Below are 57,671 nucleotides of genomic sequence, written 5' to 3' on the forward strand. Positions count from 1 at the left end.
TGTTTTCCATATTGTTCTCCTCAATTCCTTATAATTCATGCAGGCTATTTTTAGTTATGTTATTTGTGCATCGTTATGCATCTGATTATGGTGCTAAGCACAAACGATTATGCAAGCAGAGTATAAACTATTAGCATGAGAAATTTAATGGTTTTTTAGTTAATTTATTGGGTTGATATGAATAAGTTCTATTAGTTAAACCAGTAAGTAATAACTACTTAACGTCTTTGTTGAACAAGCGATTTAAGCAACCTGATGCGTTATCAATCAGATTTGTTAACTTATTAAATTTAATATAATTTAGCGCTGAAACGGTATAGATTCCTGAATGTTTTTAACAAAAATCACTCTATTTTTTAACCAATAAAAAAATAGGTAGTAATCCTTATATAAATGAAAAATTCATTCAACCTAACTGCACTCAATCGAAGGGGAAAACAGAAAGAGTAATACGTCTATTAATGGTGGTATGGCATCATCTGCAAATATTTAGCGATTCAAAAGATAGAAAGCTGAAAATGAATTGCTTGATTAATCATTGTTATACGGTTAAACCACATAAAGCGATTTTCGATAAAATGCCTTATGTGGTTTTAGCTGATTGTTTTAATCATAAAGAATAAACAATTCGGTGTTTTTCTACACATGAGTCAATATTTTTATTTTTTGTGCTTTAAGTATATACTTTGGCAAAATTGATTTTTGAATAAATTGAGTAATAGATCTTATGCCATTATCGACATTAATTGTTTTACCCCTTTTTATTATTACGATTGTTTTTGCCTCATTTTTTAAACAGAAAAAATGGCAACTTTTAGTCATAACTTTGCTGACGGTATTTATCGTAATGGAGCTCACTTCTATCTACTTTAGTGGTGGCTTTATTGATTATCAGTTTTATGTGAATTTAAACGTTAATGACATTATTGAAGGGCTATTTATTTTTAAATTACAAGCTGCTTTGGTTATTGTTGTCTTTTTTACCCTTATTTTTTTGCTATCAAAACTAGCGAATTGGTGCAAACGCAAATGCCCTTTAATTGTTCGTTTATTATTAGCCGTTGTAGCAATTGTATCAATTAGTTATCACAATGGACCATTAAGCCGTTTATACGAAATCTATCAAGTGACAAGTGCCCCTCGTAAGCCATTTGATCAAGCGTTACAATCACTCAATATGACTAACTATACTAATAAAAATCAGCTTGTTAGCCATAAGGGGAAAAATATTATTGTGCTATCTTTAGAGTCGTTTGAACAAGGCTTTTTCGATTTTGACAACATAACGCCTAATTTACAACAACTTCGCCAAGATTATACCTTTTTTGCCAATATGCCAATGAGCCCTGGTAGCAGTTGGACTACCGCATCAATGTATACTTATATGACTGGGATGCCTTTTTTAATTGGCGGCTACACCACATCACCATTAATGCGTGCAGATAAAACAAACTTAGTCAGTTTGGGGGATGTGCTTAAACAAGCGGGGTATAAAACCCGTTATGTAATGCCAAGCCCTGATTTTGCTGGCATTGGCCATACTGCGGAACTATTTGGTATGCAAGTTATTTCCGAAAAAAACTATGTTGGGCAATATCCACCAGCACCTTTTGGATTGTATGACAAAGATATTTTTGATGTTGCGCAAAAACAAATTAGCGAAATGCGCCAAGCAAACAAACCTTTTGCTTTGTTTGTTTCAACTGTATCAACCCATGCACCAAATGGTTTTGATGATGAAAGAATGCGATCGGTTATTTCACCCAAAGCAGATAACATGTCGTTTGTTGCAGCATCGTTAGATCATAACTTAGGACTTTTCATCCAACATTTAAAAGATGCAGGTATTTTAGAAGATACGGTATTTTACATTTTTCCAGATCATTTAATGATGGGTTCTGGCACACCAACAATTAATCGTCTTTCACAAAAAGAGCGCAAACTTTATTTATTAACAAATGCACGCACACAAGATCTACAAAAAAAGCCTGATCAGGCCATTTATCAAATAGATTTGCCGCGTTTAATTTTAAACGGCGCACAAATTGAAAGTAATGCCAAATTTTTGACTGACTATTTAACCAAGCCTAATTTTGATAAAAAACAGTTTATTGAACAAAATAAATCCAATATTGCAACGATCAATAATTCAGCACAAGTGTTCAAATAGGCGTACAAAATGGCTTTTGATACATTAATTTTAGTCTCTACGATTAGTTTTCTAGGTATGATATCGCCTGGTCCTGATTTCTTTTTGGTGTTAAAAAACAGCTTGAGTTATAACCGCAAAATGGCATTGCTCACCTGTTTAGGCGTAATTATAGCCATCTTGGTTCATATGAGCTATTGTATTGCAGGCATTGCAGTGCTTATCACCACCACACCACTACTTTATAATGCTTTACGTTACGCCGGTGCCACTTACCTAATATGGCTTGGTATAAAGGCACTAATTGCCCCAAAACCAAATACAATCTATATAGGTAAGCAACAGACCCAAAAGTTAATTTCAGAAAAATCAGCCTTTATGCAAGGATTTTTATGTAATTTACTAAATCCTAAAGCAACGTTATTTTTTCTAGCAATTTTTACTCAAGTACTTGATGCTGAATCATCAATGACTGATAAACTTATCGTCGCAGTTGTTATATGGATTGAAGCCATTTTTTGGTGGCCTTTTGTAGTAGTTATTTTACAAACACAAAGCGTGCAACGGCGTTATTTTAAAATTCAATTTATAATTGATAAATTACTAGGTATAATTTTAATTACACTAGGAATTAAAGTTGCTTTGGGGATTTAAATTGTTAACGTTTTGTAAGTAAATATTTATACTAAAATGTATACTTTCCTGAAAGTTTTTTACAAATAGATGTTCTTCTTTGAATATTCAAACTTTAATTGCTAGACTAATAACAATGTAGTCGTTTTTATAATTGTTCCATCTTGGTTTACCGATTATAAATCCACCGATCACTCATTTTTATTCAATAGGCTAATTGAAATGGATAAATTATTACAATATGGTCGAGAGCTTCTTGAATTAGAGATACACGAAGCGCAAAAATTACCTGATCGACTAGGCAACGATTTTGTTAATGCATGTCAACTTATTTTAAACACCAAAGGTAAAGTGGTTGTTTCAGGTATTGGAAAGTCTGGTCACATAGGTAAAAAAATTGCCGCTTCATTAGCAAGTACCGGTAGTCCAGCTTTTTTTATGCATCCATCGGAAGCCTTACATGGCGATTTAGGGATGGTTACACCAAACGATGTAGCTATTTTAATTTCTTACTCGGGCCGAGCCAAGGAATTTAATTTAATTTTACCTATTCTTGCCGAAATGAATGTACCGGTTATTGCTATTACTGGCGGATTAGATTCGCCACTAGCAAAATCAGCTCAAGCCATTGTTGATATTTCAATTGAAAAAGAAGCTTGCCCAATGGGACTTGCGCCAACATCAAGTTCAACCAATACATTATTAATGGGCGATGCACTTGCGATCGCTGTAATGCGCGCACGGGGCTTTAAAGAGGAAGATTTTGCTCGCTCTCATCCTGCTGGTAGCTTAGGTGCTAAATTACTTAATCACGTGAGAGATGTAATGCGAACCGGCGATCGAATTCCTAAAATTTCACAAACTGCAACGGTATTTGATGCTATGCTAGAATTAAGCCGTACCGGTGTGGGGTTAGTTGCAATTTGTCAAGATAACAATAAAATAATTGGCGTATTTACCGATGGTGATTTGCGTCGATTATTATTAAAAAATGGTACATTACAAGATAGTATTATGGACGTTATGACCAGCCCAGGGCATCGCATCCCTGAAAATTGGAAAGCCGTTGAAGCATTAAAATCGTTTAATGATCATAACATTACCGCAGCTCCCGTTGTTAATAGCGAAGGTAAATTAATTGGTGCATTAAACATCCATGATTTGCATCAAGCGGGTATTAGCTAAAACTATTGATAAATACCTATTGCCAAAAGGTACTATCTATTGAGATAATTACCGACCTAAATTTTTGTCGTTAGACGGAGATCCAAGAAAAGTTACACAGTGATAATGCAAATGATTCTATAAATCATAGCAAGTTGATATTGTGTTGTATATTTTAACCAAAATTAATAGATGATGAAACTACAATGGCAGAAAAGCGAAATATCTTTCTAATTGGCCCAATGGGGGCAGGAAAAAGCACAATAGGCCGACAAATTGCACAACAGTTAGGCATGGATTTTTTTGACTCAGATCAAGAGATTGAAAAACGTACTGGTGCCGATATTGCATGGATTTTTGACCTAGAAGGGGAAGACGGATTCCGTGCCAGAGAAGAAAAAGTCATTAATGAGTTGACTGAAAAACAAGGCGTCGTTCTTGCAACTGGTGGCGGGTCTGTCTTATCTAAAGAGACACGCAATAGATTGTCCGCTCGAGGAATTGTTGTCTATCTTGAAACAACCATTGAAAAGCAAATGGCAAGAACACAAAAAGATAAACGACGCCCATTACTACAAGGTGGTAACACTCCCCGTGAGCTTTACGAAGAACTTGCCGGCGAGCGTGAACCTCTTTACCAAGAAATTGCCGATATTACAATTAAAACTGATGAACAAAGTGCTAAAGGTGTTGCGAGTTATATTATTGATAAAATAGAGCAAATTTAGACCATTTATTGACTTATGACGGCAAATTATTGCAAAGCGATAAACCTATTAATAGGTTAAGGAGTAAAAATGCGTGTTGATAGAGATGATCGTTATTTATCTGAACAACCTAATAAAGGCGCTATACTCTCATTAAAAGTACCAAAAATGTTGCTAGACTTTTTTAAAAAAAAGTCAATAATTTTTGGTCTAGCAGTTATCATCACTCTGCTATTTTTTAGCTTGATTTTGTTTCCCACTTCAAACAAAAATCAACCAACACCATTAACACCACCGAATATTAATGATGTTGCAACATCGCAAATGCCGAATAATGCAGTTACGCAGGGACAAGATGCTTTGACAATAAATGCGAGGCAAACCAGTTCAGGGCAAAATAGTGTGCCAAACGAACAGGTTGGCCAAACAAGTAACCAACAACCTGAAATAACCTCTAATCTGGCTAAGCCATTAACACCACTAAATGTTAATGACGTTTCAGGTTCGAATAACGTTACAACACATGTGAATTCAACAAAGGCTAGCATAACTAAAGATACTGTTGGTAAAAAGATACCTCATCATAAATCTGGTGAAAACAGTGGATTAGAAAATAATTTAACGCTAGCTAAAAATAGCTATAGCATTCAACTTACCGCATCTAAATCAGTTGATGGCCTAAAAAAGTTTGTTGATCAACATAAGATTACTAATTATCAAATTTATGAAACTAAACGCAATAATGAAAAATGGTATATCTTAATTAAAGGTAATTACTCATCATCTGAAGAAGCACATAAAGCAATCAAGTCTTTACCAAGTGCACTACAAAAAGACAAACCATGGGTTAAATCTAGTGCAACGATTAATAAAGAAAAAGCAGCAAAATAATCAAGGATATCGTTTATTTATCCGAGCAAAGACAAACAGGAGTATCCGTTGAAGAAGCGACGAGCCTTTTTAAAATGGGCTGGAGGAAAATATGAGCTTGTAGACACAATAAAACGGTATCTACCAGAAGGCGATCAGTTGATTGAACCTTTTGTCGGCGCTGGTTCAGTATTTTTAAATACCAACTACAAAAGTTATATTTTAGCGGATATCAATCATGACTTAATTTCATTATTTACATTGTTAAAATCAAGTCCTGATCAATTTATCCGTGATCTGAGATTGCTATTTGTTGCTCAAAATAATCAACCTGATGCATTTTATCAGCTTCGAGATTTATTTAATCGTAGTAAAGACCAGTATTTTAGATCACTATTGTTTGTCTATCTAAATAGGCATGGCTATAACGGCTTATGTCGTTATAATAACAGTGGACTATTTAACGTACCATTTGGGCGTTATAAAACAATTTATTTCCCAGAAAAAGAGCTATACTTTTTTGCAGAAAAAGCACAAAAGGCACAGTTTATTTGCGCTCCTTATCACGAAGTAATGAAGAAAGCGAAACAAAATTCGGTAATTTATTGTGATCCACCTTATATATCACCGAATAACTCAGCTGGATTTACAGCTTATTATTCAAATATTTTTGGGTTTGAAGAGCACAAAAACTTGTCACAATTGGCTGAAGCTATGGCATATAAAAAAGATATACCGGTGCTGGTGTCTAATCATTACACTGATTACACAATGACCCTATATAGTAAAGCAAGTCATCTTTATCGAGCTGAAATGCGACGATCTATTAGTTGTGCAGGCGAAGGACGTAAAAAAATCGACGAGATTTTAGCCTTATATAAAAAGTCATAAAAAGACTTCAATTTAAGGTGAGTTATTAGAGGTAAGTTATGAAAGAATACTTAATTGCTCCATCAATATTATCAGCTGATTTTGCTCGTCTTGGTGAAGATACTCAAAAAGTTCTTGATGCTGGCGCTGATGTTATCCATTTTGATGTTATGGATAACCATTTTGTACCTAATCTCACCATGGGGGCAATGTTTTGTAAAGCACTGCGAAACTATGGCATCAAAGCCCCTATTGATGTGCATTTAATGGTATCACCTGTTGAAGAGTTAATAGTCTCATTTGCCAAAGCTGGTGCAACCAATATCTCTATCCACCCAGAAGCGACTGTTCATTTGGATCGTTCTTTACAGTTAATTAAAGATCATGGTTGCACTGCAGGTATTGTACTTAATCCAGCTACACCACTTGATTATTTAGATTATATTATTGATAAAGTTGATATTATTCTATTAATGAGTGTTAATCCTGGTTTTGGCGGACAATCTTTTATATCTTCCACTATTAAGAAATTACAACAAACCAAACAACGCATTATTGAATCTGGGCGCGATATTCGTTTAGAAATTGATGGTGGCGTAAAAGTAGAAAATATCGCAGAAATTGCCAAAGCAGGGGCTGATATGTTTGTTGCGGGCTCAGCTATATTTAGCCAACCTGATTATAAAGCCGTTATTGATGCCATGCGTAAAGAGTTAGCAGGAGTTATATATGAATAAATTAGAAAATATTCAAGCAATAGCATTTGATTTAGATGGTACATTGGTTGATAGTGTGCCGGGGCTGGCACTAGCTACACAAAATATGTTAGCAGAGTTGAATCTACCGACAATTAGCAATGAACAAGTCAAAAATTTTGTCGGTAATGGTATTAATATCATGTTAGAACGAGTGTTCAAAGCAATTGAAGTTGATCCATCAACAGAGCTATTTGCAAAAGCTAAGGAGCTATTTAACCAGCATTATGACAAGGTCATTGATGCTGAAACGAAACTATTTCCCAATGTTAAAGAGACCTTAAAAGTGCTTTATGATAATGATTATCCACTGGCATTAGTGACCAATAAACCTGCACAATTTTTGCCCGCCTTGCTGACTTCTTTAGGGATAAAAGAGTATTTTTCGTTAGTACTTGGTGGGGGTGATGTAATTAAATTAAAACCACATCCAGCACCGTTGTATCAAGTAATGGCTACATTTGGATTATTTAGTGATCAGTTACTTTTCGTTGGCGATTCTAAAAATGATATTACCGCAGCGCAAAATGCCAACTGTCCAACCGTTGCATTAAGCTATGGCTATAACTATGGTATTTCAATTGCTACTAGCAATCCTGATTTTCTAGTAGATGATTTTAAAGACATATTAACATTATTACCTCAGCCAAAAGCTGATGCAAAAAAATAATTAGTATAAATTAGGAATAAATTATGAGTAAACCGATTGTATTTAGTGGCGCTCAGCCTTCAGGAGAATTAACACTTGGCAACTACTTAGGTGCGTTAAAAAATTGGGTAGCTCTGCAAGGCGAATATGATTGCGTTTATTGTATTGTCAATCAACATGCCATTACCGTACGCCAAGATCCAAATAAATTACGTAAAGCCACATTAGATACACTGGCCCTTTATTTGGCTTGTGGTATCGATCCGCAAAAAAGCACTATTTTTGTACAGTCACAAGTACCTGCGCATGCAGAACTGGGCTGGGCATTAAATTGTTACACCTATTTTGGTGAACTTAGTCGTATGACTCAATTTAAAGATAAATCAACTCGTCATTCTCAAAACATCAATGCTGGTTTGTTTGACTACCCTGTGTTGATGGCTGCAGATATTTTGCTCTACCAAGCAAACTTAGTGCCTGTGGGTGACGATCAAAAACAACACCTTGAATTATCACGCGATATTGCGATGCGGTTTAATGCGCTTTATGGCGATATTTTTACTATTCCAGAACCTTTTATTGCCAAAGTAGGTGCACGCGTTATGTCATTGCAAGAACCAACAAAAAAAATGTCTAAATCAGACGAAAACCGCAATAACGTCATTGGTTTACTTGAAAATCCTAAAGAAATCGAAAAGAAAATCAAACGTGCAATGACCGATTCTGATGAACCGCCAGTAGTACGTTATGATTTAAAAAATAAAGCTGGCGTTTCAAACCTACTTGATATTTTAACTGGTGTGACAGGTAAGCCCATTGCCGACCTTGAAAAAGAATTTGAAGGCAAAATGTATGGTCATCTCAAAAATGAAGTTGCAACGCAAGTCATTGACATGCTAAGTGCTTTGCAAGCCAAGTATCATCAATACCGAGATGATGAAAGTTATCTATTGTCAATCATGCAAGAAGGAGCTGAAAAAGCACGCTCAAAAGCCGAACCAACTTTGAAAAAAGTTTATGATGCAATCGGCTTTGTATAATAATGGGCAAATCAATAACTGATTATTACTACAAATAAAACAGTATGCAATGGCTTTAATAGACTAAGTAACTTGGCAACAATTAAAGCCATTTAACAATACGGGTTAGTTATGAAGATTATTATTCTTGGTGCAGGACAAACAGGTAGTGCACTTGCTGAATATCTCGTTACCGAAAAACAAAACGATGTGACTGTGATTGATGAAAATCATGACAAATTACAATCACTACAAGAACGTTTTGATTTACAGGTGATTTGTGGGAAATCATCCTATCCTCAAGTTTTAGAAAGTGCAGGCGCGGAATCAGCTGATATGCTTGTTGCTGTAACTAATTCTGATGAAGTCAACATGATGGCATGCCAAATTGGTCATGTCATGTTTGACATTCCACAAAAGGTCGCTCGCATTAGAGCACCTGAATACAATGACGAACATTACCCTTTGTTCAATAAAAATTGTATTAATATTGATCATATCATTGCCCCAGAAAACCTTATTACTAACCATATTAGTCAATTAGTACAATATCCTGGTTCGTTACAATTTGCGTCTTTTTATGACAATCGAGTCTGTTTGGTGGCTGTTACCGCCTATTATGGTGGTGCTTTAGTTGGCAGTGAACTTTCTGGGCTTAAAGAGCACTTACCCCATGTTGAAGCTCGGGTTGTCGCAATTTATCGTAAAAATCGCTTTATACGTCCACTAGCATCAACCCTAATTGAAGCCGGTGATATGGTTTATTTCATCACCCCACCAGTTAATATCAAAGCTGTGACCAGTGAGTTACAACGGTTAGAAAAGCCTTATAAACGAATCATCATTAGTGGCGGTGGTGGCGTAGCTGTCACTTTAGCAAAGCGTTTAGAAAATGACTATCAAGTAAAATTAATCGAACGCAATGCCGAACGTGCCGAATTAATTGCTGAGCAACTTACTAATACCACAGTTCTGCACGGAGAATCATCGGATCAAGAATTGCTCTCACAAGAACAAGTTGAACTTACGGATCTGTTTATTGCTGTCACCGGTGATGATGAGTCCAATATCATGTCCTCTATGCTAGCCAAAAGAATGGGGGCTAAAAAAGTGATTGTATCAATTCAACGCCAAGCCTATCTTGAACTAATTAATGATAGTGTGATTGATATTGCAATTTCACCACAACATGCCACCATTTCAGAGCTTCTAAGTCATGTAAGACAAACAGGCGTTGTTAAAGTCGTTTCACTAAGACAAGGTGAATCTGAAATTGTCGAAATTGTTGCCAATGGTAGTAGTGAAACATCAAGACTGGTTGGCAAAAATATTAATGGCTTAAAACTACCTTCGGGCGCAACCATTGGCGCTGTAGTGCGTGGTGAAGATGTTATTATTGTTAATACTGATTTAACTATAGAAGAGAATGATCATCTAATCATCTTTTTACCAGATAGAAAGGCAATTACCGATATTGAAAAATTATTACAATAACTTGTTAAAAATAGATAGTCAGTTCATACTAACCCAATAAATTTTGACTCGGGGTGTTTTTTGTTTTAACAAAAAACTGAGATTTTACCCGTTGAACCTGATCTGGATTATGCCAGCGTAGGGAAGTCTAAGCCATAAAGGCACTAAATTGGCCAATTCTTCCCCTCATATGTATAAATAATAAGGAAGGGAGAGATATGCCTATCAGCAAATCATTTCAAACCAAGCAGGCGACCTGTTTTATCCATCATATTAAACAACAACGCCCACTTGTGCATTGCATAACTAATGATGTAGTCCAAAATTTTACCGCCAATGTACTACTTGCCATTGGCGCATCACCGGCAATGGTTGTTGCCGAGCAAGAAGTTGCTGCATTTGTTTCCATTGCCGATAGTTTATTGATTAATATTGGTACCATTCACAGCAACATAGCCACAAGTATGTTATTAGCAGCAGCTAAAGCGCAGCAAACACAAACACCATGGGTACTCGATCCCGTCGCGGTAGGACCTGCACTTAATTATCGTACTGAAATTGCATATCAATTATTATCATTAAAACCAACGGTAATACGTGGTAATGCCTCAGAAATATTAACACTAAATGGTCAAAACGCATCGGCAAAAGGACCTGACGGTCAAAACTCAACCCAATCAGCTTTAAACGCTGCCAGAGAAATTGCACAAAAATATCAAACAATCGTTGCAGTGACAGGTGATATCGACTATATCACTAATGGTAACAACGTATATAGCATAACTGGGGGCGATATTGCTTTAACTAAAGTGACGGGAACAGGATGTTCATTATCCGCCATGGTAGCAGCTTTTATAGCCAATTCACCTGACCCTTTATCTGCTACCGCCTCGGCATGTTTTATGATGAAAAAATCCGCTGAACTTGCCAATAAACAGCAAGGGTTAGGTACCTTCTCGGTATCCCTATTAGATCAACTCTCACTATTTAACCCATCGCTTTAATAAGGATATAAGATGAAAAAACAACTGGATTTAAGCCTTTATTTAGTGCTCGATCCACTACTCTGCGGTGGCATTAGTGGTATGGTCAATACAACTAAAATTGCTGTCAAAAACGGCGTAACCGCTATACAGTTAAGATCAGAAAAAGAAATGGCAGGTAAACAATGGTATCAAGCCGCATTAGCATTGAAAGAAGCGTTAAGTGATACAGCTGTCCCATTATTTATAAATGATCATGTGGATATTGCTTTAGCAGTTAATGCCGATGGCGTACATATTGGACAAAGTGATTTACCTGCCGATGTCACTCGCCAACTCATAGGCAAAGATAAATTGTTAGGGCTTTCAATATCTAATCGCCAACAACTTGATACTACTCCTTGGCAACTGATTGATTATATTGGTATTGGTCCTATCTTTCCAACAACAACCAAAAAAGATGCAACGGCCGCACTGGGAACCGAACAGTTAACCAAGTTAGTAGAACTAAAGCTGTGCCCTGCTGTTGCCATTGGTGGTATTGATGAAAACAATGTAACTAATGTCATCCAAACAGGCATTGACGGTATTGCAGTGGTTTCGGCTATTTGTGGCAAAAAAGATATTCAACAAGCAACGTTATCGCTTATTAACAAAATCAAACAAGCTAAATAGGAAATACTATTATGACAACAATTGCATTAACCATTGCTGGATCTGACCCTAGCGGTGGCGCAGGTATTCAAGCCGATTTAAAAACCTTTTCTGCACTCGGCGCTTATGGCATGTCAGTCATTACGGCCTTAACGGCACAAAGCACACAAGGGGTTGATGAGGTATTAGCGATCTCACCAGAATTTATTGAAGCCCAATTTAATACGCTTTATCAAGATATTCCAATTGATAGTGTAAAAATGGGCATGCTGATGAATAAAGAGATAGTCACAACCGTCCACCATCTACTAAAAAGTAACCCAATCCCGATCATCGTATTAGACACCGTCATGGTCGCCAAAGGGGGACATTCGCTCCTAAAACCTGACGCCATCACAGCCATTGGCGAACTTTTACTGCCCCTAGCAACCATCATCACGCCCAACTTACCAGAAGCAGCTGCACTACTTAATTGTAACGAAGCCAAAACCGAAGATGATATGCAAAAACAAGGATATGAGTTACTCAAGTTAGGCTGTAAAGCAGTATTAATGAAAGGAGGACATTTGCCCAGCAATGAAAGCCCTGATTATTTGATAACTCAAAATAATGTTATAAGAATGGCTTTTCCAAGAGTTAAAACTAAAAATACCCACGGAACAGGTTGCACACTATCTGCCGCAATTGCAGCATTATTACCAAAATATAACAATTTAGAACAGACCATTAAGCAGGCTAAAAACTATTTACAAGGAGCTATTAGCCATGCTGACGATTTAGCCATTGGTAATGGCATTGGTCCTACTCATCATTTTTATCAATGGTGGTAATAAGTAAATAAATAGACTTAAATTGATTTTAGTCGATTTATAATTTCTATGGAAAATATCACTAAAGGATAAAAATTAAATTAATGCATTGAAAAATGTACTGTCACACTAAATGTTAGTGGGATTTGAGCTATCTGCTAATGCATGTAATAAAAATCCCATACCTTAACTAATGCAGATTCTTTGCTTCACTTGTGCTACAAGTAAGTGTCCCTTTTTTTCCTTGTTCATTTTTAGAGTAGTCAGCCCAACAACTTTTCATTGATAAATCAATTTTTTTTATTAACTCAATTCTGCTTGTACTGTAAGCGCAACTAACATAATAAGGTTCAACGTCTGTATAGTGATTAACTTCCCATATTAACTCATGTTTCTTACCATCAACCGTTCCTTTTGCTGGTTTTAAAACCGCCATTCTAGAAGGATGATCATAATAAACAATCATGCTATGAAAAGCGCTACTCAGACTATCTTTCTCAAAAAACTCCCATCCTTCGCGCATGTTTTCTACTTTTTCTTTAACGTCAATTTTTTGTGGGCACTCAATCTGATAAGCATTAACAAAAAACACAGCACCAAACCAAGCCATAATAGCCATCGTAATGCTCAACATTTTACCTTTCATATTATATGTCCATCTAAATACTACCTATCAATAAAAAGATAGAAGTATTCTAATATTTCAAACAATTATGCTAATACTATAAAATAGTACTAATCACAGGGAGATTTAAAGCAAAATACCCTAGAGATACAAAATATAGGATGTAGTTAGTACGCAATCTCAACAAATTCATAACCAGCCTCATTAATAGCAGTAATTGCGGCTTCTTGCGAGATAATACTACTTTCAATATCAACTTCATGCTTAGCTAAATCAACGGTCACTTTTGCCTGTGGATCAATATTATTAATCGCATTTATTATTGTTGTCACGCAATGCTGACAACTCATATTATCGACTATTAATTTCATAAAAACCCCTTTATTACTAATGCATATTTAATAAATAAGATATCTATTTATAACACTAATTTTATCTGCTTACATTTAATTTTTTTTCACAAATATGGTAGTATTTGTTTTCTTTTTATACTTATAACAAAATATTATGATGAAAAAAATAAAATATTCTTTACTGTTGGTTTGTGGCTTAACGCTTGTCGGCTGTTCTGAGCCTAGTTCTATTGAGCGTTGGATCGACAATCCTACTAACAACGAAATCAAAGTTACCATTGATGGTAATGAAGTAACCATTCCAGCAAAATCAGGCGTTAATTATACGTTTGAATATGGCAAGCATACCTTGTCGTATAATAATGATTCATTTGATTTTATTGTAAAGCCAGCTAAATTCGCTGAGTCAGGTTTTATTAACCCAACACAAAGCAATTATTTGTTACACACAGTGGTATATACAACCTCTAATATGGATAATAAAGAATATGATAAAGTAATAGAAAAAGAGCTAAATCGTATTCCTGTTATTATTAACGGCCAAGCATCGGAAATAGAACTTCCTGTAAAAATAATCAATGATGTATTTATTGAAAGGAGCAATTATCGGTGGAGTTACTCTGTCGATCAACCTTTTCCAGAAGAAATAACACAAAATCTAAATTTAAAAAAACACCAAACTTATTACGAGCGATTTAAAAAATTATACCGCGAAAGTGATTTTATTGACTATTTAAAACAAGATGAAGTGCAAGAAGAAATTAGCTTCCCATCTCATCCTAAAAAGTTCATAGACATTACCCAATATGTTATTCCAAATATTGATTTAAATAGCATCAAATGTGAGGAAGGTCGCCAATATATGAAAAAACTGTTAGATGATTGGAATCATCTTTATACATTAAAAGGAAGCGATTTTGTAAAATCATTTAATAAGCTAGGCACCGATGATGCGGTTGTTCAAGGCTACGCTTCAGAAAAGAAATGTACTAACGACAATGATCCCGATCGAAGTTATCATAAAACATTAGGACAATTTCTAAATGCCATCCGAGATGCTCGCGACGTCAACTTTTATGTGATCAAATAATCATCCTTAATCATTTTCAAAAAATAGAAAAAGAGGTTGTTAAACAACCTCTTTTAAAAGGAATAAAAAAAATCAAATTTATTTTATGCCTAAACAGCTCATCAAACAGGCTGTCCTCTCACCTTAGCTTCAATTCATTCAGCTGATCTCTGGTAGCCAATTAGCATATGCCCAATGTTTAAAGACAGCTTTATATTGTTAGTAAATATGGCTTTAAATTAACCATCCGATTTATTGTCATCAAATATAGGTTAATTCGAAATCGCATTGAGTGATAAACGCAATATTTTATAAAAACTAAAGGGGGAAATCATCCATTTTATCGCATAACAAGCTCTTCTAATAAGGATGACCTATTTAACTAATAGCAAAAAGCGGACGAACAATTAACCATCTGCTATAATCCTATCAATTTTTCACCTTTACCTATGTCTATTTTAAAATAACATATTGTTTATTAAAGGAAATTATTTATCATGTTACTTAGTAATAATCAGAAATTAGGTCTATTTTGCCTCACGCTATTTTCCGTTTTTTTTATTATTTTAATGCAAGTGCATTTAATGCCAGCTGTGATTGCTGGTTTATTAACCTATACATTAACACAGAAATTAGATGCTTTTTTATCACGAAAAATGGTACGTTTTAGCCATCAGTCAAAATTAATTTCGGTATTAGTACTAACGACGCTGATTATGAGTATTCTTATTAGTGGCTTTTGGTATTTATTTGCTTGGTTTGTTGATATGGCCAAGCATCCTACCGAAACGTTAATGAATTTGAAATTAGTGGTCAATAATGTAATAAACAGCTTACCGTCGAATATTACTCACTATTTACCTGATGATCTAGATGTAGTTAAATCCACTATAATGGTTTATCTTAAAGATCATATATTTTATCTACAATCTATCATCAAAAAAGTATTTCATGATTTAGTCATATTAATTGTAGGAATGATTATTGGATTAATCTTAGGCTATAAAGAAAATCAACGTATTAGCGATGATAACCAAATAAAACCAAGAGCATTAACTAAAGCGTTAAAAACCAGTTTAAACCGATTAGTCGTGGTATTTCAATATGTTGCTATATCACAAGTTGTGATTGCATTATTTAATACCATAATGACCGCTATTTTGCTATTTATTATTTTGCCTGCGTTTGGTGTTCATTTACCGTTTAGTAAAAGTTTAGTACTAGCAACATTTATTTTTGGCCTTATTCCAATTATTGGTAACCTGATTGTTAATGGATTAATCTTTTTTGTTGCATTCACCGTATCATTCACCGTCGCAATGGTGATTATTGTTTATTTAATCTTAATTCATAAAATGGAATATGTACTTAATGCAAAAATAGTCGGGACAAAAATTCATGCTGGTATCTGTGAATTGTTAATTGCAATGCTCTTTTTAGAAACTGTTTTTGGCATCATTGGTTTAATTTTTGCACCTGTTTTTTATGCATTTATTAAATTATCATTAAAAGAACTAAGAATTATTTAAATCTAATCATTGATTCATCATGTTACCATTATCATGATTTGTGCTATTAAGAATCGATTGTTTATTGATGATCAATCAGCAAGCTAAATGTTGAACAATGGAATATCGACAAGCCAGCTATAGCGCAATTTATAGCGACGGTAACACGATGGGCTAGCTTGTCATTCCTCTTTCCGCATTTTCCGTGCCTTAGTAGGTGCTATAGCTTTTTTTATCATTACATCCTCTTTTACTTTTATGAAAAAATAGTTTTCAACTTTTGGTTGTACTATTTTAGGATAGTAACAGTGGTTGTTAAAAAAACAAAAAATAAAATTAATTCAACATCTTTTTTGAAACATTTTATAAAATGTGTTTACTTACCTATGCAAAACGAACTAAATATGCGACCTAACAAATCATCAGAGGTAAATTGCCCTGTGATTTCACTTAATGCTTCTTGCGCTAGCCTTAGTTCTTCGGCAAGCAATTCACCAGCATGGAATGTGATAAGTTGGTGCTTACCATTGTTTAAGTGATCTGCCGCTTTTTCGAGTGCTTGTAAGTGGCGACGTCGGGCTAAGAATCCACCTTCAGTACTACTGGTAAAGCCCATGGCCTGTTTTAGATGTTCTCTTAGTAAGGCAATACCTTCACCTGTTCGAGCCGAAAGTTGAATAAGCGAGTAGCCGTTTACCTCACTGTATTCTAGTGCTTCGCCAGTTAAATCGGCTTTATTTCGAATCACGGTGACTGGCATATTTTTAGGTAAGCGCTGAATAAATTCTGGCCATAGCTGTTCTGGATTGGTTTCGTTGGTGGTTGTGCTGTCAACCATAAATAATACGCGATCAGCTTGTTCAATTTCTTGCCAAGCGCGTTCAATGCCAATCCGTTCCACTTCGTCACTCGCTTCACGTAGTCCGGCTGTGTCGATAATATGTAGTGGCATGCCGTCGATATGGATATGCTCACGTAAAACATCTCGGGTTGTGCCTGCTATATCAGTCACAATAGCAGCATCACGACCAGCTAAGGCATTAAGTAAGCTTGATTTACCGGCATTAGGGCGCCCTGCTATAACGACTTTCATACCTTCTCTTAATAGCGTTCCTTGCTTTGCCTCTTGACGAACTTCGCTTAAACGAGTTATGACTTCGTTTAGCTGAGCTTCAATTTTACCATCTGATAGAAAGTCAATCTCTTCTTCGGGAAAGTCAATCGCCGCTTCAGTAAAAATACGTAAATGGATTAATGACTCAACCAGTGCATTTATTTTTTTAGAAAAGATACCTTGTAGTGATGATATTGCAGATTTTGCCGCTTGCTCAGAACTAGCGTCGATTAAATCAGCAATCGCTTCAGCTTGGGCTAAATCTAATTTATCATTTAAAAATGCCCGTTCTGAAAATTCACCTGGACGAGCAATACGGACATTTGGAACTTCAAGAACACGTTTTAACAGTAAATCTAAAATAACAGGTCCACCATGTCCTTGTAGTTCCAGCACATCTTCGCCAGTAAATGAATGCGGATTTGGGAAAAATAAGGCAATACCTTCATCTAGAGTGGTGCCATCCGATGCTAAAAACGGTAAATAATCGGCATAACGCGGTTTGGGCAATCTGCCCAATACAGCTTGGGCAACCGCTTGCGCTTTGGGACCTGAAATACGTAAAATACCTACCCCTCCACGACCGGGTGGGGTTGCTTGTGCGACAATAGTATCTGAATTCATATATATCAATTTCTAAATTAAACAGCAATACGTCATGATATCATGGACAAGACGCAAAAACAGCTATTGACCATTTATCAATGATGACAAAAATAAGCTATTAAAAAAATAATATAGTTTAATCAGTAGCTACAAAGCAATTATTTCTATTTTTAGAAAATGGTGGATTTTATAAACAAGTCAACATTCTTTTTTAAAGCAATCATCGAAATGATCATTAACTAGTCCCATTGATTGCATAAATGCGTAACAAATCGTTGAGCCAACAAAACTAAAGCCCCTCTTTTTTAACGCCTTTGACATTTTGTCAGATAGTTCGGTGCAAACTGGTACTTCACTTTGCTTTTTATAGTGGTTAATAACCGGTTTACCCTCTACAAAAGACCAGATAAATTGTGAAAAATCTTCACCCTCTTTTTGCATAGCTAAATAAGCTTGTGCATTTTTTACAATACTATTAAGTTTTAATCGATTACGAATTAATCCTTTATTTTCAAGTAATTTTTCGATATCTTCAGGTGATAATTTTATAATTTTTTGAGGATCAAAATTGAAAAAACAACGCCGATACTCATCTCGCTTTTTTAATACGGTAATCCACGACAAGCCGGCTTGTTGCCCTTCTAAACAAATTTTTTCAAATAGCTTAAGACTATCATATTGGGCAATGCCCCATTCCTTATCATGGTAACTAATATATAATGGGTCACTTGAAACCCAACTACAGCGTATTTTTCCCATGTTTTTTTACGTAGTTAGATGATTAATATTACTAGAGATAATAACGTACAATTATTTTTATTTCATTAAAAAATAATAAAACTATCATTGATAATATTAATTCAACCTTTAGTTTTAGATCATTCATTAAATTTTTTTATGATGAAAAATAAAACCATTTTTTATGGCAGAATGTGTTTTCTAAATATAAGGTCCAGTCAAAAAAATAAATTTTCTTGATTTGCTATCTCAATTACATAATAAGAATAAGGTTAGTTCATGAATCAATCCGAAACCAATGTACAGTGGCAACCTGCCGCTCGACCATTAAATAGTAAAGATTTAAAAACGTTAGTTTTATCTTCTTTAGGTGGTACATTAGAGTTCTATGATTTTGTTATCTATGCACTTTACATTGATACCATCGTCAAACCACTGTTTTTACCACATACACTTTCACCTTTAACATTAGATCTGTTTGCTTGGGGAATTTTTGCCGCTGGTTATTTAGTGCGTCCTATTGGTGGCATTATTATGGCGCATTTTGGCGATAAGGTGGGGCGTAAAAAGATGTTTACCCTCAGTGTCGCAATGATGGCACTACCAACCTTTATCATTGGGGTTTTACCTACTTACGAAATGATAGGCATTTTTGCGCCATTGTTACTTTTGGTCATGCGTATATTGCAAGGCGCCGCTATTGGCGGTGAAATGCCAGGTGCATGGGTATTTATTGCTGAGCATGTACCCAAGCAACGCTATGGACTCGGCGTTGGTACATTAACTTCTGGTATTACTGGCGGGATTTTGCTTGGTTTTATTGTCACAATTATTATTGATATCTGTTTTACCACACAAAATATTTTAGATTATGCATGGCGTATCCCGTTTATTATTGGCGGTATTTTTGGGGTTATTTCAGTTTATTTGCGCCGTTTTTTATCTGAAACACCTATTTTTAAGGAGTTAGCGGCACGTAAAGCAATTGAAAAAAATATCCCTATTGTTACTGTGCTTCAAAAACACAAAACAGCGTGTTTAATTGTTGCATTGTTAACTTGGTCATTGTCTACTGCAATTATGGTGGGAATTTTAATCACGCCAGGTCGTATTGTGGGCGCAATGTATCATTTTGCTAACCTTGATTGGCGGATCGGTGGTTGTATTGCGGCTTTAACTTTAACACTAGGTTGTATTATTTTTGGTTGGTTAGATGATAAGCTGGGCTCAACTAAAACCGTGATGATTTGTTGGGGAGGCCTTGCTGTTTCTAGTCTCTATTTTTATAGTTCATTATCACCTGATATGTCGCTAACTAAGCTTTATTTAATTTGGGCTATTTTTGGGCTTTTCATTGGCTCTGTTGCCATGACACCGATAATTGGGACAAGGACGTTTCCACCTGCAATTCGTTATTCAGGCTTATCGTTTTCTTATAATTTAGCCTATGCGTTATTTAGTGCATTTACACCAACATTAACCATTTATCTATTAAGTCCTGAACATTTATTAGGGGAATATAGTTATTTGGGTGCGGGTATTTATATCTCTTTTGTGGCATTAATTGCAATTGGAGTTGGTTTCTATCCTTTAGCAAAAAAGGGCTGGAGCAGTAACTCAACTAATTATTAGCCAGTAATGATTTTAGCAATAACAAAGCGGGGGGCGAGTTCCCTGCTTTGTTATTTAACTTTTGTGCTATATACTAATGTGATATACAAATAGCTATCATATTAACGCATGGTAACAAACTCTTCAGCTGCTGTTGGATGAATAGCAACTGTATTGTCGAAGTCTTTTTTGGTAGCACCCATTTTCAGTGCGACAGCAAAGCCTTGTAACATTTCGTCCATACCATATCCAATACCATGAATACCCACAATTTTTTCATCTTTACCAGCGCACACTAACTTCATACGACACGGTTGACGATGTTGCGTAACTGCAGTGTACATGGCCGTAAAGGTGGATTTATAGACTTTGACGTTTTCTTCACCATATTGCAGTATCGCTTCTGGCTCAGTTAAGCCTACTGTACCAATTGCTGGGTGTGTAAAGACGACGGTTGGAATATTACTATAATCTAAATGTTCATCAGGTTTATTGTTAAAAAGCCTTTCTGATAAGCGACGACCAGCTGCAACCGCAACCGGCGTTAATGCCATGGCGCCTGTATCATCACCGACTGAATAAATACCCTGTACATTGGTATTTTGATATTTATCCACTATCACAAAGCCTTTATTATCAATGTCAATACCTGCTGCCTGTAAATTCATTTCATTTGTAGCAGGTTCACGACCAATTGCCCAAATTAAACAATCGACAGTATAACTTTCGCCATTTTCTAATGTTAAAGTTAATGACTCATCACTATTTTTAGTGACGGATTTTGGCACCGCAAAAGTGTGAAGGTGTTGTCCTTCTGTTTTTATCACTTCCATTAAGGTTTCAACAATTAATGGATCAAAAGTGCGTAATGGTGTGGCATTGCGAACAAATTGATGAGTTTGTGCGCCAAGTGCATGTAATACACTTGCGATTTCGCAAGCAATATAACCAGCGCCGACAACTGCCACACGCTTAGGTAAGGCTTTTAGCGCAAAAAATCCATCAGATGTGATACCATATTGCGCACCTGGGATATTCGGAATCGTTGGTTTTCCTCCAACAGCTATCAGAATATGATCGGCACTATAATGCTCACCATTTACCTCAACTGTATGAGAATCAACAAACTTAGCATATCCATGAATCACATCAACGTTGTTATTATTCAAGACCCGATCATAAGATTGATGGATTCGATCAATATAAGCGCTTCGGCTAGCAATTAATTTATCCCAACTGAATTGATTAATGGTGGTATCAAAACCGTAATCGGGACCATAGTGATTAATGGCTTCAGCAATTTGTGCACCATACCACATCACTTTTTTAGGCACACAACCAACATTCACACAGGTTCCACCTAATAATTTCGCTTCAATAATGGCACACTTTTTTCCATAGGACGCAGCTCGGTTGACTGATGCTATCCCACCACTACCGCCACCAATGGCAATATAATCATAATGTTTGGTCATAAAATATCCTTAATACTCTTTTTCATAATTTGGTCATTAGCTTTGCATAAAGCGCGTAATAAAAAAAGTATTAATTTTGAAATTTAATAATAGTTATTAACGATTAATCATTATAATAAATAGCCCATTATTATTTTCTATAATGTAATTTCACAGAATAAATACAATATAATTTTGATTCTATAAATGGAGAGTTGAAACATAAAGGGGATTATTTATATAACCCCCCTCAATTGGTTTTATGATTTACATCAATCTACCTTATAATCATGATTCAATATAACGGCAGTTCACTACTTTTATATCTTTATTTAGTACATTTATTTTTAATTTTAACCCGCACTGGTTGAGAAGTCTCTTTATCGAGAATTTCCAGATCGCAATATTTATTTTCTAGCTTAAAATTAACTTTATAAGTTTTACCCTTTTCAGCTATAAATTGTTTAGTTTCTGCATAACAAGACGCTTGATTACCTATATTATAATGGCTTTCTATAGCAACAGGCTTATTAGCGGGGATTTTTGCACTTAATTCTAAATTAGCTTTAGCCAAAATAAAAATGCTACTTTCTGGGTAATAATAACCAATGTCATTAAAATCACTACAATAATTTGCTTCAGGATTATCAATATTTAAACTAAAGTCAACTGGTAAACTAGTTTCATCACCGAAATCAGTCGAGAATTCTAATTGTGGATCATCTTCCATTGCTACGTAGTGATATTCCGATTTTGAAGAGCTACAACCTACAACAAAAGAGGCAATTGATAATAATATGAGTTTCTTTTTCATTAGTTATTCTCTTTATCTAATTTAACGTTAAATAATCGATCCAATAATTCGTTAATTTTTGTATCTGTACTAGTGAAGGTTGAAGAGTTAAGATGTATTAATCCCCCTTCAGTAGTATGACTATATTTTAAAGTACCAACGGAATATCCTTCATGATCATCAACTTGTACATGCATAATAGATAAATAAGTGGGTACCGCAATTGCTCTTCTAACGTCATAATATAATGTGTAAGAACAATCATTTAATTTGTCTTTACTCGTTAGTTTATTGGTAATATTTAAGGTATTAAGCTTTTCAGCTATGATTTCGCCTGCTTTATTATAAGAGCGAATAGTACTTACATTTTGATAAATACATACGTTGTTTAACTTAGTCGTATCTGAGATAGGTTTTATCTTTTCTCCTGGTTTTTCAAATGAAACACTACAACCCGTTAACAACATAGACACTATTGCAATTGCAACAAAATTTTTCTTCACTATTTATATTCCTTATAAAAATTAAAATTTATCAACAGTAATTTCTCATAATAAAATAAAAAAATTTCATTGTAAAATAAGAAAAAATTATAAAAATATTTAAAAAAGTAAAAAAATAAAATTAGTTTGCCATTAGAAAAAAGCCACTTATTTAAGTGGCTTTTTTAGCTAAATTTTAGCGATTTTTTATTGCATTAATAATATTAGTTGTGGAACAACCATCTTCAAAGTTAAGCACTTTAACCGTTCCACCTGCGGCAATTACTTCCTTTCCACCGGCAATATCCTCAGGTTTATAATCGCCACCTTTGACTAAGACATCGGGCAAGACATTAGCAATGAGTCGTTGAGGGGTTTCTTCTTCAAATGGCACAACCCAATCAACCGAATCAAGCGCGCCTAGTACAATCATTCGTTGCATAAGTGGGTTTATTGGTCTTGATTCGCCTTTTAGTTTTTTTACCGAGGCATCGCTGTTCACAGCAACAATTAGGCGATCGCCAAGTTTCCGAGCATTTGCCAAATAAGAAACATGCCCTGCATGTAAAATATCAAAACAGCCATTGGTCATGACAATTTTTTCACCACGCATGCGCGCCTTTCGGACCTCTTCTTTTAGTTCGTCTTCGCTCATGACGCCAAAACCATCATCAGCACGTGCACGTATGGCGTTTTCTAGTTCGACTTGTGAAACGGTCGATGTACCTAGTTTGCCAACAACCACACCAGCTGCAGCATTGGCTAAAAAGCAGCTTTCTTCTAAAGATTGTCCAGCAGCTAAAGAAGCGGCTAATGTCGCAATTACAGTATCGCCTGCGCCGGTGACATCAAAGACTTCTTTGGCTTGGGTTGGCAGATGGTAAATTGGTTTGTCTAATTGTAGTAGTGTCATACCTTTTTCACTACGCGTGACCAGCAGGGCTTTAAGATCATACTTTTTGATAAGCTGATAACCTTTTTCGACAATGTCTTCTTCGTTTTGGCAGTGTCCAACCACGGCTTCAAATTCAGTCATATTTGGCGTCAATAATGTTGCACCACGATAACGCTCAAAATCCGTACCTTTGGGATCAACTAAAATCGGTACATTAGCTTGATTAGCAAGTTTAATCATTGCTTGAACTGCCGATAATGCGCCCTTAGCATAGTCCGATAGAACCAACACTTTATGAGTCGTTAATGCTATTTGAATTCGTTCAAGAATAGGGGTTGCATCAATATTACCAAATCCTTCTTCAAAATCGATACGAATTAATTGTTGATTGCGTGATAGAACTCGCAATTTGGTGATAGTTGGGTGCGTTGAAACGGATACAAAATCACATTGAACGTTATGTTTACTAAGTTGTTTATCAAGAATTTTGGCTGGCTCATCAATGCCTGTTAATCCAATAAGTCGTGCATTACCACAAAGTGAAGTAATATTCATCGCAACATTGGCTGCACCACCAGGTCTTTCTTCTAAAGAGTCAATTTTCACGACGGGTACAGGGGCTTCAGGTGATATGCGATTAGTTCCCCCATACCAGTAGCGATCTAACATAATATCGCCCACAACTAATACATTGGCACAATTAAAATCAGGTAATGATGTTTTCATTATGACAGGTTATCCTTACTTGTTCAGTTTAATTCATTGGTTATCTGTTTATGTCTATTGTTCAGACTCTTGGCTCTCATCTTCTATATTGTCATGTTGACGCGGTTGGTAAAAACGGGCAAAAAAGGTGCCAATTTCAAACAGTAAACAGATAGGTACAGCTAATAATATTTGTGAAAAAACATCTGGTGGTGTAACAAACATTGCAACGGCAAACACACCAACAATAATATAAGGGCGTTTGTTGCGTAGGCTTTTGGGTGTGGTGATTCCAGTCCAGCAGAGCAAAATAATTGCCACAGGCACTTCAAAAGCAAAACCAAATACTACAAAAAGGGTCATGACAAAATCGAGGTATTTGGTAATGTCAGTGTTGATTGCAACATCAACCGGTGCCGTATGAATAAAAAAGTAAAACGCTAATGGAAACACCACAAAATAAGCAAACGCTATCCCCATATAAAATAGGATTGTGCTTGATACGATTAAAGGCATCACCAAACGTCTTTCGTGTTGGTATAGTGCTGGCGCAATAAAGCCCCAAACTTGGTATAACACATACGGAATAGAGATGAATATCGCTACCACCGCAGTCAGTTTAATCGGTGTAAAAAATGGCGCGGCAATATCGGTTGCTATCATGCTACTACCTTGAGGTAATTGGCTGATGAGCGGATTTGCTACAATATGATAAATATCATTAGAAAAATAAAATAAACAAATTAATACCAATAAAATACAGATAATACAACGTAAAAGCCGTGTTCTGAGTTCAACAAGATGTCCAATTAATGGTTGAGTAGCATCGTCTGTCATGATTTTTTATCTGAATGTGTTTGTGGATCGATTTGCGTTGCTGAGTCGATTTCGTTTTGTAATGATTCAGTTACACGCTTTAAGTCGTCAATAGATTCTTGAATTTCAGGCGTAAGAGTTGTTAAACCACTTTTTTCAGCCTTTTTTAAACTGTCTTGTAATTCTTGCAGTTTAAGTTCTTTATTTAACTCTAACTGTACAGTGGCTGACATTCGGCGTAGTACCTTTATCCACCCTGCAACTGTTTTTATCGCAATAGGTAACCGTTCTGGCCCTAATACCACCAGACCAATAATTAATACTAATAATAATTGACCAAAGCTGATATCAAACACGGGTTACTCTTTCTTGTCATTATTGGTGTTAGTATCAGATGAATCGGTATTTTCGATTTTTTGTGAATTATTGCTATCTTTTTTACCGTCATCATCGTTCATTGCTTTTTTAAAGCCTTTAATTGACTCACCAAGATCTGAACCCAATGAACGTAATTTTTTTGTTCCAAATAATAGTACAACAACAGCAATTAAGATGAGAAGTTGAGGCAAGCTTGGCATCATGATAATTATCTCCAGTGGGGGTTGTTAATAGCAAAATTATACACGCAAATTATAATATCCTAAATAACTAGCTTTATGCACGATCTTTAATGCACAATCAATATAATAATACATAAAGCACAAAATAGACCAAGCATTGCGTATAGATTTCGCTCACGCTTTTTACTACGCTTTAGTTCTTGATTGATTTGTTTTAATTGAACATTGATCTGTTTGGTGATTCGCTCATAATCATTTAATTTTTCAGGTAATTGTGGCAACATGACTCTCCACTCCGGCAATGATGCCCAAGCTTGTTGCAGTATTTTTTTAGCACTATATTTATCTTGATACCATTTTTCTAAAAACGGTTTGGCAGTTTGCCATAAATCAAGTTCAGGATAAAGCTGACGGCCAAGTCCTTCAATATAAAATAGTGTTTTTTCAAGAAGAGTTAGTTGTGGTTGAATATTCATTTCAAATTGACGTGCAACTTGAAATAATTGCAGTAAAATCTGTGAAAATGAGATTTCAGCAAGTGGTTTTTCAAATGCTGGCTCACACACATTGCGCATTGCCATTTCAAGTGCTATAGCATCAGTATTTTCAGGCACCCAACCTGATGCGATATAAATTTCAGCGATTTTCCGATAATCTCGATTAAAAAATGCCAAGAAATTTTCGGCAAGGTAACGCTGATCATCATCACTTAATATGCCAACAATGGCACAATCAATACCAATATAACGCGGGTTTTGTGGTTCGGTAATATCGACAAAAATATTACCCGGATGCATATCAGCATGAAAAAAGTTATCACGAAATACTTGAGTAAAAAAGGCTTGAACACCGCGCTCTGCAAGTAATTTCATGTTGACATTGTTCTGCTTGAGTTGCTCGATATCTGAGATGGGAATGCCTTTAATACGCTCTTCAACAATTACATTTTTTCGACAAAGATCTTGATAAACATAAGGGATATATAAAGTATCACTATTGATAAAGTTATCACGCAATCTAACAGTATTATAAGCCTCTTTTTGTAAATCTAACTCTTTTAATAGCGTCATTTCATAATCGCACACTATTTCAACAGCTCGTAGTTTTTCACCTGATTTGATACGTTTAGTAAATTGTTTAGCCACCCAATACATTAACCCTATATCAGCTTGAATAACCGGTAGAATATTTGGTCTTAAAACTTTTATGACAACTTCGGCTTGGCTATGTTTTAATACCGCAGTATGAACCTGCGCAATTGATGCTGATGCTAATGGTTTTTCGTCAAAATTTGCAAAATAATAATCAATTGGTTGTTCTAACGCTGCTTCAATCAGTTGTTTAGCTATTTTACCATCAAAAGGAATAACTTGATTTTGTAATTTAGCTAAAGCATCAGCTATGTGTTTTGGTAAAACATCACGCCGAGTTGAGATCATTTGTCCAAACTTGATCCAAACTGGACCTAATTCTTGCAGAGCTTGTTGTAGACGTTCGCCTATTTCTTGATGTTTTGCCTTAGGTCTAACCCAAAAAAAACAGAATAATAAAGTGCGAAGCCATTTGGATGAACGATGTTTCGGCAATAGTTCATTCAACTGGTAGGCTCGAAATACAGTTAAGATTTTAAACAGTCTAAAAAATGTCATTATTATTCATCACATCAAAATTTAAAGCCAATATGTAACGCAACAATACCACCGGTCATATTGTGATATTTCACATCAACAAATCCTGCATCTTGCATCATTTTTTTCAATGTGTTTTGATCGGGATGCATACGAATTGATTCGGCTAAATAACGATAACTTTCAGAATCATTTGCCACAATTTTTCCCATTAATGGTAACATGGAAAATGAATACAAATCATACGCTTTATTTAGTATTTGATATTGTGGTTTAGAAAACTCAAGAATTAATAAGCGTCCACCTGGTTTCAGTACCCGCCACATGGATCGTAAAGCCTTTTCTTTATCGGTGACATTGCGTAAACCAAATGAGATAGTAATACAATCAAAATAGTTATCAGCAAAAGGTAATTCTTCTGCATTGGCTTGTACATATTCGATATTCTTAAATAAGCCTTTATCACGGAGTTTATCTCGTCCAACTTTTAACATTGATTCGTTAATGTCAGCTAAAACAACTAATCCATTATCACCAACCAGTTGTGAGAATTTTGCAGTTAAGTCACCTGTTCCTCCAGCAAGATCTAGAACTTTTTGGCCTTTACGTACACTGCTATATTCAATAGTGATTTTTTTCCAAATACGATGAATACCAAATGACATAAGATCATTCATAACATCATATTTATCAGCAACAGAGTGAAAGACTTCGGCAACACGTTTGACTTTTTCTTGTTTTGGAACTTGTCTGTAACCAAAATCAATTTTTTCTTGATTTGTATTGTCTTTATTATCAAAAGATTGAGACATAAAATTTACCTATCACAAAGATTTGCCTTATTTTAACATAAGCCATAATAAATGTGATGAACTAAATCAATAATGCTTCAACCTTCTTTGAAACAGTTTCAAAATATTCAAGTTGAGAGCGTTGTGGTTTTAAGTCTTTTTCGTGAATGACTAAATCAAACTGGTAACTGTCTTTAAAGGCTTTTAAAACATCATTATCTTTTTGGAAAATTTGCTTGTAATACTGCATTAGTGTTGCAAAATCAATGGAAGTAAAAACAAGTTTATTAGCATTTTCAACAGCTTTTGAAACTCGTTCAACATGTAACATCGCAATTTTAATATAATCAGATTCACTTAAATAGTTATGATGGGTCGAGATTTCTCGCTCGATATAATTAATATAGCCATTAGGCACATATTGTGTATTATAAATATTAGCCAGCTGAATAGGTAATTCACAAAATCTACCTTGACCAATAATAGCCACTTTTTTAACAAAAAAAGGTTTTGCTGCTTGCGCAATAAAAGACCAGTTTTTATAAGGGTTTTCGCGGATTTGTGTGGCACTGATGTTCATAAAATGTCGATCAGCATCAACAATGGCAACCGAACAACCGAAATAGTGCTCATGATTTTTGACATCTTGAGGTTCACTGGTAAAAACAACATTTGGGATAATTTTATGCTCAGCAAGGAGCTGCTTAACACGATCACTCCAATCTTGCCAACCGTTAGGATAAAACTCAATACCTGCTTCATTAAGTACATGGATATGAATATTATGGCGATCTTTAAACGTCTCTTTTAACCACGAAAAACGGTCGCTTACTTGAGGTTGTTTTGGTAGATGGCTTTTATCAAATAGTTGCTTATCGCGTGAGGCTTCACAACCAAGAAAAATATGTAATTGATCAACTTGGCTTATGGCTTTTTCAATCAAATAAATGTGACCACAATGTAAAGGATAAAACTTCCCGAAAATTAAACCAACTTTATGCTTAAAAGCCATAACCATTACCAAAATACACGAATATTAATAATAATTTACAGAAAAAAAAAGCAATTTCTAATCAAATTATGCTTTATCATCTAACTTATTAATAATAAATAAAATAATATGTAATTATTTTTGTAAGTTAGATAATAAAATACCTGTTGCGACCGAAATATTCAATGCAGGCATGTTATCGTTGCCTTTTAAATGCACAACAACATTAGCACAGTTGATAAGTTTCATATTAATTTGTTGGAATATGACTAACGCTACTTTTTTATTAAAACGAATTTTATGCAATTCACTTGAAGCAATGGACTTTGCTTGGCAAGGTAATAGTGCGACAACTTGGTAACCGCGTTGTTTAAGCATATCAAGTGAAGCAACAAAATCATCACTTTTAATTGCTGCAACAGCTTCAATACCACCTTCTGCTACTCGCATAGCTGCGCCACTATCGAGTAAATTTGATTGGCGCAACATCACCCCATTAACGCCATAAAATGCAGCACTACGTATTAATCCACCTAGATTATGAGGATTGTTAACATCGTCAATTGCTAACACACAATCATGATCTCTATCATTTTGCTCTTCTAAATAATCTAATAAGGTGAGCGGAACACGCTTTTTAACAATTAAACAGACGCCACCATGATGTTGAGTTTGGGTTATTTTGCTAATTTGTTCACTAGAGACAACGTCATAGCCTAAGCGCTGTTTAACTAACCAGTCGATTAAATCTTTGAACTGATAAGCTACTTCTTCGGTAATAAATAGTTTGACAATGGCTGTGCGTCGATGTTTAAAAACAGCCTTACAACTATTTTCACTATAAACTAAAGTTTCTTCTTTACGTTGACGATATTCATCATAACCAAATGTAGGTGTTTGTTGATTAGTGCGGACTTTTTTTTGCCATGGTGAATCGTTATCAATGAAAGATTGAGATTGATTAATTTCAACACTAAACTTATTTTTTACAAAATCAGATTTATCATTTCGAGGTTTGAATGTTTCTATACGGTCATGGCGATCGCGTTTAGGTTTCGGCTGAAATGAATCATCTTTACGTTTACCTTTCCACCCGGTAGACTTTTCAGTAGCTGAGTGAGAATGCTTCTTAGGTTCACTATTTTTGGCGTAAAAAATAGTCGGTTTGTTTTTTTCAGTATTGTCGTTCATATCAATCTCACAATTCAACAGTTAGCGCGTACGAATGGTTGGGGCTATTTTATCTAATACACCATTAACAAATTTATGGCTGTCAGCAGCACCAAATGTTTTAGTTAACTCAATGGCTTCATTAATGACCACTTTATAAGGTACATCTTGACGTTTCATTAATTCATATAGTGCGATTCGCAGTACCGCTAATTCAATTTGCCCCAATTCATCAACAGAGCGTTCAGTGAGATACGGTGCCATTTTATCATCTAATTCGGCGGTATTTTTTGCAACTCCGTTAAATAATTCACGAAAATACTTAGCATCAACGCCTTTCATATCTTGTTCTGCAATAAAACTTGACTCAACATCAGCAAGATCGTTTCTGGAAACTTGCCAAGAGTAAATGGCTTGCACCGCACATTCTCTTGCTCGACGACGAGGATTAACTAATGCCACTAAATTACTCCTTAATTGCTTTAATAATATTTAGCATTTCCAGCGCAGTTAATGCAGCTTCAGCACCTTTATTGCCAGCCTTAGTGCCTGCACGTTCAATAGCTTGTTCTATACTTTCAGTAGTTAAAATACCAAATCCGACAGGAATGGTATTATCTAGGCTTGCGCTTAATAAGCCAGAGCTTGATTCACCAGCTACAAAATCAAAATGCGCCGTACTTCCCCGAATGACAGTACCTAACGCTACAATTGCATCATATTTTTTCGACTGTGCTGCAACTTTGGCCGCAAGTGGAATTTCATAAGCACCTGGAACCCAAATAACCGTGATATTTTTATCATCAACTTGTCCAATGCGTGTTAATGCGTCAATTGCACCATTTACTAGGCTATCATTAATAAAATGATTAAAACGTGCCACCACAATTGCAACTTTAGCTTTTGGCGCAGCAACTTTACCTTCAATTGTTTGCATATAAATTCCTTATCAATTCTATTTTAAATGCTATTTCACTCTCTTTTAAGTGAAAAAATATTTAATAAATTGTATCACGAATGAAAGACTTATCCTATTAGCAAATAACGTTACGAACAAGTTCTATCCAAGATATTAATTAAAAAAAATGCAAAGAATTTCACTATTGTAAATATATTACTCGTTAATATTAAAATTAATTTAAATTTTGTTGTTATTTTATTTCTTGCTACCAGTAATGATTTTAATTCATTTTCATTTCGATGTTTATTTTTATACTAGAACGCACTCTTGCCTGACAATATTGGTCAAAATTGGGAATTTTATTTTTATCACTTGCAAGCTATTTGGAACGAATTAAAATGGTATATAAATTTATTAAGGAGAAATAGTAGTGTACATTAACAATATTCGTGATGAGTTAAATCAAGCCGTTGACGTATTAACCAAATTTGTTTCAGACGATAAAAACCTTGAACGAATTCAACAAGCCGCAATTTTAATTGCTAATTCGTTTAAACAAGGAGGCAAAGTTTTATCATGTGGTAATGGTGGTTCTCATTGTGATGCGATGCATTTTGCTGAAGAATTAACTGGGCGTTATCGTGACAATCGTCCGGCTTACCCTGCAATAGCAATATCTGATGTAAGTCATATTTCTTGTGTTGGTAACGATTATGGATTTGATTATATTTTTTCTCGTTATATTGAAGGTGTTGGACAAAAAGGTGATGTGCTTTTAGGTATTTCAACTTCAGGCAATTCAGCTAATGTGCTGAAAGCAATTGAAGCAGCAAAACAAAAAGGCATGAAAGTCATTACATTAACAGGTAAAGATGGCGGTAAGATGAATGGACTTGCTGATGTTGATATTCGTGTTCCACACTTTGGTTATGCCGATCGCGTACAAGAAATCCACATTAAAGTTATTCATATTCTTATGCTACTGATTGAAAAAGAGATGGTCAAATAATATGTGTGAATTATTGGGTATGAGCGCAAATGTGCCAACCGATATCTGCTTTAGTTTTACCAGCCTAGTTAAACGAGGTGGGGACAAAGGTCCCCACAAAGATGGCTGGGGAATTACGTTTTATGAAGGCAAAGGCTGCCGAACATTTAAAGATCCCGAGCCATGCAGTTATTCACCTATTGCTAAAATGGTGAAAGAATATCCCATCAAATCTAAAGCCGTAATTGCCCATATTCGACAAGCAAATCGAGGCGGTGTCGCCCTAGAAAATACCCATCCATTTACCCGTGAACTGTGGGGTAAAAACTGGACTTTTGCGCACAATGGACAATTAACCAATTACCAGAATTTAGATACAGGACTTTTTCAACCTATTGGAGAAACCGATAGCGAATATGCTTTCTGTTATTTAATAAATCAACTACATCAAAAGTATTTACACAAACCTTTTGATGTTCTTGAGCTGTTTAATTTTATTAAACAATGTGCCAATCAATTAAGCCAACTCGGCATATTTAACATGCTACTGTCTGATGGGCAATATGTATTTGCTTACTGCACAACTAACTTACATTGGATAACCCGCAAAGCGCCATTTGGCAAAGCAAAATTGCTAGATGAAGATGTAGAAATTGACTTTCAAAAACATACAACACCGAATGATGTCGTTACCATTATTTCTACATTACCATTAACCTCAAATGAAACATGGCATAAGCTTAATACTGGCGAGGCTATTTTATTTAAAGATGGTGAAATTAGCCAATCTTCCTCATTTTAACACATGGCATTGTTGACTCATTTTTAAATTGATATTGTAGATAGCTTAAAGTTAATAGCCCAATTGTGGTCAACACTATCCATGGAAGATGTAAAAAACCCATTTGCATAGCAATATCATATAACCAACCAGCACCGGTATAACCAATAAATCCGCCTAGAGCAAGACCTAAACGACTAAATCCCATGTAACTACCTTTTGCCTTAGGATTACTCAGTACTGTTGATAAAGTTTCACGCGCGGGTTCGGCAATAATAGCCCCTAAATAAAATAATGCAATTAGTGATAATAATGCAGTTAATTGTGATGTAAAACCTATAATAACAAAAGCACATGACATTAAAAATAGACCAAACTTAAGACGCTGATCTAATCTAAAATATTTTTCACTCCAACGAGCTAGTGGATAAAGCAGTACCAGTGAAATACCTGCTTGAATAGCATACATCCATTTCACATAACTTGGGCTACCTGATACGCTAGTGATGGTTAAAGGTAGCATCAACATAATTTGTACCCATAGTACATAATAACCGGTTAATGTAAGCACATAGCGTGTGAATTTTTTATCTTTTATAACCATTTTCATGCCATTAATAATAGGCGCTTTACCAATGGCAATGTGGTAAGCCGGTAGGAAAAAAATATTAAAAATCCCACATAAGAAAAAAATAAAAGCACCACACCAACACACTAGATGGAAGTCATAATCAATTAAAACTCCACCAATAAGAGCACCAATTACGGCGCCAGCATTATCTTGTATCATTAACAGTGATATAAACTTACCTCGCTCATGTGGACGGGTAAATTTAATAGTTAGTCCCATTCGGGGCGGATCAAACAATAATCCCCCTAACGCTGAAAGTAAGCAAGAAAGTAATAATAACCAAGGCTCACTTGCAATAGCCATGCAGATAAAACCAATACAGCGTAAAAACATACCGGCGACAATCATAGGTTTCGCACCAAATCGATCGGCAATAGCACCACCAATAATGCCAAAGCCCTGTTGAACAAATTGCCGAAATCCTAGCGCAAAACCAACAAATAGTGCGCTCCAACCCACTTGACTAACAAAGTGGGTTGAAACCAGTGGAAACACAATATAAAAACCTAAAACAATAAATAGATTATCAAGCAACAGTATTTGCCGACCCATTTTACGAATTTGGGATGGTATTGGCATTTATTTGACTCTTTGCGCTAAATAGTTTTGATAATCAGGAATTTCAATATCAACTTCTTGCGTAAAAATAGAAGACTGAATCAATGCATTGGCTGTTGCTTGATTAGTTGCAACTGGAATATTCCAAACCGTAGATAACCGTAATAACGCTTTGACATCGGGATCATGAGGTACTGCATTAAGTGGATCCCAAAAAAAGATTAAAATATCAATTTTACCTTCCGCAATTAATGCACCAATTTGCTGATCGCCGCCCATAGGACCACTTAGCATTGGTGTAATATTGAGTCCAGTTTCTTGTTTTATTAATGTGCCTGTTGTCCCTGTACCACATAAATTATGTCTAGAAAGCTCCTCACGATTTTTTTTACACCAATTTAATAAGGAATCTTTTAAGTGATCGTGAGCAACTAAAGCAATATTTTTTTTAGCCATTAATTTACGTGTAGTATAAAGCATCATTGTTATCCTAATATATTATTAGATTTATAGATTTTTAACAGAGTATTAATTAAAGTGCAAGGGATATTTAATCAGTAACGAATAATAAAAAAGGCACCGAAGTGCCTTTTAAAAATACAAAGATACACCAATTAGAATTGGTAAATTAAACCAAGCGCGACTGTGTCTTTAGTTGTACCATTGATTTGTGATTGAGTAAATGAAGCATCTTTATATAATGCACGACGTGCACCAATGTCATCTTTATCTAATAAATTGATTTTATAATCGATAATAGCTTTTAGATTTTTATTAAAATCATAAGTTAAACCAACATCAACATATTTAGCTAAATCATTACTTTTAAGCCCTGCATCATTTGAATAATGAGATGCATCTTTAACTTTATGTTGAATATAAGCAACAGATGGGGTTAAACGACCCACTTCAAAGTCAATGCCGTATTGCGCAACAAGTTCATAGCCTTTGGTTTTTAAATCATCAGCGCGGTGAGTCGTTGATGCATTATCCCAACCATATTTTTGTTTGCCTTGGATATATAACGCAGCTAAATAAAGGTTGTCATTATCATATTTGATACCTGCTGACCATGTTTTGGCATCTTTATGACCACCGGTTTGTGCATAACCAGCACCAACAGATAAACCAGTATCAAGTACATCCCAATCAACAACAGAACCCCATGCTTCAGCGCTATCATTTTTTTCATTATTAGCCTGTTTTTTGAAATGGCTTGTTGAACTGTTATCGCCGTTATCCGCATATTGAGCTGCAAAACGTAGACCATTTACTAAGCCGAAGAAATCTGAGTTACGATAAGTAGCAACGGCTTTTGTACGAGCTGTTAATGCATAAAGATTATTATTTGAAGCATCACCACCAAATTCGGGTAAAACATCAGTATAAGACGTTAACGTTTTTAATACACCATCATTGCGACCATAGTCGAATGAACCAAAATCACCAAAGTTTAAACCAGCAAAGGCATAACGCGTTTCGTTATTTGCATTTTTACCTGTATTTGCTTCGTACTCCCAACGACCATAACCAGTTACGCTGTCTGTCACTTGTGTTTGACCTGACATGCCTAGACGTGCTGTAGTTTTGTCGCCTTCACCTGTTTGATTATCGCGATCAGTAATATAGTTTAATGCATAAACTCGACCATAAAGATCCACTTTATTACCGTCTTTATTCCACACTTCGATAGAAGCGTTTGCTGTACCTGCAATTAAAAGCGCAGGAATAGCGATTGCTAATAGATTACGTTTCATTTTGTTACCCTCGTAGGTATATTATTAAAGATGCAAATTATATTTTGCTTTTCGTTTAATAAATAATTGCCAATAAATAACAATTATATTATTACTGTGATATCTATTTTTTAGATAGCAAATAGATTTTATTGTATTTATTATCTATTTAGCAACGTTAATTAGATGAATTCTGCGAATTTACAATATTTTAATACTTAATGTGATTTTTTTTAGGCATAAAATGTGTTTTTAAATAGAAAAGTCTTTAGTTAACAAAAAAGGCACCGAAGTGCCTTTTTATAAGATATATCAAAAGATATTAGAATTGGTAAATTAAACCAACACCTAACACATCTTTAGTACCTGGTTTAGTATCGTGACCACGTGAATTTTTGGTGTTTTGCGCAGCACCAACATCATCGCGATCAAGTAAGTTAAATTTATATTCAACAATTGCACTGAAGTTTTTGTTTAGATCGTAAGTTGCACCTAGAGATACATATTTAGCTACAGGTGAAGTAAATCCATAACCGCGATAATGGATATTATCTTCGGTGAAACGAACTGAATCAGCTTTAACTTTATGTTGAACGTAAGCTAAAGATGGAGTGATACGACCTACTTCTAAATCAATACCATACTGAGCTACTAATTCAAAACCTCTAACTTTACCATCAGCAGTTTTGTAATTATCGTTATGCGTCGGTCCATATACCACTATATCTTTGAATTTAGTTTGGAAATAGTTAGCACCTAAATATAAATTCTCGTTATCATACTTAAGACCAGTTGCCCAAGTACTTTGACGATTATCGCTATTTGAAGTTTGAGCATAACCCGCTCCAGCAGTTAAACCAGTGTCAAAAATGTTCCATTGAACATTAGCACCCCAAGCTTCACGAGACTCACCTCTAATACGATCTGTTTTAAATGTATTGGAATTATCGCCATTATCAGCATATTGTAATGCAAAGCTTAAGTCATCAAATAAACCAAAGAAGTTGTTGTTACGATAAGTTGCAACTGCTTTAGCACGAGATGAAAGCACGTTCCAATCGTTGTTTGCAGCGTCGCCACCAAATTGTGGTAATACATCGGTATAAGCTGTAATTGCTTTTAACACACCGTCGTTACGACCATAATCGACTGAACCAAAATCACCAAAATTCAAACCAGCAAACGCATAACGAACTTCGTTATTAGAGTTTTTACCTGCTTTCGCTTCATATTCCCAACGACCGTAACCAGTTACGCTGTCAGTAATTTGAGTTTGACCAGACATACCTAAACGAGCAGAAGTATCATCACCTTCACCATTCTGACCACGGTCAGTGATGTTGTTAGCTGCTTTTACTCGACCGTAAAAGTCAACTTTATTACCATCTTTGTTCCAAACTTCAATAGATGCATTTGCGCCCGCTGCTACTAAAAGCGCAGGAATAGCGATTGCTAATAGATTACGTTTCATTGTTTACCCTCATGGTTATTTTCTAAAATGACACTTTCCATAAGTTTTAGTGTCATTTTTGCTTAATAATTGTTAATTCAAAAAATAATATTTTTATCTATTATTTTTACCTACTTTTTACAGTAATGTAAATTATGTATAAATTTTTTTTAAAATCAAGTGAACTTTTCATTAAACCTGAGGTCTAAAGCTAATATTTGCTCTGTTTGTCTGTTTTTTGCTCAATTTAAAGTTTTTTAACTCTCCACCGAAAAAATTTCTTGTCATTTATTCAATTTAAAAGTTTGCATTGCGCGGCGTCCTTGGAAATGGAATCACATCGCGCACATTTTGAACACCTGTGACATACACAATTAAGCGTTCAAAACCAAGTCCAAAGCCCGAATGTGGCACTGTGCCATATCGACGTAAATCACGATACCACCAATAATCTTCTTTATTCAGTCCCATCTCTTCCATACGTTTATCCAACATATCTAAACGCTCTTCACGCTGTGAACCACCAATAATTTCACCAATCCCTGGCGCTAAAACGTCCATTGCTGCAACTGTTTTACCATCATCATTCATACGCATATAAAATGCTTTAATGTCTTTTGGATAGTTTTTGACAACCACTGGCGCTTTAAAATGTTGTTCGGCTAAGTAACGTTCATGCTCTGAGGCTAAATCGATTCCCCAACTGACAGGGTTTTCAAACTGAGCATCACAGTTTTGCAAAATAGTTATAGCATCGGTGTAATCAACTTGCGCAAAATCAGCATTAATAAAGTTTTCAAGACGTTTAATTGCTTCTTTATCAACATGCTGGGCAAAAAATTGCATATCATCAGCTCGTTTTTCTAATACGGCTTTAAACACATATTTCAACATGTCTTCGGCAAGCTTAGCATTGTCGTTAAGATCAGCAAACGCCACTTCAGGCTCCATCATCCAAAACTCAGCTAAATGACGAGTTGTATTTGAGTTTTCAGCTCTAAATGTTGGACCAAAAGTATAAACTTTAGAAAGTGCACAAGCATAAGTTTCGGCATTTAATTGCCCAGAAACAGTTAAAAATGCTTCTTTACCAAAAAAGTCTTTATCAAAATCGACCTTACCACTATCCGATTTAGGCAGATTTAAGATATCTAGAGTCGAGACACGGAACATTTCGCCCGCTCCTTCGGTATCTGATGCAGTAATAATAGGTGTTGATAACCAATAAAAACCACGCTCATCAAAAAATTGGTGAATGGCTTGTGCAAGCGTATGGCGTACACGCGTTATCGCACCAACAATATTGGTTCTTGCTCGTAAATGAGCCACTTCTCGCAAATATTCAATAGAGTGACGTTTAGCTGCCATTGGGTAAGTTTCAGGATCGTCAACAAAGCCATATACTTCAACTTGTGTTGCTTGTAATTCATATTTCTGACCTTGACCTGGTGATTCTACTACTTTACCAGTAACTTTAACCGAACAACCAGCTGTTAAACGTAAGATCTCTTGTTCATAATTAGGTAAATTCTTTTCAATAACCGCTTGAATAGGATCAAAGCAAGAGCCATCATAAACGGCTAAAAATGAAATGCCGGCTTTAGAATCACGCCGCGTTCTTACCCAACCTTGAACAGAAATTGTGCTACCAACAGCAATTTTGCCTTGTAACACATCAACAATAGGTGCAACTGAAGTCATTTTAATTATCCATCTCTACATTAATTTGTTTAAGTGATATTTGAAGTAATACAGATCTATTCTAACGGTTATTCCATAGCAAAATGGAATTTTTAAATAATAAAATCTTGATTACTGATCTCTATTTTCTAATATGAACGATAGGTTAAATATGAATTATTATCAAATTTTAACACTAAAAGTTCGTTTTAATTCATCAATAAAATCTAAATCCTGAGATATCGTTTTCCCTGGACTATCTGATAGTTTTGCAACGGATTGATCATTGCATTCCGTTAATTTAAGTACAATATTTAAAGCCTTAGTATTAGCCTCTTTAGAAGGAATATCGCAAGCTAAAAAACCACCTACGCCAAAAGATAATTTTACGCGATGGTTAAAATGATGATAAATATTAAGTGCCTTATCAAAATTTAAACTGTCTGAAAATACCAATAACTTTGTTTTAGGATCAATGCCTAACTGCTGGTAATGCGCGATAGCTTTTTCGCCCCACTCAATTGAATCGCCCGAATCATGGCGAAGTCCTTGATAGTGAGACGCAAAGTGCAGGTCAAAATCACGTAAAAACGCATCCATTGTAATACAATCGGTCAATGCCACGCCCAAGTCATGAGGATATTCATCTAACCAAACCTGAAGCGCATTTGTTTGACAATCCTGAAGATTATGGCTTAAACGCTGATGAGCTTGAAACCACTCATGTGCTTGCGTTCCAACAGGCGTAAGCCCTAAACGATAGGCAAGTAAATAATTACTAGTACTGTGAAAGTTATTAAAATGCGTTTTCAAATAACTAACGACAGCCTCTTGTACCGCAAACGAATAACGCCTACGAGTACCAAAATCCATTAAATTAAAACCCGACATATCCATATTAGCTGTTTTTTCATTAAACAAGGCTAATTTATCTTTTAGCCTTGCCAATGCTTCATTAACGCCAATATTTGGTGAACGGTCTTTATGGACAATCTCACTAATAACAGCAAGTAATGGTACTTCCCATAAAATGACATCTAACCATTTTCCTTTAATGGTAATGGAAAGCTTCCCATCTTCATTTTTAATAGTAAGCAAATTACTATTAAAACGCCATTTTTTAAGCCAATTTAAATAGTCAGATTTAAAAAAGGAGATATTTGACAAATAGTTAAATTCATCATCAGACAAAACTAATGATTCCATTAATTTTACTTGATATATTATTTCATCAGCATATTGCCCTAGTAAATCATCACTACGACAACGAAACTGCGCAACCACGGTTGCTTCAGGATAGCGATGAAATACAGCCTGCTGCATATGCAACTTATAAGCATCAGTATCTAATATTGATGTAATGATTGCTGGTAACATGTAAATTTAGTGTTATTACTTTAAATAAAATTCCGAAGATTATAGCAGAATAATAATGAAGATATAGATTAATTATGTAATAAGATTGTTTTTAATCAGCTATAATATTTGTTAGCACAACGTATAAATTGAGTCTAAACCCAAAGGTCATAACAACATGAATACAAAAACACCTGAATCGCAACCTATTGCAAAAAACCGTCTTGATTATAAAGCGCCTAATTTTACTATTACCGACATTGATCTTGATTTTGATTTAGCGCCCGAAATAACAACAGTAACAGCTCGTAGCCGCGTCGTTCAAAAAAACCAGCAAGCGAGCGATTTAATTTTAGATGGCGAAGACCTTAAATTGATCTCCATTAATATCGACGAGCAACCATGGCATGATTATCAAATCACAAAAACAGGAATAATTATTCACAACGTGCCTACCGAGTTTACTTTAACGATTGTTAACGAAATCAAACCAATTAATAATACAGCACTGGAAGGATTATACGTATCAGGCGAAGCGCTTTGTACGCAATGTGAAGCGGAAGGATTCCGACATATCACCTATTATCTTGACAGACCCGATGTACTTGCACGTTTTTCGACACGCATCACTGCGAATAAACAACGCTATCCTTACCTACTTTCGAATGGTAATCGCATCGCACAAGGAGAACTTGCTGATGGACGTCATTGGGTACAATGGCAAGATCCTTTTCCTAAACCAGCCTACTTATTTGCCTTAGTTGCTGGTGATTTTGATATTTTAAAAGATCAGTTTATCACGCAATCCAAACGTAAAGTTGATTTAGAAATTTATGTTGATAAAGGTAATTTAGATCGTTCGCACTGGGCAATGACAAGCTTGAAAAATGCCATGCGTTGGGACGAAACACGTTTTGGACTTGAATACGACTTAGATATTTTTATGATCGTTGCGGTTGATTTTTTCAATATGGGGGCAATGGAAAACAAAGGATTAAATATCTTTAATTCAAAATATGTGCTGGCCAAACCACAAACAGCGACAGATGATGACTACTTAGGTATTGAAGGGGTAATTGGTCATGAATATTTTCACAACTGGACAGGTAATCGAGTCACCTGTCGTGACTGGTTCCAACTCAGTTTAAAAGAAGGGTTAACAGTATTTCGTGATCAGGAATTTAGCGCCGATATGGGATCTCGTGCAGTCAAACGGATTGAAGATGTAAAACTTTTGCGTACCGTTCAATTTGCCGAAGATGCCAGCCCAATGTCTCACCCTATTCGCCCAGAACAAGTTATTGAAATGAATAACTTTTATACAGTAACCGTATACGAAAAAGGAGCTGAAGTTATTCGTATGATGCATACTTTGTTAGGTGAAGATAAATTCCAAGCAGGCATGAAACTCTATTTCAAACGCCATGATGGCAGTGCCGCAACGTGTGATGATTTTGTTGCTGCCATGCAAGATGCCTCTGGCATCGATTTAACTCAGTTTAAATTATGGTATAGTCAATCAGGTACACCGGAACTAACCGTTACCGATAAGTACGATACAACAAATCAACAATATATTTTAACAGTGGAACAATATACGCCACCGACACAAGATCAAAATCAAAAACAGGCATTACATATCCCGCTTGATATTGAATTATATCAACCTAACGGCGAAGTCATTACACTGCAATACCAAGGCAAAGCTATTCACCATGTGTTAAATTTAACGCAGAGTAAACAACAATTTATCTTCGATAAGGTAACTGAAAAGCCGATCATTTCATTATTACGTGATTTTTCAGCCCCCGTTAAGTTAACTTATGATTATCAAGATAATGATCTCATTTTCCTAATGCAATACGCAACTAACGCATTTAGCCGCTACGATGCAGCACAAATGCTATTGGCGAAATATGTTCGTTTAAATGTAAAAAATCATCAAGAAAATCAAAAATTAATATTACCTGATTCAGTATTAGATGCATTTAGAGCGGTATTGTTATCAGAAAATACAGATCCTTCCCTTATCGCGCAAATATTGACCTTGCCATCTGAAAACGAATTAGCTAATTTATTTACTGTGGTTGATCCAATTGCTATTCATGAAGTACGTCTATTTTTATTAACTCAATTTGCTAACGAACTTTATGATGAATTATTAGCTGTTTATCACTACAATAACACTTCACAATATCAAATTAAACATAATGATATTGCTAAGCGATCACTTAAAAACTGCTGTTTAACTTTATTAGCTTATGCTGATGACAATTCGCGCGCCAATACATTAGTGAGCCAACAATATCATCAAGCCAATAATATGACTGATTGTTTAGCCGCCTTGAATGTAGCGGTAAAAGCTGAACTTGATTGTCGAACAGAGCTATTAGTAGACTTTGATGATAAATGGCATCAAGATGGACTGGTTATGGACAAATGGTTAGCATTAAACGCAACAAGCCCAGATAAGAACGCCCTTGCTACAGTGAAAAAATTATTAACTCACCGCTCATTTACGCTCAGTAATCCAAATCGCATCCGGGCATTAATTGGTGCCTTTGTAAATAATAACCCTGTGGCATTTCATGCTAAAGATGGTAGTGGTTATCAATTCTTAGTTGAAATCCTCACTGAGTTAAACCAAAAAAATCCGCAAGTTGCCGCAAGACTCATCGATCCGCTGATTCGATTAAAACGTTATGACGAAAAACGTCAACAACAGATGCGAAAAGCACTTGAAGATTTGTTAAAAATTGACAATTTATCTAAAGATTTATTTGAAAAAATTAGCAAAGCATTAGAAGCATAAATAGCAAAAATATTATCATCCTGTAATATTCTTACAGGATGATATTACATAAATGAAAAATTGAAGCTTGATACTAAAAAACATCTCTAGCTAAAATTTTTTGACAATTATTCTCATGAGTTTTAAATAATGACAATAAAAGAAATCACACCAACAGAACTGGCAAAAAAACTAAACCAGTTTGATAACATTTTCTTACTTGATGTACGCGAAGCTAACGAGGTCGCTATTTGCAACATTAATGGAGCAACGCATATTCCAATGAACCTAATTCCACTGTATTTAGACAAAATCCCTGATGAAACCGATATTATTATTTACTGTCATCACGGCATAAGAAGTCTTAATGTCGCTAACTATTTAGCTGAAAATGGTTTTGATACCGATAACCTTTACAACCTTACAGGGGGAATTGATGCTTGGGCATGCATAATTGATAAACAAATGTCAAGATATTAAAATACCCGTTATCAAACGGGCTTTATTTTTTCTCGTTTATTCTTTAGGCATTACCCAATAGCCATTTTGATTATGTGCTTTCATATAATCCTTAAACTGTTGGGACTGATAAATGCGTTTAATATCTTGTGCCCATTGGCTGTTTTCATTTCCCTCATTTACTACTACCATAATTTCTAAGTCAGGAATAATAGTTTCTGAAAGTAATGCTTTTGTTGCATCGATATTAGCCGAATAGACAATACTACCAGGGATCACCGCAAAATCTAAATCATTTAATACGCGAGGAATATTTGCTGAATCCATTTCAATAATTTCAATGCCAGCAATATTGTTAGCAATATCATTTTTACTAGCAAGAATTGGATTAGTATTTTCCTTTAATTTTATCCAACCTGCTTTTTCTAACAAATTGTATGAGCGAGCAGCGTTAGATGCATCTTGAGGAATTGCCACTTTAGCGCCAGAAAAAACTTGCTTTAATGAGGTATATTTATTTGAAAATATCGCTGCTGGCACTGATGGTACATGAACAACTGACTTTAAATGTGCATTACGTTGCTCGTTAAAAACATTCATATAAGCGGTATGTTGTGCAACGGTTAAATCTATACTGCCTTCTGTTAATGCAATGTCAGATTCAAGCAGATGAGGAAAGTTAACGAGTTTAACCTTATAACCTTCAGATTCCAGTATTGGTTTTACTGCATCATTAAAAAGATCATTATAAGGACCTGGTGATACGCCCATACTGATCGCTTTTTTGGTTTGATTATTAACATGTTTTGACGAATTATCGCAAGCATTAATTAAAAACGTTGAACTGATAACCAACGCTACTGCAAGATACCTAAAAAATTTTTGTTCAGTAAATAATGTTTTCATAAAAAAATCTCAATAGGTTATAAGAACTAAACACTGTAGCACAAAAAAAAGCGTTCATTTATTCCAAGTGATTCTATCTTATAACTTTAAGGAATAAGTTATAAAAAACGATTATTAGAGCAGAAAACTAACCTATGCTAACGTTAAATACATTATAAGTTGTCATCATTGGAAATGAATCTAAAGTTTGACATCAATCATGACATGATAATGCCGATAGCCAATTATTTATCCAAATATTAAACTAGAATAAATAGGTTACAAATAATGATTAAATTTGAAAATGTATCAAAACAATACGAGCGGAATGGCATCATCACACAAGCATTGCACAATGTTAACTTAACCATCGACAAAGGAGATATTTATGGCATCATTGGTTATAGTGGTGCCGGGAAAAGTACATTGGTTCGGTTAATTAATTATCTAGAACAACCAACACAAGGTCATGTAATTATTCAAAATCAAGATCTAAATCAATTATCAAATAATGAATTGCGACATATTAGACAAAAAATCGGCATGATTTTTCAGCATTTTAATTTGTTACAAACCAAAACTGTATTCGAAAATATAGCAATACCTTTAATTTTACTTAAAGAAAAAAAGCAAATTATTCAAAAAAGAGTCTATGAACTTCTTGAATTTGTTGGGTTGGGTGATAAAGCACACAGTTATCCTAAAGAGTTATCAGGAGGACAAAAACAACGAATAGGTATTGCTCGAGCTTTAGCCAATAATCCAGATATTTTGCTGTGTGATGAGGCAACATCAGCCCTTGATCCACAAACAACCCAATCCATTTTAGATCTAATTAAAAAAATTAATGAACAGTATCAAATTACGGTTGTATTAATTACTCACGAAATGCATGTTATTGAGCAAATTTGCCATAAAGTGGCTGTCATGGAAAAAGGTAAAATTATTGAATGTGGTAATGTCATTGATGTTTTTGGTCATCCTAAACATCAAACAACAAAAAATTTTGTTAGCACCGTAATTAATGATCAAATTCCCATTGGCGTTGTTGAAAATCTATTAGAAATAGAAGGAAAAAAAGATAACATCAGATTATTCAAACTTGAATTTTTGGGACGTTCAGCATCACAGCCTGTCGTGAATGAGTTAATTTTGCAAAGAAAAGTCATCGTCAATATTTTATTTGCTCATATGTCCGAAATTCAAAAAAATGTACTGGGCAGTATGTTTATACAATTAAAAGGGCGTGAAGATAATATCAATGATTCAATACATTATCTACGTGAACATGGGGTTCAAGTCACTGAAATTAATCATAGTGAGATCAACTAAAATGGAAACAATAAAAAATATTTTTAACTATTTAGCATCTTCATTTTCAACAACTCTAACAACAGAGCAGTTTGTTCAAGCATCTTATGAAACATTAATTATGGTATTTTTTTCCTTAGTAATTGGTGCATTAATTGGAATTCCCCTTGGTATCTGTTTAGTCACAACTAAACAGTCAGGATTATTAGAAAATCCACTAATTTATCGCATATTAAATCCAATTATAAATACTGTTAGATCACTTCCTTTTATTATTTTATTAGTCGCTATTTTGCCATTAACTAAACTAATTGTTGGCCAATCATTTGGCACAACAGCAGCAATTGTGCCTTTGACAATTTATGTTGCACCTTATATTGCCCGATTAGTTGAGAATTCACTGCTTGATGTTGACAGTGGTATTATTGAAGCTGCCAAATCAATGGGCGCAACGCCATTACAAATTATTTGGTATTTTATGTTACCTGAAGCATTTAGCTCATTAATTTTAACTTTAACCACTGCGACTATAGGCTTAATTGGGGCAACGGCTATGGCTGGTGCGGTTGGCGCTGGTGGCATTGGCGATTTAGCCATTTCATATGGTTATCAACGCTTTGATACTACTGTTACTATTATAACTGTAATTATCCTTATCATTGCTGTACAATTTGTTCAAAGCATGGGGAATTATTTAGCCAAAAAAGCAAGACATGAATAACCATGAACTTAATAGCACTCATAGTCAAGTACGATAATTAAAAGGCAACCAAATGTTTTACTCGAAGAGTTTTGATTCTTATTGATATTAAGCACGATCCCCAGTTTGATATTAAAAATTCACCATTTGTTGACCAAAATTTTAGAAAATTATTATACATTTTAGTATAAAACATTAGGGCACAAACTATTTAATTGTAAATTAGCATTAAACAATAAATTTAATCCATTTCCTTTATCCTAAATTATCAAGTAAAATATTCACAACTTAACATAATTAGTATAGGAAATAATGGTGGAAGAGGCATTACAGCAAAATTTGGTTGAAATCCATGATATGTCTTTTTATCGTGGAACAAGACCTATTTATAAAAATATGAGTCTGAATGTCCCAAAAGGAAAAGTCACGGCAATTATGGGACCTTCTGGTATTGGTAAAACCACCTTATTACGTCTGATTGGTGGACAATTAAAACCGCAATCAGGAAAAATTTTATTTGATGGTGAAGATATACCCAGCATGTCGCGTTCAAGATTGTATGAAGTACGTAAACGCATGAGCATGTTATTTCAATCAGGTGCCTTATTTACTGATCTAACGGTATTTGACAATGTGGCCTATCCATTACGCGAACACCTAAACTTACCTGAACCTATATTGCACAATTTAGTGCTAATGAAATTACAAGCGGTTGGCTTACGTGGCGCAGCTCAAATGATGCCTTCTGAATTATCTGGTGGTATGGCAAGACGCGCCGCTTTAGCTAGAGCTATAGCGCTGGATCCCGATTTAATCATGTTTGACGAACCGTTTGCTGGGCAAGATCCTATCTCAATGGGCGTGATTGTTAAACTGATATCTGAAATTAACCAATCATTAGGATTAACTTGCATTGTTGTCAGCCATGATGTGAGTGAAGTACTCAGTATTGCAGACTATGCTTATATTGTAGCTGAACAACATATTATTGCAGGTGGTACACCGCAGCAATTGCGTGATAATGACGATTCACGGGTTAAACAGTTCCTTGACGGTTTGGCTGATGGACCAGTCCCTTTTCATTATCCTGCTGATGATTATAAATTAGACCTAAGCAGAGGTATAAAATAATGTTAAATTTATTGGCAAAATTAGGGCAATGGTTTATCAAAATCATTGCAATGATTGGCCGTTCCGGTGTTATGCTGTTTGGAGCATTAATTGGTAAGCCGCAGTTTAACAAACAATGTCCATTACTCATTAAGCAATTTTATTTTGTTGGAGTTCAATCTCTCACTATTATTATTGTTTCTGGTCTTTTTATAGGCATGGTTTTGGCTCTACAAGGTTATTTTATTCTAACCACTTTTGGTGCCGAAGCAAGCCTTGGAATGATGGTCGCGCTAGCCCTACTTCGCGAATTAGGGCCTGTTGTCGCAGGTCTACTGTTTGCTGGACGTGCAGGCTCTGCTTTAACAGCCGAAATCGGCTTAATGAAAGCAACTGAACAGTTATCAAGTATGGAAATGATGGCAATTGATCCACTACGACGTATTATCGCTCCGCGTTTTTGGGCTGGATTTTTTAGTATGCCGTTTTTAACAGCAATTTTTGTTACTGTTGGCATTTTAGGTGGTGCGCTTGTTGGCGTTGATTGGAAAGGTATTGATGCAGGTTTTTTTTGGTCATCTATTCAAAGTAATGTTGATTGGTGGCATGATTTAGGAAACTGTTTTGTCAAAAGCTTTGCATTTGCCATCGCCAGCACTTGGATTGCACTTTTTAATGGTTATGATTGTGTGCCAACATCAGAAGGAATCAGTCGGGCAACAACAAACACTGTTGTTTATTCATCATTAGTTATTTTGGGGTTAGATTTTATTTTAACCGCATTAATGTTTAGTCATTGAGGTCATTAAACATGAGTCGTAAAATCGAAATTACAGTAGGATTATTGATGGTACTGGTCATTTGTTCAGTACTATTTTTATGTTTTAGAGTTGCCGATCCAACATCGTTTGCTAGTCATAACTCTTATCGAGTTTATGCTGTATTTGATAACATCGGTGGACTAAAAGTACGATCACCTATCAAAATTGGTGGGGTAGTCATTGGTCGTGTCAGTAATATTTCGCTAAACTCTTCAAATGGCGATGAATACAAACCTTATGTCACAATGGATATTGATGCGCAATATAATAAAATTCCAAGTTCAAGTTCACTTTCAATTAAAACTTCAGGATTGTTAGGTGAGCAATTTATAGACATTAATTTTGGATTAGATCAAAATACTGAATTCGAGCTTGATGCATTAGAAGCTGGTGATGCAGCTTATGCAGCCCAGAAAAAAAATGATAAACCAACTTATTTTCACGATGGCTTTGTGGTAACCAATACCAAACCAGCTATGGTGATAGAGGATTTAATAGGTCAATTTCTTTATAGCGCTGGTGGTTCATCAGATAAAGATAATAAACAAAATAAACAAGATACAAACGAAAAGTAAGGAGTGACTATGTTAACCAAATTCAAACAAGCCGTTTTTTTAGTATTAGCTTTAATATTTAGTGCTACAGCATTTGCTGAAAATGATCCCTATAAACAGATGCAAGTTGCAGCTGATAAAATTTTTAGCACCATGAATGCACAATCCGCAGCATTAAAATCAAACCCTAACAAACTAAAAGAGATTGTAAGATCGGATTTATTGCCTTATGTACAAGTCAAATATGCTGGCGCATTAATTCTAGGTAACTATTATAAAAGTGCGACAGAAGCACAACGCACAGCTTATTTTGCGGCTTTTGAAAACTATCTGGTACAAGCTTTCGCTCAAGCATTATCTATGTATAATGGACAAACTTATCAAGTTGAATCGCCTAAAGATTTAACTGGTAAAACACTTATTTCTATTCGTGTTTTATTAAATCAACCAGATAAAAATCAACAACCATTGCGTATTGATTTTCAATGGCGTAAAAACTCTGTCACTGGTGAATGGAAAGCTTATGATTTAGTTGCTGAAGGTGTAAGCATGATCACAACAAAACAAAATGAGTGGTCAACCATTTTACGTCAAAACGGTATTGATGCATTAACTAAACAATTAACTGATCTTTCAAACCGCAATATTGATCCAAATGCAAAACAAAAGGGTTAGTCGATAATGTCGCGAATCAAAACAGAACAACAACAAGATGTATTGTGTCTATTGGGTGAGCTTGATATTTACTCTTTAAACGATTTATGGTCAACACAAAGTTCCCTTTTAAACGGTGTAAAATCCATTGATGTAGAACAACTTACTCGGGTTGATTCTTCAGGTCTCGCGACTTTAATTTATTTTTGCAATAAATATGATGTAAAGCTTAAAGGTATTAATCCTCAGCTACAAACATTAATTACCTTGTATGATTTACAACCTGTTATCAATATTTAAAAAGTCAAATTTTATACTAAAACGCATAGTTACCTGAAACTTTTTGACAAAACATAATACCCATAATTTATATTAATAATGAGTAATAAATAATGAATAAACAAGAAATTATAGATAAATTAAACAGTTCACTTAAACTTGATGATTTACATGTACTGACTGATGATGGCAGCCATTTTCAAATTATTGCCGTTGGTGAATTATTTGCCGATTTAAATCGAGTAAAAAAACAACAAGCGATCTACGCCCCTTTGGCAGAATTTATTCATGATAACCGCATCCATGCACTTTCGATAAAAACCTATACTCCCTCTGAATGGCAACGCGAACGCAAATTAATGGGATTATAATGCTTCGCAAGTATGACATTCTCTTGAATTAACTGAATTTGTCACCATATTATGTTCTATCAATAGACAACCCATGTGTATAAAGGTATCGCTACATGACTAATCCATTATTAACAGATGCATCATTACCACTCTTTTCACAAATTAAGCCCGAGCATGTCTTACCTGCTATACAAGAGACATTAACAAACTGCAGAAAAACAATTGAAACAGTATTAAAGCAAAATAGCCAATATACTTGGGATAATTTAATCCAACCAATTGATGAAATGGACGAAAAATTTAGTCGAGCTTGGTCTCCGATTAGCCATCTTAATTCAGTTAAAAATAGCCCAGAACTACGCGAAGCTTATGAAGCGTGTCTGCCGTTACTATCTGAGTACAGCACATGGGTTGGGCAACATAAACCTTTATATCAAGCCTATAAACAACTCAAAGAAAGTGAACAATACGCTACGTTAAGCAAAGCGCAAAAAAAAGTTGTTGATAATGCACTCCGTGATTTTGAATTATCCGGAATTGGTTTACCTGATGATCAACAAAAACGCTACGGTGAAATTGTCGCAAAACTATCAGAATTATCATCAAAATATAGCAATAATGTACTTGATGCGACTATGGGTTGGTCAAAATTAATTACCGATATCAAAGAACTCTCTGGCATGCCTGAAAGTGCGCTTGCTGCCGCAAAAGAACAAGCCAACATAAAAGGTAAAGAGGGTTGGTTGCTCACCTTAGATATGCCAAGTTATCTTCCAGTCATGACTTATTGTGATAATCGTGATTTACGTTTTGAACTTTATCAAGCCTATACTACTCGTGCATCAGATCAAGGCCCTCATGCAGGTAAGTGGGATAATACAGAAATCATCAAACAAATCTTAACGCTACGTAATGAGCTTGCACAATTACTAGGCTTCAATACCTATGCAGAGAAATCACTTGCAACAAAAATGGCTGAGTCCACCTCGCAAGTCATCGAGTTTTTAACTAATTTAGCAATTAAAGCTAAACCTCAAGGTGAAAAAGAGCTAGCTGAACTTAAACGTTATGCTTATGAGTTTTTTGGCGCTAGTGATATCAAACCATGGGATGTTGCATATTATAGTGAAAAACAAAAGCAATATTTATACAGCATTAACGATGAAGAGTTGCGTCCTTATTTTCCTCAGCAACGAGTGATTAATGGCTTATTTGAGGTGGTACACCGTATCTTTGGTATTACAGCCAAAGAGCGACAAGGCATTGAAGTTTGGGATCCCGAAGTGAAATTTTATGATCTATTTGCTGCTAACGGTGAATTAAAAGGTAGCTTCTATCTTGATTTATATGCGCGCGAACACAAGCGTGGTGGCGCTTGGATGGATGATTGTATTGGTCGTATGCGTTTTGCTGACGGTCATGTACAAAAACCGGTTGCCTATTTAACCTGTAACTTTAATCGCCCTGTTGGCGACAAACCAGCGCTATTTACGCATGATGAAGTCACCACCCTATTCCATGAGTTTGGTCATGGTTTACACCACATGCTAACCGAAATTGATACTTCATCTGTCGCAGGTATTAATGGTGTACCTTGGGATGCGGTTGAATTACCTAGTCAATTCTTAGAAAACTGGTGTTGGCAACCCGAAGCACTTGCATTTATATCAGGACATTATCAAACTGGCGAACCACTGCCGGCAGAAATGTTAGAAAAGATGTTAGATGCTAAAAACTACCAAGCCGCGCTATTTATTTTACGCCAATTGGAATTTGGTCTATTTGACTTTAAATTACATACACAAAAAGATCCTGATATTTTAAACACATTAGCCGAAGTAAGACAGCAAGTCGCTGTTGTGCCTACCGTTGAATGGGGTCGATTCCCACATGCATTTAGTCATATTTTTGCTGGAGGTTATGCTGCTGGTTATTACAGCTATTTATGGGCAGAAGTATTATCCGCTGATGCATTTTCACGTTTTGAAGAAGAAGGCATCTTCAACGCTAAAACCGGTAATGCCTTTCTTGATAATATCTTGTCGCAAGGCGGTAGCGATGAACCAATGACACTATTTAAAAACTTCCGAGGTCGCGAACCTCAACTTGAAGCATTACTTCGACATTATGGCATCCACTAGTCCTAACTTAGCTCAGCTAAAATTATTAGCTGAGCAGTGGTTATCGGCAAATGCCGATCTACCGTTCACTCTGGTTACCCAAAACAATCAACTTGAGTTACAAAAGACAGACGAACCAAAATTAGGTTCGATATGTGTTAATTTCGTTTCAGGAACAATGGCTCATCGTCGTCAATTTGGTGGTGGTCGCGGCGAAGCGATTGCGAAAGCGGTCGGTGTAAAAGGTGATTATTTACCTACCGTTGTTGATACCACAGCAGGGCTTGGTCGAGATGCCTTTGTTTTAGCATCTATCGGCTGTCATGTTACTATGTTTGAGCGGCACCCTGTTGTTGCCGCATTATTAGAAGATGGTTTACAGCGTGCCTATCAAGATCCCCATATTGGTAGTTGGCTTGAGCAACATTTACGTTTGATTTATCATTCAAGCATTGAGGGATTGAGTACTTATCCAGATAAACCCGATGTGGTTTATCTCGACCCCATGTTTCCACATCGTCAAAAAAGTGCACTTGTCAAAAAAGAGATGCGCATTTTCCAACAACTAGTTGGTAGTGATAATGATGCTGATAGTTTATTAGAACCAGCAAGAAAATTAGCAAAAAAACGAGTGGTAGTAAAAAGGCCAGATTATGCGCCGTTTTTAGCCAATCAAAAACCGACGGCCGAAATTAAAACAAAAAATCACCGTTTTGATATATATACACCTTTAAAGTAATACAGGAACACATTTTAAATTATGCGATTAGATAAATTTCTTGCTCATCACTTAGGCGCCAGTCGCACGATTGTCACCAAAGAACTCAAAGCTAAAAAAGTGACTGTCGATGGTGAGATTATAAAGTCAGGCGCTTATCAATTATCGCCAAAACAGATTGTTCATTATGATGGTTATCAAATCGAACAAGTTACCAGCCAGCGCTATTTCATGCTCAATAAGCCTCAAGGCTATGTTTGTTCAACCGATGATCCTGACCATCCCACTATTCTTTATTTTATTGATGAGCCGATGCCTGAAAAATTACATGCAGCTGGTAGGCTTGATCTTGATACGACTGGGCTGGTATTGCTGACCGATGATGGTAAATGGTCACACCGAATTACATCACCCAAGCATCATTGTGAAAAAGTCTATGCCGTGACGGTTGAACAACCATTAGGCATTGAACTGATTGATATATTTAACAATGGCATCCAATTAAAAAGTGAGAAATCACTCACTAAACCAGCTAAATTACATATTATCGATGATTTTCACGCTGAACTAACCATTAGTGAAGGGCGATATCATCAAGTTAAACGCATGTTTGCTGCAGTCAATAATCATGTTGTTGCGTTGCATCGCAAACAAATCGGCAAAGTAATCCTTGATATACCTGAAGGGGAATATCGACCACTTACACAAGATGAAATAGACTCGTTTAATTGATACGTACAATTTATAGAGCTCTCAACCACAACTTTCCATTTAAATAAGTAAGAATTTTTTAAATGATTTTGTGTCATTTATTGTCGCGCATTTTGTGATGCCCATCTTAAATAAAATTTGAAGGAAGTAAGACGTGCCAACTCAAAATACTTTAGTTGATCTTAAAATTTCTAAACAAGCACTGATTTTTATTCTTGGATTACTCTCTATGCTAATGCCGCTATCGATAGATATGTATTTACCAAGTATGCCAACTATTGCTCGTGATTTTAATGTAGCCGATTCGGCTGTACAATTAACCATTAGCTGCTATTTATTAGGATTTTCTGTTGGTCAACTTTTATTTGGACCGCTCACTGACAGTTATGGGCGGCGTAACATCCTAATTTTTGGTCTAATTATTTTTATAGTTGCAGCGTTAAACTGTGGTATTGCAGCCAATATTAATCAATTAATCACCGCTCGCTTTTTTCATGGCATTGCGGCGGCAGCAACAACAATTGTGATTAATGCGTTAATGAAAGATATTTATCGTGACCGTGATGAATTTTCTAAAATGATGTCATTTGTAATGCTGATATCCAATGTTGCACCATTACTAGCGCCAATTATTGGTGGGTTTATTTTATATTGGTTTAATTGGCAAGCCAATTTCTACACTATAGGCCTAATTGCTTTGGTCTGCTTCGGTCTAGTTATCACCTTTATTCCTGAAACATTAGCTAAATCAAAACGAGACCAATTCAGTTTAATGCGTATATTAAGTAATTTCATTACACTATTTCGCCATAGGCAAGTATTAACTTATATGATGATAGGTGCATTTTCTGGTGCAGGATTATTTTCATTTTTAAGCTTAGGACCTTTTGTTTATATGAACCTGCACGGTGTTGCATCAATTAATTTTGGTTACTACTTTGCGTTCAATATCATAGTTATGGTCCTAATGAATACATTAAATAGCCGTTTTGTTAAACATGTTGGCGCGATAAAAATGATGCGGTTTGGTCTTTTGCTCCAATTTATTATGGCAATAGCACTAATGCTTGTCACAGTATTTAATTTTGGATTTGCCTATCTTGTTGCCTGTGTTGCAGGTTATATCGGTTGTATGTCAACTATTGGTGGCAATAGTATGGCAGTTGTTTTAGATTTTTACCCCCATATTGCTGGCACAGCGTCTTCTCTTGCCGGCACAATTCGATTCGCAATCGCTGGTGCATTAGGTATATTATTATCAATATTAGTCTCAACGCATACTGCTGCAACTATAACGATCGACAATACAACAGAATGGCTAATGGTTGGCTCTATGGTGTTATGTAATTTCCTTTCTGTTAGCTTATTTTTGAGTATCAAAAAAATCAAAAGGTGATCATTATGATTTATCAACTAGGCGATTTATATCCACAAATTCATCCAAATTGTTTTATTGCAAAATCTGCCGATATCATTGGTGATGTTGATTTACAAGAAGGGGTTTCTATTTGGTTTAATGCTGTTTTACGCGCTGATATTGCCCCCATACGTATAGGAAAAAATAGTAACGTACAAGATAACTGCACAATCCATCTTGAAACCGACATCCCTTGCATTGTTGGCGAAAACGTCACTATCGGTCACAATGTCATTCTTCATAGCTGTACAATTGAAGATAATGTGCTAATTGGCATGGGCAGTACAATTCTCAATAACGCCAGAATCGCAAAAAACTGCTTAGTAGGGGCTAACTCACTAGTTACCCATTCGCTTCCTTATGAAGAAGGATGTCTTATTATGGGATCACCCGCTAAAATTATTCGCAAATTGACCGAGACTGAAATTACTGCCAATATTACTAATGCACAACGATATGTACAAAATGGTATCAGATTTAATACGACCCTATTTCCCATTACATAATAACCCAACAATAAATTGTGTTTTAGATAGTATTGGCTCTGTGAGTAGGCACAATTTATGATAAAATGCCAGAAATTTAAATTACAATAGTTTTTAGGTACTTGTTTGAAAAAGCCCAAAATGACAAGAAAACAGATTATTAATCAATTTATTCTACTTATAATAATCGGTTTATCTGTTTGTTTATTTTTATCACAGTTCAGTTACGATCCGTCTGATCCTGGTTGGTCTCGCACTGCTTGGCACTCTCCTATTCGTAATTTTGGTGGTTATATTGGCGCCTATACCTGCGATATTCTTTTTCAATTTTTAGGTTTTATTGCTTATAGCCTACCTTTTATCACTATTTTTATCTGTTTACAGTCAATCGTCTATTTTTATAAGCATGCAAATAATCCTATTAACTACTTTACTCTTTCATTTCGGATTATTGGTATTTTAGCGTTTATATTTAGTGCAACTGGATTTTTTGCTTTAAACATTCGTGATTCTGAACAATTTGAAGCGGGTGGTTATCTGGGTGCGACAGTGATTGAAAGCCTTTTACCGGTTATAAATAACGTTGCTTTATCATTAATTTTTCTTGCAACTTGCCTAGCCTGTGTCACGTTATTAACTGGATTATCATGGCTCACCCTAATTGAAAAATTAGGTGCTTTTGTCATGACCCTACTGCTACCAATTAAATCGTTAATTAAATCTCGCATAACAAATAAACTTCAACAGCCTGATGAGGAAACTAAAAAACCTCAATTTACTATGCCTCTTAAAACAAAAAATGATCATAACCATGTCATTCAAACATCGAACGCTAGCGCTAGTAATGACAGTTCTCAAGAGTGCTCTTCAAATACTACCGCGGAATTAATCGGATCATCTCGCGAAGATGCTCAATTGCCATCGTCAACCATAACCTCGCAAACAATTGATAATCCGCCAAGGAAAGAACTAGACCCCGACGAAATTTTATCTCGCCTTGAATCGATTATTCAAAACATGAATAGAAGCAATGCTACACCAGATCAAGAGCAAGCGTTGTCCTCATCAATGGAGCAAATAAAACAGGTAATACAAACGCAAAAATCAGTAGAAAAATTATCATTTGAAGAGTCAGATAAATACACCATTTCAGATGCGCCAAGTAAACCCTTGTTTACCTCGGTACATAATGACCCTGAAATAAAATTCACTCACGAACAAACACCCTTGGAACCAGCTATAGACGTTGCAAAAATTGAAATAATTGAATCTAAGCAGTCATTTATCCAAGAGCCGGAGATTATTACAGACACAGAAAGCCTAGCTGACATTGCAAACATAGCTGATACAGAAACAGAAACAGAAACAGAAACAGAAACAGAAACAAAAGTAAAAGTAGCAGATATAGAACAGTTAGAATATATTGATACTGAAGCGCTAAAAAAAGCCAATCCAATCATTGACGATATCTATCCTGAAGAAGATCGCCTTGAAGATGTACAAAACTACCATTCCAATGAAAGCGACGAAGAAAGCTTAATTCATCCATTATTACGACGTAATGATAAACCATTACCT

At 35.4% G+C, this 57,671-nt stretch carries 58 protein-coding genes and 1 riboswitch (1 of these 59 running past the window's edge); of the genes, 34 read left to right on the plus strand and 24 right to left on the minus strand.

Annotated features, from left to right (window positions below; translation table 11 throughout):
* The first annotated feature begins 727 nt into the window (after positions 1-727).
* The 13 genes from BQ5209_RS09800 to thiD all read left to right on the plus strand — a co-directional run bounded on the left by BQ5209_RS09800 (position 728) and on the right by thiD (position 12,756).
* The gene (locus BQ5209_RS09800) at positions 728-2,170 is read left to right on the plus strand and encodes an LTA synthase family protein (RefSeq protein ID WP_085248555.1); all 1,443 of its coding nucleotides are present in this window, start codon (positions 728-730) and stop codon (positions 2,168-2,170) included.
* 9 nt (positions 2,171-2,179) lie between these two features.
* Positions 2,180-2,803 (plus strand): LysE family translocator, encoded by a 624-nt coding sequence (locus BQ5209_RS09805; protein WP_085248557.1) that lies wholly within the window; start codon positions 2,180-2,182, stop codon positions 2,801-2,803.
* A 201-nt stretch (positions 2,804-3,004) separates the two neighbouring features.
* Positions 3,005-3,967 (plus strand): arabinose-5-phosphate isomerase GutQ, encoded by a 963-nt coding sequence (gene gutQ, locus BQ5209_RS09810; protein ID WP_085248559.1) that lies wholly within the window; start codon positions 3,005-3,007, stop codon positions 3,965-3,967.
* 185 nt (positions 3,968-4,152) lie between these two features.
* Positions 4,153-4,674, plus strand: a complete 522-nt coding sequence (gene aroK / locus BQ5209_RS09815; RefSeq protein ID WP_085248561.1) for a shikimate kinase AroK — start codon at positions 4,153-4,155, stop codon at positions 4,672-4,674.
* Between the two features lie 69 nt (positions 4,675-4,743).
* On the plus strand, positions 4,744-5,544 hold the full coding sequence (locus BQ5209_RS09820) for an SPOR domain-containing protein (RefSeq protein WP_085248563.1): 801 nt from the start codon (positions 4,744-4,746) through the stop codon (positions 5,542-5,544).
* Positions 5,545-5,592: 48 nt separating this feature from the next.
* The gene (locus BQ5209_RS09825) at positions 5,593-6,414 is read left to right on the plus strand and encodes a Dam family site-specific DNA-(adenine-N6)-methyltransferase (RefSeq protein WP_085248565.1); all 822 of its coding nucleotides are present in this window, start codon (positions 5,593-5,595) and stop codon (positions 6,412-6,414) included.
* A gap of 38 nt (positions 6,415-6,452) precedes the next feature.
* On the plus strand, positions 6,453-7,130 hold the full coding sequence (gene rpe, locus BQ5209_RS09830; RefSeq protein WP_085248567.1) for a ribulose-phosphate 3-epimerase: 678 nt from the start codon (positions 6,453-6,455) through the stop codon (positions 7,128-7,130).
* Positions 7,123-7,818, plus strand: coding sequence for a phosphoglycolate phosphatase (locus BQ5209_RS09835; RefSeq protein ID WP_085248569.1), 696 nt, complete (start codon positions 7,123-7,125; stop codon positions 7,816-7,818). Before rpe ends, BQ5209_RS09835 begins: the two co-directional genes overlap by 8 nt.
* 23 nt (positions 7,819-7,841) lie before the next feature.
* On the plus strand, positions 7,842-8,837 hold the full coding sequence (gene trpS / locus BQ5209_RS09840) for a tryptophan--tRNA ligase (RefSeq protein WP_085248571.1): 996 nt from the start codon (positions 7,842-7,844) through the stop codon (positions 8,835-8,837).
* A gap of 111 nt (positions 8,838-8,948) precedes the next feature.
* On the plus strand, positions 8,949-10,310 hold the full coding sequence (gene trkA, locus BQ5209_RS09845) for a Trk system potassium transporter TrkA (RefSeq protein ID WP_085248574.1): 1,362 nt from the start codon (positions 8,949-8,951) through the stop codon (positions 10,308-10,310).
* Positions 10,311-10,349: 39 nt separating this feature from the next.
* Positions 10,350-10,451: riboswitch (TPP riboswitch) on the plus strand.
* 56 nt (positions 10,452-10,507) lie between these two features.
* Positions 10,508-11,293, plus strand: a complete 786-nt coding sequence (gene thiM, locus BQ5209_RS09850) for a hydroxyethylthiazole kinase (protein WP_085248576.1) — start codon at positions 10,508-10,510, stop codon at positions 11,291-11,293.
* Between the two features lie 12 nt (positions 11,294-11,305).
* Positions 11,306-11,947, plus strand: a complete 642-nt coding sequence (thiE, locus tag BQ5209_RS09855) for a thiamine phosphate synthase (RefSeq protein WP_085248578.1) — start codon at positions 11,306-11,308, stop codon at positions 11,945-11,947.
* Positions 11,948-11,958: 11 nt separating this feature from the next.
* A complete protein-coding gene (gene thiD / locus BQ5209_RS09860) occupies positions 11,959-12,756 on the plus strand; it encodes a bifunctional hydroxymethylpyrimidine kinase/phosphomethylpyrimidine kinase (protein ID WP_085248580.1) in 798 nt (265 codons plus the stop codon).
* A gap of 169 nt (positions 12,757-12,925) precedes the next feature.
* Here thiD and BQ5209_RS09865 read toward each other — a convergent pair whose 3' ends face one another.
* Together BQ5209_RS09865 and BQ5209_RS09870 are read right to left on the minus strand one after the other, a co-directional pair.
* On the minus strand, positions 12,926-13,381 hold the full coding sequence (locus BQ5209_RS09865) for an STY0301 family protein (protein ID WP_085248583.1): 456 nt from the start codon (positions 13,379-13,381) through the stop codon (positions 12,926-12,928).
* Positions 13,382-13,527: 146 nt separating this feature from the next.
* A complete protein-coding gene (locus BQ5209_RS09870; RefSeq protein ID WP_208610021.1) occupies positions 13,528-13,731 on the minus strand; it encodes a heavy-metal-associated domain-containing protein in 204 nt (67 codons plus the stop codon).
* A 136-nt stretch (positions 13,732-13,867) separates the two neighbouring features.
* On the opposite strand from BQ5209_RS09870, the gene BQ5209_RS09875 reads away from it, so the two are divergent.
* Together BQ5209_RS09875 and BQ5209_RS09880 are read left to right on the plus strand one after the other, a co-directional pair.
* Positions 13,868-14,803: a hypothetical protein gene (locus tag BQ5209_RS09875; protein ID WP_085248585.1), complete on the plus strand. Its 936-nt coding sequence runs from the start codon at positions 13,868-13,870 to the stop codon at positions 14,801-14,803.
* Positions 14,804-15,279: 476 nt separating this feature from the next.
* Positions 15,280-16,311, plus strand: coding sequence for an AI-2E family transporter (locus tag BQ5209_RS09880; RefSeq protein ID WP_085248587.1), 1,032 nt, complete (start codon positions 15,280-15,282; stop codon positions 16,309-16,311).
* A 355-nt stretch (positions 16,312-16,666) separates the two neighbouring features.
* Here BQ5209_RS09880 and mnmE read toward each other — a convergent pair whose 3' ends face one another.
* On the minus strand, positions 16,667-18,028 hold the full coding sequence (gene mnmE / locus BQ5209_RS09885; RefSeq protein WP_085248589.1) for a tRNA uridine-5-carboxymethylaminomethyl(34) synthesis GTPase MnmE: 1,362 nt from the start codon (positions 18,026-18,028) through the stop codon (positions 16,667-16,669).
* 180 nt (positions 18,029-18,208) lie between these two features.
* On the minus strand, positions 18,209-18,769 hold the full coding sequence (locus tag BQ5209_RS09890) for a DNA-3-methyladenine glycosylase I (RefSeq protein WP_085248591.1): 561 nt from the start codon (positions 18,767-18,769) through the stop codon (positions 18,209-18,211).
* Between the two features lie 258 nt (positions 18,770-19,027).
* Between BQ5209_RS09890 and BQ5209_RS09895 the strand changes: the two genes are divergently transcribed.
* Positions 19,028-20,380: an MFS transporter gene (locus tag BQ5209_RS09895; protein WP_085248593.1), complete on the plus strand. Its 1,353-nt coding sequence runs from the start codon at positions 19,028-19,030 to the stop codon at positions 20,378-20,380.
* Between the two features lie 101 nt (positions 20,381-20,481).
* On the opposite strand, the gene gorA is transcribed toward BQ5209_RS09895, so the two are convergent.
* From gorA to ribH, 13 genes are all read right to left on the minus strand, one after another.
* On the minus strand, positions 20,482-21,834 hold the full coding sequence (gene gorA / locus BQ5209_RS09900; RefSeq protein WP_085248595.1) for a glutathione-disulfide reductase: 1,353 nt from the start codon (positions 21,832-21,834) through the stop codon (positions 20,482-20,484).
* Between the two features lie 307 nt (positions 21,835-22,141).
* Entirely contained in the window at positions 22,142-22,627 is a 486-nt protein-coding gene (locus BQ5209_RS09905) for a hypothetical protein (RefSeq protein ID WP_085248597.1), read from the minus strand.
* Entirely contained in the window at positions 22,627-23,109 is a 483-nt protein-coding gene (locus BQ5209_RS09910) for a hypothetical protein (RefSeq protein ID WP_085248599.1), read from the minus strand. Before BQ5209_RS09910 ends, BQ5209_RS09905 begins: the two co-directional genes overlap by 1 nt.
* Before the next feature lie 175 nt (positions 23,110-23,284).
* Positions 23,285-24,709 (minus strand): bifunctional D-glycero-beta-D-manno-heptose-7-phosphate kinase/D-glycero-beta-D-manno-heptose 1-phosphate adenylyltransferase HldE, encoded by a 1,425-nt coding sequence (gene hldE / locus BQ5209_RS09915; RefSeq protein WP_085248600.1) that lies wholly within the window; start codon positions 24,707-24,709, stop codon positions 23,285-23,287.
* A gap of 54 nt (positions 24,710-24,763) precedes the next feature.
* On the minus strand, positions 24,764-25,525 hold the full coding sequence (tatC, locus tag BQ5209_RS09920; RefSeq protein WP_085248602.1) for a twin-arginine translocase subunit TatC: 762 nt from the start codon (positions 25,523-25,525) through the stop codon (positions 24,764-24,766).
* Positions 25,522-25,860 (minus strand): Sec-independent protein translocase protein TatB, encoded by a 339-nt coding sequence (gene tatB / locus BQ5209_RS09925; protein WP_085248604.1) that lies wholly within the window; start codon positions 25,858-25,860, stop codon positions 25,522-25,524. The genes tatC and tatB overlap by 4 nt, the downstream gene beginning before the upstream one ends.
* Before the next feature lie 3 nt (positions 25,861-25,863).
* Complete coding sequence (tatA, locus tag BQ5209_RS09930; protein WP_085248606.1) at positions 25,864-26,085, minus strand: twin-arginine translocase TatA/TatE family subunit; 222 nt, start codon at positions 26,083-26,085, stop codon at positions 25,864-25,866.
* 86 nt (positions 26,086-26,171) lie between these two features.
* Positions 26,172-27,713, minus strand: a complete 1,542-nt coding sequence (gene ubiB, locus BQ5209_RS09935; protein ID WP_085248608.1) for a ubiquinone biosynthesis regulatory protein kinase UbiB — start codon at positions 27,711-27,713, stop codon at positions 26,172-26,174.
* Between the two features lie 14 nt (positions 27,714-27,727).
* The gene (gene ubiE, locus BQ5209_RS09940) at positions 27,728-28,504 is read right to left on the minus strand and encodes a bifunctional demethylmenaquinone methyltransferase/2-methoxy-6-polyprenyl-1,4-benzoquinol methylase UbiE (RefSeq protein ID WP_085248610.1); all 777 of its coding nucleotides are present in this window, start codon (positions 28,502-28,504) and stop codon (positions 27,728-27,730) included.
* Positions 28,505-28,565: 61 nt separating this feature from the next.
* On the minus strand, positions 28,566-29,495 hold the full coding sequence (gene nadR / locus BQ5209_RS09945) for a multifunctional transcriptional regulator/nicotinamide-nucleotide adenylyltransferase/ribosylnicotinamide kinase NadR (RefSeq protein ID WP_167370344.1): 930 nt from the start codon (positions 29,493-29,495) through the stop codon (positions 28,566-28,568).
* 114 nt (positions 29,496-29,609) lie between these two features.
* The gene (locus BQ5209_RS09950) at positions 29,610-30,665 is read right to left on the minus strand and encodes a TrmH family RNA methyltransferase (protein WP_085248614.1); all 1,056 of its coding nucleotides are present in this window, start codon (positions 30,663-30,665) and stop codon (positions 29,610-29,612) included.
* Positions 30,666-30,686: 21 nt separating this feature from the next.
* Positions 30,687-31,106, minus strand: coding sequence for a transcription antitermination factor NusB (gene nusB, locus BQ5209_RS09955; RefSeq protein ID WP_085248616.1), 420 nt, complete (start codon positions 31,104-31,106; stop codon positions 30,687-30,689).
* 4 nt (positions 31,107-31,110) lie between these two features.
* The gene (ribH, locus tag BQ5209_RS09960; RefSeq protein WP_065586460.1) at positions 31,111-31,581 is read right to left on the minus strand and encodes a 6,7-dimethyl-8-ribityllumazine synthase; all 471 of its coding nucleotides are present in this window, start codon (positions 31,579-31,581) and stop codon (positions 31,111-31,113) included.
* Between the two features lie 394 nt (positions 31,582-31,975).
* Between ribH and lpcA the strand changes: the two genes are divergently transcribed.
* Both lpcA and BQ5209_RS09970 read left to right on the plus strand, forming a co-directional pair.
* On the plus strand, positions 31,976-32,554 hold the full coding sequence (gene lpcA, locus BQ5209_RS09965) for a D-sedoheptulose 7-phosphate isomerase (protein ID WP_085248618.1): 579 nt from the start codon (positions 31,976-31,978) through the stop codon (positions 32,552-32,554).
* Position 32,555: 1 nt separating this feature from the next.
* On the plus strand, positions 32,556-33,335 hold the full coding sequence (locus BQ5209_RS09970) for a class II glutamine amidotransferase (RefSeq protein ID WP_085248620.1): 780 nt from the start codon (positions 32,556-32,558) through the stop codon (positions 33,333-33,335).
* Here BQ5209_RS09970 and mdtH read toward each other — a convergent pair.
* The 6 genes from mdtH to pncB form a co-directional block, all read right to left on the minus strand.
* On the minus strand, positions 33,313-34,524 hold the full coding sequence (mdtH, locus tag BQ5209_RS09975) for a multidrug efflux MFS transporter MdtH (RefSeq protein WP_085248622.1): 1,212 nt from the start codon (positions 34,522-34,524) through the stop codon (positions 33,313-33,315). The two genes, BQ5209_RS09970 and mdtH, sit on opposite strands and share 23 nt — an antisense overlap.
* Positions 34,525-34,983 (minus strand): methylglyoxal synthase, encoded by a 459-nt coding sequence (locus BQ5209_RS09980; protein WP_085248624.1) that lies wholly within the window; start codon positions 34,981-34,983, stop codon positions 34,525-34,527.
* Positions 34,984-35,117: 134 nt separating this feature from the next.
* Positions 35,118-36,260 (minus strand): porin, encoded by a 1,143-nt coding sequence (locus BQ5209_RS09985; protein ID WP_085248626.1) that lies wholly within the window; start codon positions 36,258-36,260, stop codon positions 35,118-35,120.
* A gap of 301 nt (positions 36,261-36,561) precedes the next feature.
* Complete coding sequence (locus BQ5209_RS09990) at positions 36,562-37,710, minus strand: porin (RefSeq protein WP_085248628.1); 1,149 nt, start codon at positions 37,708-37,710, stop codon at positions 36,562-36,564.
* Positions 37,711-37,986: 276 nt separating this feature from the next.
* Positions 37,987-39,390, minus strand: coding sequence for an asparagine--tRNA ligase (gene asnS / locus BQ5209_RS09995; RefSeq protein ID WP_085248630.1), 1,404 nt, complete (start codon positions 39,388-39,390; stop codon positions 37,987-37,989).
* A 162-nt stretch (positions 39,391-39,552) separates the two neighbouring features.
* Entirely contained in the window at positions 39,553-40,746 is a 1,194-nt protein-coding gene (gene pncB, locus BQ5209_RS10000) for a nicotinate phosphoribosyltransferase (RefSeq protein ID WP_085248632.1), read from the minus strand.
* A gap of 157 nt (positions 40,747-40,903) precedes the next feature.
* Between pncB and pepN the strand changes: the two genes are divergently transcribed.
* Together pepN and BQ5209_RS10010 are read left to right on the plus strand one after the other, a co-directional pair.
* Positions 40,904-43,537 (plus strand): aminopeptidase N, encoded by a 2,634-nt coding sequence (gene pepN / locus BQ5209_RS10005; RefSeq protein ID WP_085248634.1) that lies wholly within the window; start codon positions 40,904-40,906, stop codon positions 43,535-43,537.
* Between the two features lie 129 nt (positions 43,538-43,666).
* Positions 43,667-43,996 (plus strand): rhodanese-like domain-containing protein, encoded by a 330-nt coding sequence (locus BQ5209_RS10010; protein ID WP_085248636.1) that lies wholly within the window; start codon positions 43,667-43,669, stop codon positions 43,994-43,996.
* A 36-nt stretch (positions 43,997-44,032) separates the two neighbouring features.
* On the opposite strand, the gene BQ5209_RS10015 is transcribed toward BQ5209_RS10010, so the two are convergent.
* On the minus strand, positions 44,033-44,881 hold the full coding sequence (locus BQ5209_RS10015; RefSeq protein ID WP_085248638.1) for a MetQ/NlpA family ABC transporter substrate-binding protein: 849 nt from the start codon (positions 44,879-44,881) through the stop codon (positions 44,033-44,035).
* Positions 44,882-45,148: 267 nt separating this feature from the next.
* On the opposite strand from BQ5209_RS10015, the gene BQ5209_RS10020 reads away from it, so the two are divergent.
* The 14 genes from BQ5209_RS10020 to BQ5209_RS11090 form a co-directional block, all read left to right on the plus strand.
* The gene (locus BQ5209_RS10020) at positions 45,149-46,192 is read left to right on the plus strand and encodes a methionine ABC transporter ATP-binding protein (protein ID WP_085248640.1); all 1,044 of its coding nucleotides are present in this window, start codon (positions 45,149-45,151) and stop codon (positions 46,190-46,192) included.
* Between the two features lie 100 nt (positions 46,193-46,292).
* Entirely contained in the window at positions 46,293-46,892 is a 600-nt protein-coding gene (locus tag BQ5209_RS10025; protein WP_370737843.1) for a methionine ABC transporter permease, read from the plus strand.
* A 291-nt stretch (positions 46,893-47,183) separates the two neighbouring features.
* Positions 47,184-48,002, plus strand: a complete 819-nt coding sequence (gene mlaF, locus BQ5209_RS10030; protein WP_085248644.1) for a phospholipid ABC transporter ATP-binding protein MlaF — start codon at positions 47,184-47,186, stop codon at positions 48,000-48,002.
* Positions 48,002-48,781, plus strand: a complete 780-nt coding sequence (gene mlaE / locus BQ5209_RS10035; RefSeq protein WP_143421908.1) for a lipid asymmetry maintenance ABC transporter permease subunit MlaE — start codon at positions 48,002-48,004, stop codon at positions 48,779-48,781. The genes mlaF and mlaE overlap by 1 nt, the downstream gene beginning before the upstream one ends.
* A gap of 11 nt (positions 48,782-48,792) precedes the next feature.
* On the plus strand, positions 48,793-49,377 hold the full coding sequence (gene mlaD / locus BQ5209_RS10040; protein ID WP_085248650.1) for an outer membrane lipid asymmetry maintenance protein MlaD: 585 nt from the start codon (positions 48,793-48,795) through the stop codon (positions 49,375-49,377).
* A gap of 9 nt (positions 49,378-49,386) precedes the next feature.
* Positions 49,387-50,031 carry a phospholipid-binding protein MlaC gene (mlaC, locus tag BQ5209_RS10045; RefSeq protein ID WP_085248652.1) on the plus strand — a complete coding sequence of 215 codons (645 nt, stop codon included), beginning with the start codon at positions 49,387-49,389 and terminating at the stop codon, positions 50,029-50,031.
* A gap of 6 nt (positions 50,032-50,037) precedes the next feature.
* Entirely contained in the window at positions 50,038-50,310 is a 273-nt protein-coding gene (locus BQ5209_RS10050; protein ID WP_085248653.1) for an STAS domain-containing protein, read from the plus strand.
* 92 nt (positions 50,311-50,402) lie between these two features.
* The gene (locus BQ5209_RS10055; protein ID WP_085248655.1) at positions 50,403-50,660 is read left to right on the plus strand and encodes a BolA family protein; all 258 of its coding nucleotides are present in this window, start codon (positions 50,403-50,405) and stop codon (positions 50,658-50,660) included.
* A gap of 95 nt (positions 50,661-50,755) precedes the next feature.
* A complete protein-coding gene (gene prlC / locus BQ5209_RS10060; RefSeq protein WP_085248657.1) occupies positions 50,756-52,783 on the plus strand; it encodes an oligopeptidase A in 2,028 nt (675 codons plus the stop codon).
* Complete coding sequence (locus BQ5209_RS10065; protein ID WP_085248659.1) at positions 52,770-53,501, plus strand: class I SAM-dependent methyltransferase; 732 nt, start codon at positions 52,770-52,772, stop codon at positions 53,499-53,501. Before prlC ends, BQ5209_RS10065 begins: the two co-directional genes overlap by 14 nt.
* A gap of 21 nt (positions 53,502-53,522) precedes the next feature.
* Positions 53,523-54,212: a 16S rRNA pseudouridine(516) synthase RsuA gene (gene rsuA, locus BQ5209_RS10070; protein ID WP_085248661.1), complete on the plus strand. Its 690-nt coding sequence runs from the start codon at positions 53,523-53,525 to the stop codon at positions 54,210-54,212.
* Positions 54,213-54,345: 133 nt separating this feature from the next.
* A complete protein-coding gene (locus tag BQ5209_RS10075; RefSeq protein WP_208610022.1) occupies positions 54,346-55,587 on the plus strand; it encodes a Bcr/CflA family multidrug efflux MFS transporter in 1,242 nt (413 codons plus the stop codon).
* A gap of 5 nt (positions 55,588-55,592) precedes the next feature.
* Positions 55,593-56,114, plus strand: coding sequence for a gamma carbonic anhydrase family protein (locus tag BQ5209_RS10080; protein WP_085248663.1), 522 nt, complete (start codon positions 55,593-55,595; stop codon positions 56,112-56,114).
* A gap of 120 nt (positions 56,115-56,234) precedes the next feature.
* Positions 56,235-57,671, plus strand: partial view of a DNA translocase FtsK 4TM domain-containing protein gene (locus BQ5209_RS11090; protein ID WP_143421909.1) — the start only. 1,494 nt of this gene lie beyond the right edge of the window; 1,437 of the gene's 2,931 nt are visible here — the first part of the coding sequence; its start codon is at positions 56,235-56,237; the stop codon falls past the right edge of the window.

The organism is Gilliamella mensalis, from assembly GCF_900103085.1.
GTDB lineage: Bacteria > Pseudomonadota > Gammaproteobacteria > Enterobacterales > Orbaceae > Gilliamella > Gilliamella mensalis.

Excerpts from the sequence above, each read along its gene's own strand:
- BQ5209_RS09800 (WP_085248555.1), top strand. The coding sequence starts at position 728 with ATGCCATTATCGACATTAATTGTTTTACCCCTTTTTATTATTACGATT.
- BQ5209_RS09805 (WP_085248557.1), top strand. The coding sequence starts at position 2,180 with ATGGCTTTTGATACATTAATTTTAGTCTCTACGATTAGTTTTCTAGGT.
- gutQ (WP_085248559.1), top strand. The coding sequence starts at position 3,005 with ATGGATAAATTATTACAATATGGTCGAGAGCTTCTTGAATTAGAGATA.
- aroK (WP_085248561.1), top strand. The coding sequence starts at position 4,153 with ATGGCAGAAAAGCGAAATATCTTTCTAATTGGCCCAATGGGGGCAGGA.
- BQ5209_RS09820 (WP_085248563.1), top strand. The coding sequence starts at position 4,744 with ATGCGTGTTGATAGAGATGATCGTTATTTATCTGAACAACCTAATAAA.
- rpe (WP_085248567.1), top strand. The coding sequence starts at position 6,453 with ATGAAAGAATACTTAATTGCTCCATCAATATTATCAGCTGATTTTGCT.
- BQ5209_RS09835 (WP_085248569.1), top strand. The coding sequence starts at position 7,123 with ATGAATAAATTAGAAAATATTCAAGCAATAGCATTTGATTTAGATGGT.
- trpS (WP_085248571.1), top strand. The coding sequence starts at position 7,842 with ATGAGTAAACCGATTGTATTTAGTGGCGCTCAGCCTTCAGGAGAATTA.
- trkA (WP_085248574.1), top strand. The coding sequence starts at position 8,949 with ATGAAGATTATTATTCTTGGTGCAGGACAAACAGGTAGTGCACTTGCT.
- thiM (WP_085248576.1), top strand. The coding sequence starts at position 10,508 with ATGCCTATCAGCAAATCATTTCAAACCAAGCAGGCGACCTGTTTTATC.
- thiE (WP_085248578.1), top strand. The coding sequence starts at position 11,306 with ATGAAAAAACAACTGGATTTAAGCCTTTATTTAGTGCTCGATCCACTA.
- thiD (WP_085248580.1), top strand. The coding sequence starts at position 11,959 with ATGACAACAATTGCATTAACCATTGCTGGATCTGACCCTAGCGGTGGC.
- BQ5209_RS09865 (WP_085248583.1), bottom strand. The coding sequence starts at position 13,381 with ATGAAAGGTAAAATGTTGAGCATTACGATGGCTATTATGGCTTGGTTT.
- BQ5209_RS09870 (WP_208610021.1), bottom strand. The coding sequence starts at position 13,731 with ATGAAATTAATAGTCGATAATATGAGTTGTCAGCATTGCGTGACAACA.
- BQ5209_RS09875 (WP_085248585.1), top strand. The coding sequence starts at position 13,868 with ATGATGAAAAAAATAAAATATTCTTTACTGTTGGTTTGTGGCTTAACG.
- BQ5209_RS09880 (WP_085248587.1), top strand. The coding sequence starts at position 15,280 with ATGTTACTTAGTAATAATCAGAAATTAGGTCTATTTTGCCTCACGCTA.
- mnmE (WP_085248589.1), bottom strand. The coding sequence starts at position 18,028 with ATGAATTCAGATACTATTGTCGCACAAGCAACCCCACCCGGTCGTGGA.
- BQ5209_RS09890 (WP_085248591.1), bottom strand. The coding sequence starts at position 18,769 with ATGGGAAAAATACGCTGTAGTTGGGTTTCAAGTGACCCATTATATATT.
- BQ5209_RS09895 (WP_085248593.1), top strand. The coding sequence starts at position 19,028 with ATGAATCAATCCGAAACCAATGTACAGTGGCAACCTGCCGCTCGACCA.
- gorA (WP_085248595.1), bottom strand. The coding sequence starts at position 21,834 with ATGACCAAACATTATGATTATATTGCCATTGGTGGCGGTAGTGGTGGG.
- BQ5209_RS09905 (WP_085248597.1), bottom strand. The coding sequence starts at position 22,627 with ATGAAAAAGAAACTCATATTATTATCAATTGCCTCTTTTGTTGTAGGT.
- hldE (WP_085248600.1), bottom strand. The coding sequence starts at position 24,709 with ATGAAAACATCATTACCTGATTTTAATTGTGCCAATGTATTAGTTGTG.
- tatC (WP_085248602.1), bottom strand. The coding sequence starts at position 25,525 with ATGACAGACGATGCTACTCAACCATTAATTGGACATCTTGTTGAACTC.
- tatA (WP_085248606.1), bottom strand. The coding sequence starts at position 26,085 with ATGATGCCAAGCTTGCCTCAACTTCTCATCTTAATTGCTGTTGTTGTA.
- ubiB (WP_085248608.1), bottom strand. The coding sequence starts at position 27,713 with ATGACATTTTTTAGACTGTTTAAAATCTTAACTGTATTTCGAGCCTAC.
- ubiE (WP_085248610.1), bottom strand. The coding sequence starts at position 28,504 with ATGTCTCAATCTTTTGATAATAAAGACAATACAAATCAAGAAAAAATT.
- nadR (WP_167370344.1), bottom strand. The coding sequence starts at position 29,495 with ATGGCTTTTAAGCATAAAGTTGGTTTAATTTTCGGGAAGTTTTATCCT.
- BQ5209_RS09950 (WP_085248614.1), bottom strand. The coding sequence starts at position 30,665 with ATGAACGACAATACTGAAAAAAACAAACCGACTATTTTTTACGCCAAA.
- ribH (WP_065586460.1), bottom strand. The coding sequence starts at position 31,581 with ATGCAAACAATTGAAGGTAAAGTTGCTGCGCCAAAAGCTAAAGTTGCA.
- BQ5209_RS09970 (WP_085248620.1), top strand. The coding sequence starts at position 32,556 with ATGTGTGAATTATTGGGTATGAGCGCAAATGTGCCAACCGATATCTGC.
- mdtH (WP_085248622.1), bottom strand. The coding sequence starts at position 34,524 with ATGCCAATACCATCCCAAATTCGTAAAATGGGTCGGCAAATACTGTTG.
- BQ5209_RS09980 (WP_085248624.1), bottom strand. The coding sequence starts at position 34,983 with ATGCTTTATACTACACGTAAATTAATGGCTAAAAAAAATATTGCTTTA.
- BQ5209_RS09985 (WP_085248626.1), bottom strand. The coding sequence starts at position 36,260 with ATGAAACGTAATCTATTAGCAATCGCTATTCCTGCGCTTTTAATTGCA.
- BQ5209_RS09990 (WP_085248628.1), bottom strand. The coding sequence starts at position 37,710 with ATGAAACGTAATCTATTAGCAATCGCTATTCCTGCGCTTTTAGTAGCA.
- asnS (WP_085248630.1), bottom strand. The coding sequence starts at position 39,390 with ATGACTTCAGTTGCACCTATTGTTGATGTGTTACAAGGCAAAATTGCT.
- pncB (WP_085248632.1), bottom strand. The coding sequence starts at position 40,746 with ATGTTACCAGCAATCATTACATCAATATTAGATACTGATGCTTATAAG.
- pepN (WP_085248634.1), top strand. The coding sequence starts at position 40,904 with ATGAATACAAAAACACCTGAATCGCAACCTATTGCAAAAAACCGTCTT.
- BQ5209_RS10010 (WP_085248636.1), top strand. The coding sequence starts at position 43,667 with ATGACAATAAAAGAAATCACACCAACAGAACTGGCAAAAAAACTAAAC.
- BQ5209_RS10015 (WP_085248638.1), bottom strand. The coding sequence starts at position 44,881 with ATGAAAACATTATTTACTGAACAAAAATTTTTTAGGTATCTTGCAGTA.
- BQ5209_RS10020 (WP_085248640.1), top strand. The coding sequence starts at position 45,149 with ATGATTAAATTTGAAAATGTATCAAAACAATACGAGCGGAATGGCATC.
- BQ5209_RS10025 (WP_370737843.1), top strand. The coding sequence starts at position 46,293 with ATGGTATTTTTTTCCTTAGTAATTGGTGCATTAATTGGAATTCCCCTT.
- mlaF (WP_085248644.1), top strand. The coding sequence starts at position 47,184 with ATGGTGGAAGAGGCATTACAGCAAAATTTGGTTGAAATCCATGATATG.
- mlaE (WP_143421908.1), top strand. The coding sequence starts at position 48,002 with ATGTTAAATTTATTGGCAAAATTAGGGCAATGGTTTATCAAAATCATT.
- mlaD (WP_085248650.1), top strand. The coding sequence starts at position 48,793 with ATGAGTCGTAAAATCGAAATTACAGTAGGATTATTGATGGTACTGGTC.
- mlaC (WP_085248652.1), top strand. The coding sequence starts at position 49,387 with ATGTTAACCAAATTCAAACAAGCCGTTTTTTTAGTATTAGCTTTAATA.
- BQ5209_RS10050 (WP_085248653.1), top strand. The coding sequence starts at position 50,038 with ATGTCGCGAATCAAAACAGAACAACAACAAGATGTATTGTGTCTATTG.
- BQ5209_RS10055 (WP_085248655.1), top strand. The coding sequence starts at position 50,403 with ATGAATAAACAAGAAATTATAGATAAATTAAACAGTTCACTTAAACTT.
- prlC (WP_085248657.1), top strand. The coding sequence starts at position 50,756 with ATGACTAATCCATTATTAACAGATGCATCATTACCACTCTTTTCACAA.
- BQ5209_RS10065 (WP_085248659.1), top strand. The coding sequence starts at position 52,770 with ATGGCATCCACTAGTCCTAACTTAGCTCAGCTAAAATTATTAGCTGAG.
- rsuA (WP_085248661.1), top strand. The coding sequence starts at position 53,523 with ATGCGATTAGATAAATTTCTTGCTCATCACTTAGGCGCCAGTCGCACG.
- BQ5209_RS10080 (WP_085248663.1), top strand. The coding sequence starts at position 55,593 with ATGATTTATCAACTAGGCGATTTATATCCACAAATTCATCCAAATTGT.